Source organism: Streptococcus sp. HMSC073A12 (assembly GCF_001812815.1).
GTDB classification, from domain to species: Bacteria; Bacillota; Bacilli; order Lactobacillales; family Streptococcaceae; genus Streptococcus; species Streptococcus vaginalis.
This window is the reverse complement of sequence record NZ_KV810527.1, coordinates 173,015-230,685: the sequence shown is the minus strand read 5'-3', so window position 1 is coordinate 230,685 and position 57,671 is coordinate 173,015. Positions and strand designations below refer to the sequence as shown.

At 38.9% G+C, this 57,671-nt stretch carries 50 protein-coding genes, 5 pseudogenes, 1 riboswitch and 1 other annotated feature (2 of these 57 running past the window's edge); of the genes and pseudogenes, 7 read left to right on the top strand and 48 right to left on the bottom strand.

The genetic code is table 11. From position 1 onward, the window contains the following. From mgtA to HMPREF2876_RS01845, 4 genes and pseudogenes are all read right to left on the bottom strand, one after another. Nucleotides 1-834: the start of a magnesium-translocating P-type ATPase gene (gene mgtA, locus HMPREF2876_RS01860; RefSeq protein WP_024052042.1), read on the bottom strand. 1,821 nt of this gene lie to the left of the window's left edge; 834 of the gene's 2,655 nt are visible here — the first part of the coding sequence; the start codon lies at nucleotides 832-834; its stop codon lies beyond the left edge, outside the window. A gap of 260 nt (nucleotides 835-1,094) precedes the next feature. Continuing rightward, a riboswitch (M-box (ykoK) riboswitch) is annotated at nucleotides 1,095-1,247 on the bottom strand. A 69-nt stretch (nucleotides 1,248-1,316) separates the two neighbouring features. After that, a complete protein-coding gene (locus HMPREF2876_RS01855) occupies nucleotides 1,317-2,483 on the bottom strand; it encodes a MalY/PatB family protein (RefSeq protein WP_024052044.1) in 1,167 nt (388 codons plus the stop codon). A gap of 1 nt (nucleotide 2,484) precedes the next feature. Beyond that, nucleotides 2,485-3,578 (bottom strand): annotated as a pseudogene (locus tag HMPREF2876_RS01850) (cystathionine gamma-synthase). Between the two features lie 232 nt (nucleotides 3,579-3,810). Continuing rightward, entirely contained in the window at nucleotides 3,811-5,439 is a 1,629-nt protein-coding gene (locus HMPREF2876_RS01845; protein WP_070241568.1) for a putative polysaccharide biosynthesis protein, read from the bottom strand. Between the two features lie 85 nt (nucleotides 5,440-5,524). Here HMPREF2876_RS01845 and HMPREF2876_RS01840 point away from each other — a divergent pair, with 85 nt between their 5' ends. Next, nucleotides 5,525-6,970, top strand: coding sequence for a UDP-N-acetylmuramoyl-L-alanyl-D-glutamate--L-lysine ligase (locus tag HMPREF2876_RS01840; RefSeq protein WP_024052048.1), 1,446 nt, complete (start codon nucleotides 5,525-5,527; stop codon nucleotides 6,968-6,970). 113 nt (nucleotides 6,971-7,083) lie between these two features. Here the strand turns inward: HMPREF2876_RS01840 and HMPREF2876_RS01835 are convergent, their stop codons facing one another. The 8 genes from HMPREF2876_RS01835 to treP all read right to left on the bottom strand — a co-directional run bounded on the left by HMPREF2876_RS01835 (nucleotide 7,084) and on the right by treP (nucleotide 17,441). Then, nucleotides 7,084-7,842 carry a CPBP family intramembrane glutamic endopeptidase gene (locus HMPREF2876_RS01835; protein WP_024052049.1) on the bottom strand — a complete coding sequence of 253 codons (759 nt, stop codon included), beginning with the start codon at nucleotides 7,840-7,842 and terminating at the stop codon, nucleotides 7,084-7,086. Nucleotides 7,843-7,948: 106 nt separating this feature from the next. Next, nucleotides 7,949-8,620, bottom strand: a complete 672-nt coding sequence (locus tag HMPREF2876_RS01830; RefSeq protein WP_024052050.1) for a DUF1803 domain-containing protein — start codon at nucleotides 8,618-8,620, stop codon at nucleotides 7,949-7,951. Continuing rightward, complete coding sequence (locus HMPREF2876_RS01825; RefSeq protein WP_024052051.1) at nucleotides 8,613-9,125, bottom strand: YiiX/YebB-like N1pC/P60 family cysteine hydrolase; 513 nt, start codon at nucleotides 9,123-9,125, stop codon at nucleotides 8,613-8,615. The genes HMPREF2876_RS01830 and HMPREF2876_RS01825 overlap by 8 nt, the downstream gene beginning before the upstream one ends. 49 nt (nucleotides 9,126-9,174) lie before the next feature. Then, entirely contained in the window at nucleotides 9,175-10,110 is a 936-nt protein-coding gene (locus HMPREF2876_RS01820) for a manganese-dependent inorganic pyrophosphatase (RefSeq protein WP_024052052.1), read from the bottom strand. A 144-nt stretch (nucleotides 10,111-10,254) separates the two neighbouring features. After that, nucleotides 10,255-11,052, bottom strand: a complete 798-nt coding sequence (gene pflA, locus HMPREF2876_RS01815; protein ID WP_024052053.1) for a pyruvate formate-lyase-activating protein — start codon at nucleotides 11,050-11,052, stop codon at nucleotides 10,255-10,257. Nucleotides 11,053-11,220: 168 nt separating this feature from the next. Further along, nucleotides 11,221-13,431, bottom strand: coding sequence for an endonuclease/exonuclease/phosphatase family protein (locus HMPREF2876_RS01810; protein ID WP_024052054.1), 2,211 nt, complete (start codon nucleotides 13,429-13,431; stop codon nucleotides 11,221-11,223). 159 nt (nucleotides 13,432-13,590) lie between these two features. Continuing rightward, nucleotides 13,591-15,222 (bottom strand): alpha,alpha-phosphotrehalase, encoded by a 1,632-nt coding sequence (gene treC, locus HMPREF2876_RS01805; RefSeq protein WP_024052055.1) that lies wholly within the window; start codon nucleotides 15,220-15,222, stop codon nucleotides 13,591-13,593. A 206-nt stretch (nucleotides 15,223-15,428) separates the two neighbouring features. Continuing rightward, a complete protein-coding gene (gene treP, locus HMPREF2876_RS01800) occupies nucleotides 15,429-17,441 on the bottom strand; it encodes a PTS system trehalose-specific EIIBC component (protein WP_024052056.1) in 2,013 nt (670 codons plus the stop codon). A 179-nt stretch (nucleotides 17,442-17,620) separates the two neighbouring features. Here treP and treR point away from each other — a divergent pair, with 179 nt between their 5' ends. Beyond that, the gene (gene treR, locus HMPREF2876_RS01795) at nucleotides 17,621-18,331 is read left to right on the top strand and encodes a trehalose operon repressor (protein ID WP_022525174.1); all 711 of its coding nucleotides are present in this window, start codon (nucleotides 17,621-17,623) and stop codon (nucleotides 18,329-18,331) included. A gap of 158 nt (nucleotides 18,332-18,489) precedes the next feature. Here treR and HMPREF2876_RS01790 read toward each other — a convergent pair whose 3' ends face one another. The 4 genes and pseudogenes from HMPREF2876_RS01790 to HMPREF2876_RS01775 form a co-directional block, all read right to left on the bottom strand. Further along, the gene (locus tag HMPREF2876_RS01790) at nucleotides 18,490-19,830 is read right to left on the bottom strand and encodes a hemolysin family protein (protein ID WP_024052057.1); all 1,341 of its coding nucleotides are present in this window, start codon (nucleotides 19,828-19,830) and stop codon (nucleotides 18,490-18,492) included. Between the two features lie 116 nt (nucleotides 19,831-19,946). After that, nucleotides 19,947-21,594: pseudogene (locus HMPREF2876_RS01785) on the bottom strand (phosphoenolpyruvate carboxykinase (ATP)). Nucleotides 21,595-21,817: 223 nt separating this feature from the next. Then, on the bottom strand, nucleotides 21,818-22,942 hold the full coding sequence (locus HMPREF2876_RS01780) for an AI-2E family transporter (protein ID WP_024052060.1): 1,125 nt from the start codon (nucleotides 22,940-22,942) through the stop codon (nucleotides 21,818-21,820). Between the two features lie 124 nt (nucleotides 22,943-23,066). Further along, nucleotides 23,067-23,504 (bottom strand): GNAT family N-acetyltransferase, encoded by a 438-nt coding sequence (locus HMPREF2876_RS01775; protein WP_024052061.1) that lies wholly within the window; start codon nucleotides 23,502-23,504, stop codon nucleotides 23,067-23,069. 63 nt (nucleotides 23,505-23,567) lie between these two features. Here HMPREF2876_RS01775 and HMPREF2876_RS01770 point away from each other — a divergent pair, with 63 nt between their 5' ends. Continuing rightward, a complete protein-coding gene (locus HMPREF2876_RS01770) occupies nucleotides 23,568-23,981 on the top strand; it encodes a MarR family winged helix-turn-helix transcriptional regulator (RefSeq protein WP_024052062.1) in 414 nt (137 codons plus the stop codon). A gap of 178 nt (nucleotides 23,982-24,159) precedes the next feature. Here HMPREF2876_RS01770 and ileS read toward each other — a convergent pair whose 3' ends face one another. The 14 genes and pseudogenes from ileS to typA form a co-directional block, all read right to left on the bottom strand. Next, nucleotides 24,160-26,952 carry an isoleucine--tRNA ligase gene (gene ileS / locus HMPREF2876_RS01765; protein ID WP_024052064.1) on the bottom strand — a complete coding sequence of 931 codons (2,793 nt, stop codon included), beginning with the start codon at nucleotides 26,950-26,952 and terminating at the stop codon, nucleotides 24,160-24,162. A 262-nt stretch (nucleotides 26,953-27,214) separates the two neighbouring features. Next, nucleotides 27,215-28,000, bottom strand: coding sequence for a DivIVA domain-containing protein (locus tag HMPREF2876_RS01760; RefSeq protein ID WP_024052065.1), 786 nt, complete (start codon nucleotides 27,998-28,000; stop codon nucleotides 27,215-27,217). 9 nt (nucleotides 28,001-28,009) lie between these two features. Beyond that, nucleotides 28,010-28,801 (bottom strand): YlmH family RNA-binding protein, encoded by a 792-nt coding sequence (locus HMPREF2876_RS01755; RefSeq protein ID WP_070241565.1) that lies wholly within the window; start codon nucleotides 28,799-28,801, stop codon nucleotides 28,010-28,012. Between the two features lie 4 nt (nucleotides 28,802-28,805). Continuing rightward, nucleotides 28,806-29,069 carry a YggT family protein gene (locus tag HMPREF2876_RS01750; RefSeq protein WP_003033872.1) on the bottom strand — a complete coding sequence of 88 codons (264 nt, stop codon included), beginning with the start codon at nucleotides 29,067-29,069 and terminating at the stop codon, nucleotides 28,806-28,808. A 4-nt stretch (nucleotides 29,070-29,073) separates the two neighbouring features. Beyond that, nucleotides 29,074-29,439: pseudogene (locus HMPREF2876_RS01745) on the bottom strand (cell division protein SepF); the annotation flags it as partial. 86 nt (nucleotides 29,440-29,525) lie between these two features. Then, nucleotides 29,526-29,616, bottom strand: a pseudogene (locus HMPREF2876_RS11110) (cell division protein SepF); the annotation flags it as partial. Between the two features lie 9 nt (nucleotides 29,617-29,625). Beyond that, nucleotides 29,626-30,297 (bottom strand): YggS family pyridoxal phosphate-dependent enzyme, encoded by a 672-nt coding sequence (locus HMPREF2876_RS01740; protein ID WP_003033946.1) that lies wholly within the window; start codon nucleotides 30,295-30,297, stop codon nucleotides 29,626-29,628. 1 nt (nucleotide 30,298) lies between these two features. After that, entirely contained in the window at nucleotides 30,299-31,573 is a 1,275-nt protein-coding gene (gene ftsZ, locus HMPREF2876_RS01735; RefSeq protein WP_024052067.1) for a cell division protein FtsZ, read from the bottom strand. 18 nt (nucleotides 31,574-31,591) lie between these two features. Continuing rightward, the gene (gene ftsA / locus HMPREF2876_RS01730) at nucleotides 31,592-32,977 is read right to left on the bottom strand and encodes a cell division protein FtsA (RefSeq protein WP_024052068.1); all 1,386 of its coding nucleotides are present in this window, start codon (nucleotides 32,975-32,977) and stop codon (nucleotides 31,592-31,594) included. A gap of 122 nt (nucleotides 32,978-33,099) precedes the next feature. Next, nucleotides 33,100-34,161 (bottom strand): cell division protein FtsQ/DivIB, encoded by a 1,062-nt coding sequence (locus HMPREF2876_RS01725; RefSeq protein ID WP_024052069.1) that lies wholly within the window; start codon nucleotides 34,159-34,161, stop codon nucleotides 33,100-33,102. Further along, nucleotides 34,158-35,228 (bottom strand): UDP-N-acetylglucosamine--N-acetylmuramyl-(pentapeptide) pyrophosphoryl-undecaprenol N-acetylglucosamine transferase, encoded by a 1,071-nt coding sequence (locus HMPREF2876_RS01720; protein ID WP_070241564.1) that lies wholly within the window; start codon nucleotides 35,226-35,228, stop codon nucleotides 34,158-34,160. The genes HMPREF2876_RS01725 and HMPREF2876_RS01720 overlap by 4 nt, the downstream gene beginning before the upstream one ends. A 1-nt stretch (nucleotide 35,229) precedes the next feature. After that, nucleotides 35,230-36,582, bottom strand: a complete 1,353-nt coding sequence (gene murD, locus HMPREF2876_RS01715) for a UDP-N-acetylmuramoyl-L-alanine--D-glutamate ligase (protein ID WP_070241563.1) — start codon at nucleotides 36,580-36,582, stop codon at nucleotides 35,230-35,232. 73 nt (nucleotides 36,583-36,655) lie between these two features. Further along, nucleotides 36,656-36,940 carry a DUF3165 family protein gene (locus HMPREF2876_RS01710; protein WP_024052072.1) on the bottom strand — a complete coding sequence of 95 codons (285 nt, stop codon included), beginning with the start codon at nucleotides 36,938-36,940 and terminating at the stop codon, nucleotides 36,656-36,658. 64 nt (nucleotides 36,941-37,004) lie between these two features. After that, nucleotides 37,005-38,846 (bottom strand): translational GTPase TypA, encoded by a 1,842-nt coding sequence (typA, locus tag HMPREF2876_RS01705; protein WP_003025716.1) that lies wholly within the window; start codon nucleotides 38,844-38,846, stop codon nucleotides 37,005-37,007. Nucleotides 38,847-39,023: 177 nt separating this feature from the next. On the opposite strand from typA, the gene HMPREF2876_RS01700 reads away from it, so the two are divergent. Beyond that, nucleotides 39,024-39,749: a 16S rRNA pseudouridine(516) synthase gene (locus HMPREF2876_RS01700; protein ID WP_024052073.1), complete on the top strand. Its 726-nt coding sequence runs from the start codon at nucleotides 39,024-39,026 to the stop codon at nucleotides 39,747-39,749. Between the two features lie 20 nt (nucleotides 39,750-39,769). Here HMPREF2876_RS01700 and HMPREF2876_RS01695 read toward each other — a convergent pair whose 3' ends face one another. The 3 genes from HMPREF2876_RS01695 to HMPREF2876_RS01685 form a co-directional block, all read right to left on the bottom strand. Beyond that, a complete protein-coding gene (locus HMPREF2876_RS01695; protein ID WP_024052074.1) occupies nucleotides 39,770-40,150 on the bottom strand; it encodes a rhodanese-like domain-containing protein in 381 nt (126 codons plus the stop codon). Beyond that, complete coding sequence (locus HMPREF2876_RS01690; protein WP_003025724.1) at nucleotides 40,144-40,368, bottom strand: YqgQ family protein; 225 nt, start codon at nucleotides 40,366-40,368, stop codon at nucleotides 40,144-40,146. The genes HMPREF2876_RS01695 and HMPREF2876_RS01690 overlap by 7 nt, the downstream gene beginning before the upstream one ends. A gap of 273 nt (nucleotides 40,369-40,641) precedes the next feature. Then, nucleotides 40,642-41,169: a Dps family protein gene (locus tag HMPREF2876_RS01685; RefSeq protein ID WP_003032411.1), complete on the bottom strand. Its 528-nt coding sequence runs from the start codon at nucleotides 41,167-41,169 to the stop codon at nucleotides 40,642-40,644. A 153-nt stretch (nucleotides 41,170-41,322) separates the two neighbouring features. Between HMPREF2876_RS01685 and HMPREF2876_RS01680 the strand changes: the two genes are divergently transcribed. Beyond that, the gene (locus HMPREF2876_RS01680) at nucleotides 41,323-41,982 is read left to right on the top strand and encodes a prepilin peptidase (protein WP_024052075.1); all 660 of its coding nucleotides are present in this window, start codon (nucleotides 41,323-41,325) and stop codon (nucleotides 41,980-41,982) included. Between the two features lie 160 nt (nucleotides 41,983-42,142). On the opposite strand, the gene trpB is transcribed toward HMPREF2876_RS01680, so the two are convergent. The 10 genes from trpB to HMPREF2876_RS01630 form a co-directional block, all read right to left on the bottom strand. After that, the gene (gene trpB, locus HMPREF2876_RS01675) at nucleotides 42,143-43,351 is read right to left on the bottom strand and encodes a tryptophan synthase subunit beta (protein WP_070584031.1); all 1,209 of its coding nucleotides are present in this window, start codon (nucleotides 43,349-43,351) and stop codon (nucleotides 42,143-42,145) included. Between the two features lie 52 nt (nucleotides 43,352-43,403). Continuing rightward, nucleotides 43,404-43,638, bottom strand: a binding site (T-box leader). A gap of 73 nt (nucleotides 43,639-43,711) precedes the next feature. Further along, nucleotides 43,712-44,242, bottom strand: a complete 531-nt coding sequence (locus tag HMPREF2876_RS01670; RefSeq protein WP_024052078.1) for a VanZ family protein — start codon at nucleotides 44,240-44,242, stop codon at nucleotides 43,712-43,714. Continuing rightward, nucleotides 44,235-45,317 carry a dual-specificity RNA methyltransferase RlmN gene (gene rlmN / locus HMPREF2876_RS01665; protein ID WP_070241560.1) on the bottom strand — a complete coding sequence of 361 codons (1,083 nt, stop codon included), beginning with the start codon at nucleotides 45,315-45,317 and terminating at the stop codon, nucleotides 44,235-44,237. The genes HMPREF2876_RS01670 and rlmN overlap by 8 nt, the downstream gene beginning before the upstream one ends. Nucleotides 45,318-45,357: 40 nt before the next feature. Then, on the bottom strand, nucleotides 45,358-45,921 hold the full coding sequence (locus HMPREF2876_RS01660; protein WP_070584076.1) for a YutD family protein: 564 nt from the start codon (nucleotides 45,919-45,921) through the stop codon (nucleotides 45,358-45,360). Nucleotides 45,922-46,059: 138 nt separating this feature from the next. Continuing rightward, nucleotides 46,060-47,115: a SepM family pheromone-processing serine protease gene (locus tag HMPREF2876_RS01655; protein WP_024052081.1), complete on the bottom strand. Its 1,056-nt coding sequence runs from the start codon at nucleotides 47,113-47,115 to the stop codon at nucleotides 46,060-46,062. Next, on the bottom strand, nucleotides 47,096-47,593 hold the full coding sequence (coaD, locus tag HMPREF2876_RS01650; RefSeq protein ID WP_021001374.1) for a pantetheine-phosphate adenylyltransferase: 498 nt from the start codon (nucleotides 47,591-47,593) through the stop codon (nucleotides 47,096-47,098). The genes HMPREF2876_RS01655 and coaD overlap by 20 nt, the downstream gene beginning before the upstream one ends. Continuing rightward, on the bottom strand, nucleotides 47,583-48,131 hold the full coding sequence (rsmD, locus tag HMPREF2876_RS01645; RefSeq protein ID WP_171021853.1) for a 16S rRNA (guanine(966)-N(2))-methyltransferase RsmD: 549 nt from the start codon (nucleotides 48,129-48,131) through the stop codon (nucleotides 47,583-47,585). The genes coaD and rsmD overlap by 11 nt, the downstream gene beginning before the upstream one ends. A gap of 187 nt (nucleotides 48,132-48,318) precedes the next feature. Further along, a complete protein-coding gene (hpf, locus tag HMPREF2876_RS01640; RefSeq protein ID WP_003025754.1) occupies nucleotides 48,319-48,861 on the bottom strand; it encodes a ribosome hibernation-promoting factor, HPF/YfiA family in 543 nt (180 codons plus the stop codon). 77 nt (nucleotides 48,862-48,938) lie between these two features. Beyond that, nucleotides 48,939-49,604 (bottom strand): ComF family protein, encoded by a 666-nt coding sequence (locus HMPREF2876_RS01635; RefSeq protein ID WP_024052083.1) that lies wholly within the window; start codon nucleotides 49,602-49,604, stop codon nucleotides 48,939-48,941. After that, a complete protein-coding gene (locus HMPREF2876_RS01630; protein WP_070241559.1) occupies nucleotides 49,601-50,902 on the bottom strand; it encodes an ATP-dependent helicase ComFA in 1,302 nt (433 codons plus the stop codon). Before HMPREF2876_RS01630 ends, HMPREF2876_RS01635 begins: the two co-directional genes overlap by 4 nt. 56 nt (nucleotides 50,903-50,958) lie before the next feature. Between HMPREF2876_RS01630 and HMPREF2876_RS01625 the strand changes: the two genes are divergently transcribed. Together HMPREF2876_RS01625 and cysK are read left to right on the top strand one after the other, a co-directional pair. Then, nucleotides 50,959-51,594, top strand: a complete 636-nt coding sequence (locus HMPREF2876_RS01625; protein ID WP_024052085.1) for a YigZ family protein — start codon at nucleotides 50,959-50,961, stop codon at nucleotides 51,592-51,594. Between the two features lie 99 nt (nucleotides 51,595-51,693). After that, the gene (gene cysK / locus HMPREF2876_RS01620) at nucleotides 51,694-52,623 is read left to right on the top strand and encodes a cysteine synthase A (RefSeq protein WP_024052086.1); all 930 of its coding nucleotides are present in this window, start codon (nucleotides 51,694-51,696) and stop codon (nucleotides 52,621-52,623) included. Nucleotides 52,624-52,917: 294 nt separating this feature from the next. On the opposite strand, the pseudogene HMPREF2876_RS01615 reads toward cysK, so the two are convergent. The 5 genes and pseudogenes from HMPREF2876_RS01615 to HMPREF2876_RS01595 form a co-directional block, all read right to left on the bottom strand. After that, nucleotides 52,918-53,390: pseudogene (locus tag HMPREF2876_RS01615) on the bottom strand (DNA cytosine methyltransferase); the annotation flags it as partial. A gap of 156 nt (nucleotides 53,391-53,546) precedes the next feature. Then, nucleotides 53,547-53,963: a hypothetical protein gene (locus HMPREF2876_RS01610; protein ID WP_024052089.1), complete on the bottom strand. Its 417-nt coding sequence runs from the start codon at nucleotides 53,961-53,963 to the stop codon at nucleotides 53,547-53,549. A 101-nt stretch (nucleotides 53,964-54,064) separates the two neighbouring features. Next, the gene (locus HMPREF2876_RS01605; protein WP_070584030.1) at nucleotides 54,065-56,716 is read right to left on the bottom strand and encodes a valine--tRNA ligase; all 2,652 of its coding nucleotides are present in this window, start codon (nucleotides 56,714-56,716) and stop codon (nucleotides 54,065-54,067) included. 12 nt (nucleotides 56,717-56,728) lie between these two features. Further along, nucleotides 56,729-57,292 (bottom strand): shikimate kinase, encoded by a 564-nt coding sequence (locus tag HMPREF2876_RS01600; protein ID WP_070241557.1) that lies wholly within the window; start codon nucleotides 57,290-57,292, stop codon nucleotides 56,729-56,731. Continuing rightward, nucleotides 57,292-57,671, bottom strand: partial view of a GNAT family N-acetyltransferase gene (locus tag HMPREF2876_RS01595; protein ID WP_224783676.1) — the 3' portion only. Its footprint extends 139 nt past the window's final position; the window shows 380 of its 519 coding nt (coding positions 140-519); the start codon falls outside the window, past its right edge — the gene reads right to left on this strand; its stop codon occupies nucleotides 57,292-57,294. The genes HMPREF2876_RS01600 and HMPREF2876_RS01595 overlap by 1 nt, the downstream gene beginning before the upstream one ends.

Sequence of the window (57,671 nt, the reverse complement as noted above, 5' to 3'; positions counted from 1 at the left end):
ACCATTGATGAAAAAGACAACGGGCACAAGTACCAGCATGAGACGAATGAGCAGCCACGAAATACTGTTCATTTCCCGCTCAAATGAAGTTGGTTCGTCATACGTATTGAGCGTTTGCTCAATAGCACCCATCTTGGTATCGTCTCCAACGACCAGAACAAGAGCAATGGCACGACCAGAGATTACATTGGTTCCCATAAAGGCAAGTGCTTCAGACTCAAGCAAGCTATCTGTTTCTTTTGTCTCACATTTATCCAGCGCCATTTTTTCAACAGCATCACTTTCACCTGTCAAACCTGACTGTTGCACAAAGAAGTCGCGCGAATCTAAGATTAGCACATCTGCTGGTAGCATATCTCCTGCACTCAAGCGGATAATGTCTCCTACTACTAATTCTGTAATCGGAATTTCTTGCTCTTTTCCCTCACGGACGACTGTCACTGTATTGACAATCATACGTGAAAGATTGCTGGCTGCTTTGTCGCTCCGCAATTCTTGCACAAAGCGAATACTACCAGACAACAAGACAAGGACAACAATGATGATAAATGTCGTCGGGTCTTCTTGCCCTGGCTTTGCCAGCCAAACATTGGTCACCAAGGATACCAATGCAATGAGTAAGAGAATGACGGTAAAGGGATTGATAATGGATTCATAGATCTTTTTAAAAATTGAATCTTCTTGCCCTTTAGTCAATTCATTTTCGCCGTATATATCACGGTTTTCCTCAACTTGCTCTTCTGTCAGCCCTGCTCTGGAAGTGTTGAAAAAAGTCATCGTATCCAGTACAGACATGCGAAGAGCATCTGTTAATCTTTCTTTTGCTGTTTTCACTGATTTCTCCTCTATCTAAGACGCATCCAAGCAACAAAATAACTGCACACAGCTTTTTGCTCAGATATCGTTCATTTGCTAGAGTCGATTCCAAAGGGAGCATGAGGAATGCTCAGATATGGCAATCGACTGGTTTTCTGTTGACTCGGGTGATCATCATTTGCCATATTCCTCACTCCTTTCCCCTGCAGTTTCCTTTTAAAAAATCAGCTAAAAAGCAATAAAATCCTACCATGAAAAACATGGCAGGACTGTATGTCTTGTGTTACCGTTCAAGCTTTAACTCCGTAGGGCGGTGAAATGACATTAGTCGAAACCTTAGCGATCTCAACTGCTAACCAACGCGTAGTGTCTCCACTACTTTGCGGTAGTCATCCGTATCCCTATGGTAGCCTCACCTACCGATTTTTCATACTAACTATACTCCACTTAAGAATGATTGTCAACCCCAAATGGCTGTTTCTGAAAATTTCTTTTCATTCTTATTGTGGCAAACAACGTACAATTCTCTTGCAAATCTCTTCTACTAAAGACTTAGGCGCTGCAATATTCAGCCTTGCATGAAGTTCGCCCTCACTTCCATAATCGCTTCCTCGATTGAGAATGACTTTGGCTTGGTCATGCAACAAAGTAAAAAGTTCATCATCTGTCAAACCATAGGCACTGAAATCAAGCCATATCAGATAGGTCCCTTGTGGTTTCATTACTTTTAAACGCGGATCCTCTTTGGCAAAATACTCGACTGCAAATTGAATATTTTCTTCTAAAACAGCTTTTAGTGCCACTAACCAAGGTTTGCCATAACGATAGGCCGTTTCTGTCGCAATATAACCTAAACTTGACACTTCATGGTGGTTATTAACAAGTTGCTGGTGTTTAAACTGCGCACGTAATGAAGGATTTTCAATAACAGCATAGGAATTTTTAGTCCCTGCAATATTAAAGGTCTTGGTAGCACTAGACAGTATAATGGCAAATTCTTTAAAATCAGGTGAAATGGTATTAAAGGAAACATGCTCATGACCAAACAAGGTCAAATCTTGATGAATCTCATCTGATACCAAAATAACCTGGTGTTTTTGACAAAGATGACCGATTTTTTCCAAAACCTCCCTTTCCCAGACACGTCCTCCGGGATTGTGCGGATTGCAAAGAAGATACAATTTCACATTATTTTCGACAATCTCTTTTTCCAATTGTTCGAAATCAATTTGAAACAGACCATTTTCTTCTTTGAGAGAATTAGATACTAATTTTCGATTGTTTAAGCGAACGCTACGAGCAAAAGGTGGATAGACAGGAGAATTGATTAGAACAGCTTCTCCTTCTTTGGTAAAGGCTTGAATCGCAAGGGAAATAGCTGGCACAACACCTTCTACAAAAACAATATCTTCCTTATCAAACGAATACTGATGTTCGCTCTTTTCCCAATCCAGCACCGCTTGGAGCAGCTCATCACTCGCATAAGTATAGCCATAAACCAACTGCTCTGCATAGTCATGAATCGCATTTTTCACTTCCGGCATAACCTCAAAATCCATATCTGCAATCCATGCTGGCAGCAATTGAGGATCTGTCTCTGTCTCTTTCCACTTATAAGTGTGGTGAGATAAGCGATTCGGTGCTGTTTGAAAATTGTATTTGCTCATATTATACCTCCAAAGCAAATTTTAAATCTGTTATCAAATCTTGACTATCCTCAATCCCAATGGACAATCGCAACAAGTCATCCGTTAAGCCATAGGATTTCCGCACGTCAGCTGGAATATCTGCGTGTGTCTGAGTCGCAGGATAGGTAATCAAGCTTTCGACACCACCCAAGCTTTCTGCAAAAGTAAAGACTTTTAGCGTATTTAGCAGCTGTGGAATAACTGCTTCATCCTTTACTTTAAAGGAAACCATGCCACCCTTTCCTGGATAGAGAACCTCTTTTACTGCTGGCGAATCTTTCAAGAAAGCTGCTACAGCTTGCGCATTTTTGTCGAACGCTCCATACGCAAAAACAAGGTTTTCAAACCTCGAAGCAAGAGATAACTATCAAATGGAGATAAAACAGCTCCTGTTGTATTGAGATTGTAGAATAGATTCTCATAAATCTCTTTATCACTCGTCATAAGAGCACCAGCCAGAACGTCATTATGTCCTCCTAAGTACTTAGTTTCCGAATGTAGCACAAGATCCGCTCCATTTTCCAAAGGGCGTTGATAGATTGGAGTATAAAACGTATTATCTACAATAACCTTTGTACCTTTTGCATGAGCTTTTTCTGCAATAGCCGCAATATCAAACTTAAGCATTAAAGGATTGGTCGGGGTTTCCAGATACACCACATCTATATCCTCTGTTAAAGCAGCAAGCAATTCTTCTTCCGTATTTGCATATGTAAAGTGAAAGCGCCCTTCTTGCTAGACTTGATGAAACCAGCGAAAAGAGCCGCCATAAAGGTCACGAACCGCCAGAACCTTGCTCCCAACTGGAAAAACACTAAAGGCCAAAACAATGGCGCTCATTCCTGAGCTAGTGGCTAATGCATAATCCGCATGCTCAATGGCTGCTAACGCCTTTTCCAAGCTGCTTCGCGTTGGGTTTTTCGTGCGCGTATAGTCATAACCTGTAGATTTTCCAAATTCTGGATGCTGATAGGTCGTTGAAAAATGCAAAGGAGTTGTCAAGTCACCTGTTGCTTCATCCGTTTTAATACCAGCATGAGCTAAAATCGTGTCTAATTGTAACTTTTTATCCATAATAAATAACCTCCATAAGATAAGCGCGGAATCAAGCAATTCTTATATTTCTAAGTGATTCTATTGTATCATCTTACGAAAGCACTGTGTTTTGTTCTTTTCAAGAGCCAGATATAGTTTTAAACTATACTGACTATTCAAAAGATTATAGAACTTGATTGCAAGAATAGCTATTTTCATTATAGCTTAATTTTTATAAATTTTCTACAATATTAAAAAGCCTTTCGGCCTTTTAATGAATATGAAATTTTTGACGTAAGGTTTGAGCTTTCTCACCAATAAAACGGTCTAACAAACGGACTCGCAAAGCCATTGCTCCATAAATAGCCATGCCCAAGCCACCGATGATAACCAAATAAAGCATACTAGAAATGCGTCCACTTGGATGAAAGACAAAGCCAAGTACGACTTCTACAATGGCAATCAAAAGAGCCATGACTGTCGTTAAAATCCCAATCAACAAACTCCGTTTGAAGAGAATGATTTGATTGAGTCCAGTTACTTGACGAATGTGTTGGTACATCAGAATGATTGGGACGATGAGTCCAATTGTTGTTGCCAGAAGCGGTCCATAGGCTCTAAACAGATAAATAAATGGAATTTGCAAAATGAGCTTAACAAGAACTCCGTAACCAAAATAGAAAATTGCTTTACGATTTTGAAAAAGCGCCTGAATCATTGGCGACAAGACAGTATAGACACCAAGAATAATCGTCTGTAACATAGCAAAAATGAAGAGCCCCAAAGCTAAACTATCTGGTTGTCCGTAGAAAATCGTATACAAAGGATGGGCTACTAAGACGGAACCAATCGTTGCTGGTAAAAGAAACAGCAGTAACATACTCAAATTATCTTGAATCAAGCGCGCAGCCGCCTTTAAATCACCTTTGACATAGTTTTCTGTCAGCAAAGGAATCCCCACACCGCCGATCGAAGTTGCTACCGCAATCAAAATCATGGTAATCTTATTTGGATTAGCAGAGAAATAACTGAACATGACTACCAGCTGAGAATTGCTATAATTGGTGAACCATTTCATCGTATTGATAAATGTCATCTGGTCAATAATTTGGAAAAGCTGAATAGCAGAACCCGTGATGATAAAAGGAATGGCTTCACGAATCGTATCCACCAGCAAAGCATGACTGTTGATTTCAGCACTATTAGCTGGTTTGTGTAAGATAGATGTCAAGAGATTGGTTTTCCAAAGAAAATAAACCAAAACCGCCATACTGGCAAACATGCCGACAAAGGCTGCAAAAGTGGATTGGGTCACTGCAGCAACATAATCTTTAGAGCCCAATTTCATAATGAAGAATGTTGCAAGCAACATCCAAATCACACGAATGACCTGCTCGGCAATCTGGCTCATGGCATACGGTTTCAAATTGTTAAAACCTTGGAAAAATCCACGAATAACACTCATGGCCGGAAATACTAGCACAGCCCACGACAGACTCTGCATAACTGGAATCAGCTCTTTCCCAACTCCTGATACACGCGCAAAGAACGGTGATAAGAGATACATAATCACTGCAAAAATGACTCCCAACAAGAGCATGAATTTCAAAAATTCACGAATGAGAGTAAAACTATGATCTTTTTGATCAATCGTATTGTACTTGGCGACTTGCTTGGCGACTGCAACAGGTACACCTGCCGTGGAAATCAGAAGAAACCAAGCATAAATATTGTATCCCATGGTAAACAAACCATTGGCTTCTGCACCATGTTTCCCCATCCAGATATACCAAGGAATAATATAAATTGCCCCTAAAAAGCGGCTGATAAAGTTACTAGCTGTCAGCCACGCTGTCCCTAGAAGCATTTGTTTTTGTTGATTTGTTGTTTGTTGCTCCATACATAACCTCTGAAAATAATCTCATCTTATTATAAACTTTTCCTTTCCGCTTGTAAAACCTCGCCATTAAGTTTACAATAGAAATATGATAACAATTGAAAACGCATTAAACATTTTAAAAAACGATCACAATTTCCGTGAGATTATCGACAAGGGACAATATTTTTATCATTATCGTGGTCTTGTTTTTGAAAAAATCAGCTACGACAGCCGTGAAGTGGATGCTTCCACTCTTTTCTTTGTCAAAGGTGACAATTTTAAAAAAGAATTTTTGGAAAAAGCTGTTGAATCAGGCTTACAGTTCTATGTCAGTGAGACGGATTTTGAAGTAACTATTCCGGTAATTCTAGTCAACGACGTAAAGCAAGCCATGAGCCTTCTTGCCATGGAATTTTATGGAAATCCACAAAATAAACTCAAACTGCTCGCATTTACAGGAACTAAAGGAAAGACAACGTCTGCTTATTTTGCCTATCATATCCTCCAACAAAGTCATAAGCCAGCTCTCTTGTCTACCATGAACACGACGCTTGATGGAGAACATTTCTTCAAATCTACTTTGACAACACCGGAAAGCTTGGATTTGTTCAAAATGATGGCGACAGCTGTTGAAAATGGTCGAACTCATCTCATTATGGAAGTTTCCAGTCAGGCTTACCTGAAAAAGCGGGTTTACGGTTTAACCTTTGATGTTGGCGTTTTCCTCAATATTAGTCCTGATCACATCGGACCAATTGAACACCCGACATTTGAAGACTATTTTTATCATAAACGGCTTCTCATGGAAAATAGCCAAGCTGTGGTGGTCAATAGCGAAATGGATCATTTTGAAGTTTTGGCTGAGCAAGTTGCTTCCATGGAACATGATTTCTACGGACAGTATTCAGACAATCAAATTCATCACTCGCAAGCCTTCTCTTTTGAAACAAGCGGAAAGTTAGCAGAGAAATTTGACATTCAGCTGATTGGTCGTTTCAACCAAGAAAATGCGCTTGCTGCTAGCCTTGCCTGTCTCCGCTTGGGTGCTTCCATTGCGGACATCAAGAAGGGAATTGCAAACACACGCGTACCTGGACGTATGGAAGTGCTGACTCAAAAAAATGGTGCCAAAGTGTTTGTGGACTACGCACACAATGGTGTCAGCCTCGCCAATCTCCTATCTGTCGTCCAAGAACATCAAAAAGGTAGGATTGTTTTGGTGCTCGGTGCAACTGGAAATAAAGGAGAAAGCCGTCGCAAAGATTTTGGTCTACTAATCAATCAACATCCAGAATTGACCGTTATCCTGACAGCAGATGATCCAAATTACGAAGATCCAATTGCTATTGCCAAAGAAATTGCTTCTTACATATCCTTTGATGTTGATATGATTGCTGACCGCGAAGAAGCTATTAAAACAGCCCTTAGCTTAACTAGCAAAGAAGGCGATGCCGTCATTCTAGCTGGCAAGGGCGCAGATTGCTACCAAATTATAAATGGTAAAAAAACTGACTATCTAGGTGATTATGCCATCGCTGAAAAATATTTATAGAAAATAATAAAGGTCGAGACAAGCGTTTTCGACCTTTAATTATTTAAGAAAATTTATACTAGCAAGGAGAGATGAACACAATTCCTCAGAAATCAAAATCTTGCTTTATGACTTTACTTTCTCCAACTAATCAAGACATACATTAGACTTGACCCAAACATATCTGCAAGTGCATGCACGAGGAAGAAAGGCAAGAGATTTTTAACCTTATATTTGTAAAGAAAATAATAGAGAAGTCCAAAACCAACACCGATTGTCAGTGCCCAGAGCATTCCTTGATAGGTATGGAAAGAAACGCGAACAATCGTCGAATAAAGAAGAACCAACCACTTATATTTATCTTTCACTGAGGTCAATAAACCTAAGAAGAAAAATTCTTCATAGAAGCCATTGAGCAAAGCATAGAGAACAGCCATAGGTGTCAAATCAATAAATTTGCGGAAAATTTCTGTCAGATCAATATATTTCCACAATTGCAGATCAAAATAATTGTATTCTCCGCTAAGAGTCGTCACTGTATCTGCGAGAATCCCCATAACCGCAAAGATAAAGGGAACCCAAAAGAGCACAGACCACGATAAACGAATTGGCAACTGCTTAAAGTCAAAACGGCGAAGTATTAAATAGGCTATCGTCAAAGCTAACATGAGAAGCTGCAATTCTAAATTACTGAAATAAGCTGCTCCGTCACTTGCTGTTTTACTAGCTGTACCTGTTACTGCTGCCGTAGTGGACGGTGATAAGCTCGCAAAATAAAGTTCCGTTGAGCGATAGATAAATTGTCCAAATAGCAGAGCTGTAACAATGACAATATCAAACCATTTCAAATACTTCAACGGCTGAGACGGACGAATTTTTGCTAAAAGATTCACGATACCTTCCTTTCATGCAACGAAACGATTTAGTGACTACCAAATCTTGCTAAACTTAAACCTTATACTTATAAATCTATCAAATAAACCTTAAAATTTTATTATTCTAAGGTTTATCTAATGCTTCCTTTACACGAAAGGTCAATGTTGCCTGATCAAAATCCAACTTTAATTCATGTTTTCTTGCTTCGTTAGGCACGATGTAGCCTAAAATCACTAGAGCATCTACAAAAATATCACGCCGTTTCTGCATCAGCTCAGTTTTTCGACCATATTTTAAGAGAAAGGTCGTCATATATTTTAGAGCATACTCAGGATTTACATCTCCTACCAAATCATAGAGTTTTTGTTGCTGATTGATCAATGGATATTGTTGTTTCAACCTATAAAAATAATTGGAAAGCGTCAACTGCTCTCTGAGAAAATCCGTTTTTTCTACTAAAATAGCTTGGTTTGTTTGATTGGTTAAATGCGTCTCAAAACGCATATTCAGCAATTCTTGATAAAGAGGACTATCATCTCGCACAAAGACTTCCTGATCCAAAGACAAAGCCGTCACATTTTCCAACAGAGGAACGCTTTGACGATAGCGTTTATTTTCCCGAAGCACATAGCCTGCCTTGATATAATCCTCTATAGAGCGATCAATATTGGGAAAATTTACAAACTCACGCTTTATCTCTCGCAAAGTAACATCGTCATGTTGATCTAAATAATTTATCAATTCATGAAAAAAAGGCTGACGTGTCAAACGACTGGGATTGATTACTTTAATCATCTAATCTTCCTTTATAAACTAATTTTTCGGATTGAGCCAATTGGCTAGGATTGGTTCCTGGCTGATGAAGAGGAACTGCTAAACCTAACTCTTTGTAATACTGCTGCCAAAAAGGAGCTATTTCCTCTTTTTCATCACCGAACTGCATAGGAATGGTTTCAAAAATGGGGAGGATTTCTGCAATATATTCAGAACAATAAAAGCCTGTCGTATCTGGATAAAAGCTATTATTATAAGGTTTATAAAGGTGTTGCTCTGCTCTTTTCCAGACAGCTTTTACATCTATGTCAGAACAAGCATAAACAGCATAACATTCATCAACCTGTAAAAATTGATCTATCGATTCTTTAATGACACCGCGCTTACTTGTCGCATGGTAAATCCAACCAGCAAAGAAGATTGCCACATGGTTATACCGCCCAGTTGATCGCTGAATAGCTTCTGCTATATCAGATGGGCTGGACACAAAAAGCAAATCCCCATTTTTTAAATCTTGAATTTTCATAGAACTATTGTATCAAAAAAGGAGCCGAAACTCCCTTTTTATTCTATTCTTAAGCATTAAAACTTTCTGTTAATTGCGGAACGACTTGTTTCTTACGAGAAACAGCGCCAGCAAGGAAAGCGTGGTTATTGTCAAGAACAAAGTTGAAAGCTGCTTCTACCTTGTCCATATTGCGACCGATTGCCAGGATTTCCGAGTTTGAATTGACAATGTCAGTAATCATTAAAACAAAGTCAGAATAACCATTGGCTGCATTTGTTTTTTCAATAGCTGCTTCCAGTTCTGCTTGGCGTTCTAAAACTTCTGCAATATCAACTGTGTTGACCTGTGCCACACGAACTTGATTTCCGTTTAATTCAAATGTTTTAGCATCAATATCAATCAATTCCTCGGCTGTTTTGCTTGCTAAGTTCGTTCCAGCTTTAAGCATAGCCAAACCGTATTTTTCCAAATCAACTCCTGCAAGCTCTGCCAACTCAGGTGCAATCACTTTATCACTCGGATGAGTGGTTGGTGATTTCAGAAGAAGCGTGTCTGAAATCAAACCTGAGAGCATCAAGCCTGCAAGTTCTTTTGGTACAGCTACACCAGATTCTTTAAACATACGATAAACGATAGAAGAAGCTGAACCAACAGGCTCCAAACGCATATAAAGTGGGCTGGATGTTTCAAAATTAGCTACACGGTGATGATCCACAACGCCATACACTTCTACTTCTGCAATGTCAGAAATAGATTGTTGAAATTCATTGTGGTCTGTTAAAATGACTTGCTCAACTCCTTCTGCTTTGGCAGATGTCACCACACGCGGTGCTTTTACACCAAAAGTATCCAAGACAAACGCTGTTTCTTCATTTGGAGTCCCAAGAGCCACTGCTTCTGTATCCAAGCCATAAGCTTCACGCGCAAGATAAGCAAAGGCCACAGCTGAGCCAATCGCATCTGAATCTGGATTTTGATGACCGAAAACTAAAATTTTAGACATGATCGTACCTCGTAAACTTTTTATATACTTTATTTTAGCACAATTTTAAGATTTTCACAAAGAGAGGAATAGAAAAGCACTTAATCGTCAGTTTTTCTATCTAACTTCTTAGGTGCTGGTCAACATTTCACTTTCTACTTTTGATCAACTATTATGTATGCGATTCATATACTCTGTATAGGATTCGGTTTTCATGAGTTCTTTGGCATTTTTTACTCGGTCAGCAGTTGGTGGTTTAATACCTTCTAATGGATAAGGAATTCCTAATTCACGCCATTTAAATTCTCCCATTGTATGATAAGGTAGCACTTCAAATTTATCAACTGTTTTTAACGTTTTGACAAACTCACCTAATTCTTTTAAGTCGTCATCACGGTCTGTTAACGTTGGAACCAAAACATGGCGAATCCACATTGGAACACCTTTATCAGACAGATATTTTGCACATTCCAAAATATTCTTATTGGTATGCCCTGTCACAAATTTATGCTGGGCATCATTGATTTCTTTAATATCCAGCAACACTAAATCTGTCACTTCAAGCAGGCGATCAAAAACTTTGAGATACTCTGGTGTATTACGGAACGGCATCGCACAAGTATCTAACGTACAATGAATTCCCAATTCTTTAGCTTTGGTAAAAAGTGCAATCACAAAATTAATCTGCAAAAGAGCTTCACCACCACTTACTGTAATCCCACCTTTTTTACCCCAAAAGCCACGATAACGAAGCGCTTCTTGCAAAACGTCTTCAACCGTTCGCTCTCTTGAATTATTGGTTTCCATTGCCCATGTATCTGGATTGTGGCAATATTGGCAACGCATTTTACAACCCTGTAAAAAGACAATGAAACGGATACCAGGCCCATCAACAGCTCCAAAACTTTCAGTTGAATGGACCATACCTGTTACTTTTCCATAATCAATGACTTCTTTTTCCATCGTCTTATCCTCTTGAAAACGTTTTATAATACTATTATAACACTTCTTTTCTAGATAGAGGGACAATTTGTCTATTTTTTAGAAAATAATCTGTTTTTCGGTTTCATTTTCAATGTTTTTCAAAAAACGAGAGAAGTCTAAAACTCTCTCGTTTATCATCTATTCCTTTTAATCCGCCACTTTCTTTCGCCAAAGGAGGGTTGCGTTTAAGATGACAATCCCTACAACAACGACTTCAGCGCCTGTTGTTCCTGTAGATGGTAAAATCCTCTTTTTAGTTAGTTTATCATCTTTATTTGGTGGCATTGTGGTGTCACCAGAAGGTTTTGGTTCAGTTGATTGTGTCGGTGTCGTATTACCTTTCTTCTGACTAAAATCAAGCTGTGCAATAACGGGATCGTGATCTGACGCCCGACCGTGTTCTTCCATAAAGGAAGCATTGATATGAACTGGTGAGAATACTGTTTTATCTGCAATATTTTTTGAAATAAAGATATTATCTAAACTTTGATTGCTGCCACGGTAGAAGTAAGAATACCGATCAGCTGCATCATGATTGAGCATCATATTTACCAATTCATTACCAGCCACTGCTTTGGCAGTTTCTGAAAATTCAAAGTCATTAAAGTCACCAGTTAAGACAAACTTCAAATTTGGATTTTGCTTCAACCCTTCTTTTACAAAGGCATTCAGCAACTTAGCTTGTTCAATCCGTTGTGCCAATGTATTTTGTACTGCAGGCTGTTTTGAACCATAAACCGCATCGTCCCCGAGCTTGGATTTCAAATGATTGGCAATCACGACAATCCGTTCGCCTTTAAATTCAAACTCAGCTGCTAAAGATTTTCTAACTTTTTCAAATACTGGATTAGCTGGGGCTATTCTGGCAGGATTTTTCACCAAATGACCGTCTTTGAAAGTAGCCGCTTCTGTGCTACTTCCTGCTTCACGTTCTACTAGCTTCACTCGTTGAGGATTGTACAAGAAAGCTACACGAATATTGGAACCAGGTTTTCCTCCGTCTGCACCGTCAACAGGAGCTACTTCGACATACTTATACTCTTTGCCACCTAATTGTTTAATCTTAGCAGCTAACTTTTCCCCGCTTTCAACACCACTTACTGTGCCGTCATTGACACTTCCATTATTATCTTGAACTTCTATGAGTGTGATAATATCTGGACTATGGATTTCATTGATAAAGGATTTGGCAATTTTCTCCACTTTTGCGTCAGGTGTTTCGCCCGTTGCATTGTTCGCCGAGAAGTTTTCGATATTGTAAGAAGCAATCGTCAATTTATCTTCACTTGGGTAAAGTTTAGAAACCTCTCTTTGCAAACCACCGTCTTGCAAAGCTGGTAATTGGGTTGGCTCCAACTTAAAGACTTTACTGCGATAACTCACGACTCCAACAACATCTTCATTAAAGTAATCTTTGGCTTTGGCAACAAACTTATTTCCTACATAAACTGGAATGGTTGCCGTATTTTGCACATTCAGACGTAAATTGACGCCACCGATATTATTTAACGGTAATTCTTGATAGCCAGCAGGCAACAGGTAGATATCCCCGCGATATTGTGGTCCAAGCACATGAGGTTTTTTAACTGTTGTCAACATGCCTTCAAGACTTTCCCAATAGTCCAAGGCGTCATGCTCTGGATCGTAGACAGTCGGAGTATTGTCTACGATATCTTTTGGCATACGCTCTGAAATATTGACTGATTCTGGTAGTGCGGCTGTACCGTTTTTCGTTACCTTAGAAGCAAACAATTGTGTTACAGTTAAGCTGTCAGTTGGTTTACGGAAAGTTTGCCCCGGACGGACGCTGAGCGACTCCATGTAACCTTCTTTAACTTCACCTTCAATCGTCAATCGGTCTCCAACAGCTACTTTTTCCTTTGAAACTACATAGATAGCGTCTGAAGTCTTTGTGTTCCCGTCAGCTTTGATGTCTTGTGCATAAAAGCCATATCGATCCGTTTTAGTGACGACTACACTTGACACGCGCACCTTTTTCCCATTATAAGGCGATTCATGTGCTTCGCCTTGAATTTGACCAATATTAGCTACCTCGGTAAATTCCGAAACAGCGGCTCTTGCTTCACTGCTTGAAGCTTCTGTCTTAGGTGTTTCTTCGCTTGTGCTACTTGGCTCATTCGTACTACTCGTACTGCTTGCTGAACTTTCAGAAGTTGTTTCTGATGATTGCGACTGAGTTGTCGAAGCAACAGAACTAGACTCTGAAGTCGTTGTTACAGAAGTTTCTGAACTTGAAGAGCTCGCCTCATTTGCCTGAACAATAGGACTTAGAACGCTACTAGCTAACAAAATAGCTGTCGCAAACAATACAGGCAATTGTTTTGAAGTTTTTTTCATATATTCTCCTTTACATCATAATTTAGAAATCAAATTTCCTTGAGATGTATTTCTACCGTAATTATTATAAATAAAACAGAAGGCCGATGCAATCGCTTTCTTTCAAATTTAAAAAAATCGCCTGAATGGTTCAGTCGATTTTAGGATTTATTGCTACATTTAGTGTTTATTTACAATAATTGCCAAACTTTCATAAGGTCTTAATGTTACAACTTCTGCTGTTTGAGTTTCTTCATAATTGGAAAGGAGCACTTCGCCATTTTGATACTCTGGTAAAATATCTATCGTAATCGGATCTGGATAAAAGTTATTGAGTACCAAAAGTTTTTCGTCACCTAATTGACGCTCAAAAGCATAAACTTGCTGACTATCTTCATAAGCTGGTTGATAGCTGCCTTCGGCAATAATAGGAAGCTCCTTACGAAGGGCAATCAGTTTTTGATAGAAAGTGAAAATCGGTCCTTGTATCTCATTTTCAACATTGATTTCAGGATAAGATTTCCCTGCTTTGAGCCAAGGGGTGCCTGTCGTAAAGCCAGCATTTGCTGAATCACCCCACTGCATGGGAGTGCGAGAATTATCGCGAGATTTGGCCTGAATAATTGCAAAAGCTTCTTCTGGTGTTTTGCCTTGCTCCAGCAGCATCTGATAGGCATTGATAGACTCCACATCCACATAATCTGCCATAGAGTCATAGTCTGGATCCACCATGCCGATTTCTTCTCCCATATAAATATACGGCGTGCCGCGAGATAGATGAATGCTGGCCGCAAGCATGGTTGCTCCTTCATTGCGGAAATGCTGAACATCAACAAAACGATTTAAGGCACGTGGCTGGTCGTGGTTGTTCCAAAATAGAGCACTCCAGCCATCATGGTCACTCATTTCCTTGCCCCACGTATGGAAAAGATGCTTGAGTTCCTCGAAATCAAATTTTTTCAAGCTCCATTTTTGACCATTTTCATAATCCACCTTCAAATGATGGAAATTGAAAGCCATAGACAATTCGTGACGTGCCGGATCTGTATAGAGAATGCAGTTTTCAATAGTAGTCGCACTCATTTCTCCGACAGTTATAAATGAGTCAGCCTGTCCGAAAGTCGCTTCATTCAGCATGTGCAGGTAGTCATGTACAATGGTCTTGTCCGTATAGGCAGGCTTACCATCATTTTCCGGACAGTTTTCCAACACCTCATCTTTTCCAATCAGATTGATGACATCAAAGCGAAAACCTTTGACACCCTTGTCCCGCCAAAAATTGACAACTTTGAAAAGTTCTTCGCGGACATAAGGATTGCGCCAGTTGAGATCAGCCTGCGTCACATCAAAGAGGTGCAGGTAGTACTTGCCAGTGTCGCCAAAAGGTGACCAGGCGCTGCCGCCAAACTTAGACAGCCAGTCTGTCGGCTCATCACGCAGAAAGAAAAAATCTTGGTAGTACGGATCGCCAGCTAAAGCTTTTTGAAACCATTCATGCTCGGTCGAGCAATGATTTAAGACCATATCCAGCATGAAGTCAATGCCGTATTCTTTCCCAACTTGGACCATCTCTTCAAAGTCAGACATCGTCCCAAAAAGAGGGTTGACAGCCGTATAATCTGAAATATCATAACCATTATCACGCTGCGGGCTGGGATAGAAAGGATTGAGCCAGACCATATCCACTCCTAATTCTTTGAGGTAAGGAATTTTCTCAATAATGCCTTGAAAATCTCCTAGCCCATTGCCAGTCGTGTCTTTAAATGATTTTGGATAAATTTGATAGACGACTTTTGTCTTATCTAATGCCATTTGTCTTCCTTTTCTATTTTCTAAAAGAAAGAGGCGGGGCTTGCGCTCCTCCCCTTTATCGTTACTTTTATTCTTTGTACGAGCCTTTTTGCCTCTCGTTAAGAGATTGCTGCTTGGATTTCCAGTAGTGAGGCAAATGGATTACTGAGATAAATTTGTCCATTCGTTAGATAAAATCCTGCTCACCATAGATCGTATCAAACATTTTACCCGATTCGAGTAGCTGTCATCAGCTTATCTCCACGTTCGACAGTCCGCGGTAATGTTCTCTGTTCATCAGCCTGAAATTGCTCTTGATTTGTGATAATCACAGGTGTTTCAGTCACTAAGCCAGCTTCCTGAATAGCTGCTATATCAAAACTAACCAGTTTCTGACCTACGCTCACTCTGTCTCCTTGAGCCACATGAGCTTCAAAACCTTTGCCGTCGAGATTAACTGTGTCCATACCGATATGCATGAGTAATTCGACACCTTCATCTGACACGATTCCAACAGCATGATTGGTTGGGAAAAGCACTGATACCGTCCCGTTCACAGGGGCCACCAGTTCTCCCTCACGTGGAAGAATGACAACTCCTTGTCCCATCACGCCTTGAGCAAAGACAGGGTCGGTTGCTTGGCTTAATTCTTTGACTTCCCCAGCCAGTGGGCTAGCAATTTCTGCAAAATCTACTTTTGGAGCGGCTTCTTTTGCTTCGTCAATGGCTTCAATTTGCGGTGATTTGACACTTTCATCTTCTGTCTTTGTAAACATGCCTGTCTTGCGGAAGAAGAAAGTCAAAATCATCGGTACTGCAATAGCTACTAACATAATAAGGAAGAATGGAAGCATGTATTTAGCTTGGATAGATAAGATACCTGGAATTCCACCGATTCCGATAGCATTGGCTGTTACGTTAAAGGTTACGGATAAGAGACCTGCGATAGAAGAACCAATCATCCCTGCCACAAATGGGTAGACGTACTTCACGTTGACCCCGAAAAGGGCTGGTTCTGTAACACCTAGATAAGCAGAAATCGTTGCTGGCAGAGAAATCTGTGCTTCACGTTCATTATGACGGTTCATCAGATAGTAAGCAAATACAGCTGAACCTTGAGCGATATTGGACAAGGCAATCATTGGCCATAGCGCCGTACCGCCTGTATCTGCAACCAGCTGTGTATCAATGGCATTGGTCATGTGGTGCAGACCAGTGATAACAAACGGTGCATAGAGGGCACCAAATATCGCACCAAAGAGCCATTTAACAGGACCAGTCAGACCAGCAAGCACCGCTGTTGAAAGCCATTGTCCAAGTGTCCAACCAATTGGACCAAGGACTGTATGCGCTAGAATCAAAGCTGGAATCAAGGATAAGAATGGCACAAAAATCATGGACACAACTTCTGGAATGCGTTTGCGCCAGAAGATTTCAAGATAAGATAGCGATAATCCTGCAAGCAGAGCTGGAATAACTTGTGCTTGGTATCCAATTTTTTTAACTGTGAAGAAACCAAAATCCCATACCCAGTTTTTAGCAATTTCTGAAGCCGGTGTGCTGGCTACTGAGTACGCATTGAGCAATTGTGGTGACACCAAACAGATCCCAAGAACAATTCCCAAAATCTGGCTGGTTCCCATTTTACGAGAAACAGACCAAACAATACCAACAGGTAAGAAGTGGAAAATCGCTTCACCCGGCAGCCACAAGAATGAGTTTACTCCGCTCCAGAACTGTGATACATCCACAATCGTATTGTAAATCGGAGTACCGTCTTTAGCAAACTGAGCAACACCGTCAACCATTTTTTGACCGAGTGCCTGAATCTGCACACCTTCCAGAATATTGCGGAAACCGAGAATTAGCCCCCCAACGATAATGGCTGGAATAATTGGAGTGAAAATTTCCGCCAGCATTGTCATGACACGCTGTACTGGATTCTGATTGCTTTTGGCAGCAGCTTTGGCTGCTTCTTTTGATACTCCTTCAATCCCTGAAACAGCTGTAAAATCATTGTAGAAAATCGGCACATCATTTCCGATAATGACCTGAAACTGCCCTGCATTTGTAAAAGTTCCCTTTACAGCTGGAATGGCTTCAATTGCTTTTACGTCCGCCTTCTTTTCATCTGCCAATACAAAGCGCATCCGAGTTGCACAATGGCTGACAGCTGAGATATTTCCCTTGCCGCCGATAGCCTCTAATAGCGTCTTGGCGTCTTTCTCAAATTTTCCCATTTTCTGTTTGGCTAGGCTTAACCTAACACTCTCCTTCTTTTTTTCATCATTGTACAATTGATTGATACATTTATTGTAAACGATACCAAAGATGTCTGCAAGTTGTTCGTGGTAAAAAAGGCTCTTTTTTGGTAAAATTTATTTAGTTGTATGCTAAAAAGAAAACAAGTGAGGATATCATGAAAAAATATGAACAAATTTTTAAACTCTTAGAACAAGATATTCTAAACGAGAAATATCAGATGAATGATTATCTTCCTAGCGAACACGAACTTGTCCAGACCTACAAGGTCAGCCGTGACACGATTCGTAAATCGCTTGATTTGCTTCAAAAAGCTGGTCTCATTCAAAAAATGAGAGGTCAAGGCTCTAAAGTCATCCAACAAGAACAGATTGACTTTCCTGTTTCCAACCTAACTAGTTACCAAGAACTTGTTCGGCAACATGGAATGAATTCTAAAACCAATGTCATACAGTTAGAAAAAATTACAGTTGATAAAAAATTATCCAGTCTTACTGGTTTTCCTGAATACCGTCTGGTGTGGCGGATTATTCGCCAAAGGGTCGTTGACGGGATTGCCTCCGTCTTGGATATTGATTACCTTGATAAGAGTTTTGTCCCTTCTATTAGCCGTGAAATTGCAGAGCATTCAATTTATGCTTATTTAGAAGATGAACTGGGACTACACATTTCTTACGCCCAAAAAGAAATCACAATTGATCCAGCCACCAATCGCGATAAAATATTGATGAACATTGGAAATGACCACCATGTCGTCTCTGTCAAATCCAAAGTTTATCTTGCAGACGGACAACAATTTCAGTTTACAGATAGTCGTCATAAACTCGAAAAATTCCGTTTCGTTGACTTTTCCAAACGGCAAAAATGATCATGACCCTTCACAAAATTCACTCTTCAATATTAAAAATAGCCAAAAAGGAAGAATGTCGTTGTCATCGATCTGCTTCCTTTATTTTTAATGCCATTCACATATTTATAAAAAGTAAAGCAAACTTATCAATTTTTGAAAAACGAAAGAAGCAGAGATTATTTCTCAACTTCTTCCTCTTCTTCTACTATTTCAGAAACTTCTACTTTGAGCTTTGTCACACGTCCATTTTTTACCTTATCATTGGTTAAAATGAGCTTTTTGCCCTGACTTTCCACTTCATAACTCAAACGCTCTTTCACGTCGGGTATCGAGCCTACGCCCGTCAAATAATAACCCGCAATGGTATCAACGTCATCACTTTCCAGTTCAACTTCAAAATACTCGTTAAAGTCATTCAAACTCATGGTGCCAAGGACGAAATAAGTATGGTCAGAAACCTGATACACCTCTACTTCAGCCTTATCTGTTTCATCATCTATCTCACCGACAATTTCTTCCAGTAGGTCTTCCAACGTTACCAGACCAGACATACCACCATATTCATCTAACAATATCGCCATTTGATTTTGCGTGTTCCGCAACTCTGTCAGCAAATCATCCACGAAAATCGTTTCTGGCACAAAGAGCGGTTCCTGCAAAATTTTTCGTAGTACAATATTATCAAAACCATTAGTAAACGCCTCATTTAACAGACGTTTGGTGTGAATAAGTCCAATAACATTATCCTTGTCATCATCATAGACTGGGATTCGTGAGAAATTCTGCCTCAAAATACTTTCGATAATTTCCTTGGTATCATCATTGATGTCCACCATAAACGCATCGGTACGCGGCACCATTACCTCACGCGCCACCATCTCATCTAGTGAAAAAATCCCCTGCAGCATTTCAATTTCATCTGCATCCAATGTTTCTTCACTATTGGTCAGCATATACTCAATCTCATCACGTGTCATTTTCTCATCTGCATCATCAAAAGTCATGGGAGTGATTCGACTGAGCAGATTGGTAGAAGCTGATAAAAGCCAAACAAAGGGACTGACAATTTTTCCCAAAAAGATGATAACTGGCGCTGTACGAACTGCTAGGGAATCTTTGAGGTTCAGAGCGATTCTCTTTGGATACAATTCACCAAAAACAATCGAAATATAAGTCAAAATAGCAACAGATAAGAAGCTTGCAATCGCTCTTGCTGTCTCAGAATTTCCCATCCAAGAAGCAATTTCCCGACCGAGTGTATTAGCCAAACTAGCTCCTGACAAAATTGTAATCAAAGTAATCCCAACTTGAATAGTGGACAGAAAATGATTAGGATTTTCCAAGACTTTTAACAAACGAATGTATTTTGCATCGCCTTCTTCAGCTTTTTGCTCTACACGAGCGCGATTTAAAGATACCATCGCCATCTCTGCTGCTGAAAAAAAGGCGTTCAATAGCGTTAAAATCAGTAATAATAAAGCTTGCAGTAACAAGGTCTGACTGCTAGGGTCTTCCATGAATATTCTCTCCTCATATATAAGTAATCTTAATTATAGCATACTTTTTGACTTCTTGCACAGGGAGTGTTAAAAAGAAAGTTTGAAGGAAGATTGCAAAGAAGAAAATCGATTGTTTAGGCTTCTAAATTTTGCAGAACTGTTTCCAAGCGTGAAATTGCATCAATAGGAAGTGCCGTTTTCGGGTATTTTTGGTTGAAAGCAAGCAAGAAATTTAACCGTACCTGCATTCTTTCTCTGATTAATTGTTTATAGCGAGAATCAAAACTTGGAACAGGATAGCCCTCACATTCCATATATTCAAAACCTTCCAACGGTCCAAATGGTTTAAAATCTGCTTCTTCATCAACAATTTTTTCAATAATACTCAGACTGACCTCTTTTGAAATTCCCCTGCCCATATAAAATCCAGTATTGATGATATAGCAGTCGACACCAGATTCAAAGAGACTACGGAATATCCGATAATCTTCCACCAAGGGATACACTCTAAATGGATTGGCATAAGGTTCAATCACCAAATCATCATGCTTGCCAATCACATTTTCAGCATTGGAACGCTTGGCCATCAAGGTACAACCCATCGTAGAAGCTATCAGCGAATCGTTAATTTTAACCAAGGGTGTAAGAGAATCATCTTTCATAATCCAGAAAATGGCTTGGATAGGTTCATCAATTCGATCGACCCGATTTAGCGTTGCAAAACGAGACTTAACTGTCCGACCATTTCCATTTCGAATGTCCTCTGTCACCAATTTTTTTAGACCATTGTCATCCAGTGTCACACCACAATTCTGAACTGTTACAAAAAAGTCCTGCTCCCTATGTCCAATGGAATAGTCATTCGTTTTATCAAAATAGGACGGTTCCAAAGCAATGGAAGACCCATCTTTGACAGAAATAATAAAGGCATCATCATGCAAAACCTTAATATCATATTTTCCATTGTGTTTGGCATGTGTCAGTGTGGATTTCCCTGAACCAGATAAACCAAAGAAGGAGGCTACATAGTCTTGCTTTTCAACCTCTTTTTGTTTAAAGATTTTCAAGCCGCCATGACACGCCACATAACCATTTCTAGCAGCGGTTGCCCAAGCTAAGGTTAAAGTCGCTTTTTTCAACTCACCAAAGTAATTTAAACCCAAAATAATGACACAATTGTGCTGAGTATCAAAATATACCAATCCTTCAGGATAATCTGGATGCTTCCATTTGGGATCGAAAAAAACAAATATGTCATTTTCATCGTACTTTTTAGAAACTCTCAAACGATTTTTAAACTCTTCATCCAAAATTTGTAAGTTTAAAAGCCAAGAATAGAGATTGTTGATTTCATCTTCAGGAACCATGAGATGAGCACAAGCCATGAAGGCTTCAGCGAGCCCCACAACTGCATCTGCCTTATAAAATTTTCGATGATGAGCCTGATAGATTGCACTGCGTACTATTGAAAGCAGCTTTTCATCTTCCTCACTGTCCCTACCAAATCCGTCGAGCTTTGGCCGTTCGACCAACGACTGCTCCATAATTCGTTAATAAAACGCGAGCATAAGAAGGCAAGCCCAATTCCTTTGTATGAATGACAGGCATATCTAAGACAACTGTCCCAGCAGCTGCGGAAGCCAATTGATAAGCTTATTCCACTGTTTTTATTGCAACAACCTGATTTTCATAAAAAGCTGTTTCAATTATTGCCTTCAAAGGAGAGAAATAAGAAGAATTTTTTCTTATTTCCTGCGGAGAATATTTACGACGTGTTACCATAAGTGTACCTCCTCTATCTTATTAGTTCTATTTTAGCATAAAAATACACTTATGGTTTTAATAAAACGTATTAGAAAGAAAAAGGAGTGGAATTCCAAACTAAATTTTTGTTACATTTAGCTTGCTTCCACTTCCCTATATTCATCATTCTAAAACATTAAGACACAGTCCTTCTGAATGTCTATTCATCTTTCAGATTTTGAATTTATTCATCATCCCATTCTTATTTATTAATAATTCCGTACTCCTCATTTTTCTTTTGCTCCTGTGCAGCTCGATGATTATCATATAAATTCGCTAGGAATTTTGCAATTTCTTTCAAAATAGAATAAATCGGAATCGCTACAATCATCCCAACAATCCCATAAATATTACTTGACAAAAGCAAGAGAACCATAATGGTAATTGGATGCACCTTCATCACGCCACCTACAATCCGTGGATAGAGAATATTTCCGTCAATTTGCTGCACAATTAACATATATATAACTGCAATCACCATTTTTTTCGGATCAGCAATCAGATAAGTGATAATCATCGGAATCAACCCAATGCTTGGACCCACATAAGGAATAAGATTAGTAATCATAGAAAAAATAGCAAATATCAAAGCATATTTCAGACCAATAACACTATAGCCAATGAAAGCCAACGTTCCAATAATAAACGCATCAATCGAAATCCCACTAATATACCGAGCAATCGTTGCATTAAGATTGGTCAATAATTTCGTGATGTTGAGCTTATCCCGCTTCAAAACAGTTCTTTCCAACATGGGCAGTAATTTATCCCCGTCAATTAAGAAATAGACCAAAAAGATCGGCGTCATGATGAGAATCAAAAATGTATTCACTACTGCTGAAACGACACTCCCCAGACTATTGGTGACACTATTTAAAATATTTTGCAAAATATCCACATAAGACAAATTTAACTGCTTAATAATAGACTGGATATTCAGATTTTTAAAGAGAGAGTGCTGCGATAGCTGGTTAATCCAATTTTGCAATTCCCCATAAACATTTTGACTAGAAGAAATCAAACTTGTCAACTGCGTAATCAAAATAGGTAGCAGATAAATAATGCCCAGAGCAATAATTCCAAACAAGAGAACCAAGGTAATCAAAATTCCAAAAATTCTCTTAATTTTCAGCTCTTTCTCTAGGAATTTCACTAAAGGATTCGTCACATAGTACAAAAATCCCGCAATTAGAAAAGGAATTAAAACCGTATTTAAAACGCTCACAAAAGGGGAAATCAAGCCGTCCATTTGCCGCCAGATAAAAAAGATAATGGTTAGTAGTAAGACTTCTGTTGTCCAAAAAAATAACTTACTTTTATGAAACATACTGTTCCTCCTATCAGCTATTCTATCATATTTTCCACTAAAATAGAGTGCTTTTCTTAAAATGGCTTAAATTATTTTAGGAACAGACTCTTTCGTTTCTCATTATCAAAACTTATTTTCCCATTTATTCTCGTTTGTAAACCATTTTCACATGTACTCGTGATTCTAAGATGAAGGGTTCACTAACAGCTTCAAATCCAAATTTCTCATACAAGCCCACCACCTGCTCTTGCGCCTCTATGTAGATCTCTTTTTCAGGCCATTTTTCAGCACAAGTCTCCATAATAGCTTGGACCAACTTACGACCAAGCCCTTGACCGCAAGTAGAAGCCGCTGTTACGACACGTCCAAAATGAATGGTAGTGCCCGTTTCAAATACTCTCGCATAAGCATCTACCTCGCCGGCTTCATTTTCATGAAAAATATGGATCGCTTCTAAGTCGTGCTCATCCAAATCATTATAAACACTATTTTGCTCTACGACAAATGTTTCCAAACGTAATTTCAAGCATTTATAAAATTCTAAGGTGGTTAATTCCTCAAATATCTTTTTATACCACATACTTGTTTTCCCTTCTTCTTTATTATATGATAATTGTAAATGCAACTATAAAAGGAGCCTTTTATGGATTATCGTCATCTCTTTCGTCAAATGGGCATAATTTCTCGCCAAGCCACGATGAATATGAATCATGAAGCCAGCCAATACAACCTAGATAATAATCTCTTTCTTATCCTTATCCGCATTGTTGAGCATGAAGGACTGAATCAATCTCAACTTTCTCATATGGTAAAAATTGATAAAACAACACTTAGTCGCTCCCTTAGAAAACTAGAGGACAAAGGATTTATCACAAAGAAAGTCAACTCTAAAAATAAGAAATTTAAAGAGCTTTTCCCTACGACGAAGGCTTTGCAAATCTACGACCGATTGATTGGATTTGAAACAATCTATATTCAGTCTGTTATGAAAAATCTGACATCTTCCGAGCTCTTTCAACTAGAAGCCATTCTCAATAAAATAGAAAATTCTCAATAAAATCAGCATAACATACATTAGTTGCATTTGCAACTTTGGAATTAAAAAATGACGAGGCTGAAAGTCCTTAACCTCGTCAGATTTTTATGAGTTTCTTGCAAGCCGCAGTGGTTGAGTGGGTGGGACGACAGAATCAAATTTCTCTGAAATTACCGATTTTTGTCCCACTCCCTTTTGATTATTTTGTTTCAAATCCTTCTGTAACTGCTTGCGCAAAATGTTCTTCAACGATTTCTGCACAGTGGTCACAAACAATTGCATGATAGCTACGTTCTTTGACTGTTTCATCTACCCGACGGCAACGTTCACAAACTTGTCCTTCTGCATGCTCAACTGTAAAAGCTACATCCTCGAAAGCAATAGCACTTTCAGGAGCTTCCCCGTCTGCGATTGTTAATTTAGAGACAATGAGAAGTTGCGCAACGTCGCTATTAACCGCTTCAAGTAGCATTCTCACGACTTCATTTGGATAAACAGTCAAGTGAGCTTCCAAGGATTTTCCAATCACTTTTTTGTTACGTGCTTCTTCCAAAGCTTTTTGCGCTTGACTACGGAAGTTCATAAAGGCTGTCCAAGTATCTAACAGTTCTTCCTCATTAGGGAAAGTCAACGCATCTGGCAATTCCGCTAATTGAACAAATTCTTCTGGCTCATGTTCTAAGTAAGACCAGATTTCTTCTGCTGTATGTGGAAGAATTGGGGTCAACAATTTTGTAATTTTTACTAAAATATCATAAAAGACGGTCTGCATTTGACGGCGTTCCAATGATTTAGCTGCTTCAATATAGACAACATCTTTTGCAAAATCAAGATAAAAAGCTGATAAATCAACTGTCACGAAGTTTACAATCGCTTTGTAAATATCTAAAAATTCAAAGTCGGCATAAGCCTCACGAATCGTCTTGACAAGTTGATTAAATCGAACGGTCATATACTTATCAACAGAGCGAAGGTCATCATAAGCAACAGCGTCTTCTTTTGGATTAAAATCAGAGGTATTCGCAATCAAGAAGCGCAAGGTGTTACGGATTTTTCGGTAGGTTTCAGACACTTGACCAAGAATATCCATAGAGATACGCACATCGTTGCTAGAATCCACACTCGTCACCCAAAGCCGCAAGATTTCCGCACCAAATTGTTTTTCAACATCACTTGGAGCAATCGTGTTGCCGAGAGACTTCGACATTTTCTCGCCTTTACCGTCCAAAGCAAACCCTTGTGAAAGAATTTGTTTATAAGGAGCTACACCATGGTTGGCAACCGATGTGATAAGCGATGAGTTGAACCAACCACGATACTGGTCTGACCCTTCAAGATAAAGGTCAGCAGGATAAGTCAATTCAGGACGATTGACCACCACACCATTCCAAGAAGAACCAGAATCAAACCACACGTCCATGATGTCCGTTTCTTTAGTGAATGTACCATTTGGTGATCCTGGATGAGTAAATCCTTCTGGAAGCAAATCTTTCGCTTCTCGTTGCCACCAAATGATAGAGCCATGTTCCGCAAAGAGCTCAGCCACATGCTCAATTGTTTGCTCTGTCATAATCGGTGTGCCGTCCTCCGCATAGAAGATTGGAAGTGGCACTCCCCAAGCCCGCTGACGCGAAATGACCCAATCTCCACGGTCACGGATCATATTGTAAAGACGAACTTTACCCCATTCAGAGTGGAACTTCACTTTTTCAATCTCATCAAGAATTTCCTGACGGAATTTTGAAACTGAAGCAAACCATTGCGGTACCGCACGCCAAATAATTGGCTTTTTCGTCCGCCAGTCAAATGGGTAGGAGTGAGAAATTTCTTCTTGCGCAAGGAGAAGTTGACCTAACTTTTCAATTACTGTAGGAACTACCTTGTCATAAAATTGCCCTGCAAAATCTGGGCCAGCATTTTCCATCATGATACCACGTTCATTGACTGTAACGGCTACTTCTAAGCCATTTGCAACTCCAACATTGTAGTCGTCCTCACCAAAACCAGGAGCTGTATGGACAATCCCTGTACCTGAATCTAGTGTAACGTGGTCACCAAGAATCACCAATTCATCTACTTCCTCATCCCACGGGTGCTCTGTCACGATATGGTTCAGTTCAGCACCGCGATGAGTTGCTAAGACCTCCACATCTTCCCAGCCAAATTTTTCAGACAAGCTATTGAGCAAGTCAGCAGCAACAACAAATTTACGGCTTTCCCCAGCTGGTTTTACCACAACATAATCAAAGTCAGCACCTACTGTCAAACCGCGAGAAGCCGTAATAGTAAATGGTGTTGTCGTCCAAACTACAATATAAGTATCTGTATCTAGCACATTTTTGCCGTCTTTTACCTTATTTGCATAGTAAAGAGAGGTTGAAACCAAATCATGATACTCAATTTCTGCCTCTGCAAGAGCTGATTCAGATGACCATGACCAATAAACCGGCTTCGCACCGCGGTAGATATAGCCTTTTTTCGCCATTTCTCCAAATACGCGAATTTGAGCAGCTTCATAATCCGGAGTCAACGTCACATACGGATGCTCCCAATCACCAGAAACACCTAAGCGTTTGAAATCTTCCCGTTGCTTGTCTACTTGACTCAGTGCATAATCGCGACAAAGTTTTAAATACTCTGCCAAATCTATTTCTTTGCGTTTCACACCTTGCTTCGCTAGGACTTGCTCAATTGGAAGGCCATGAGTATCCCAACCTGGAATGTAAGGTGCATAGTAGCCAGACATCGATTTTGAACGCACAATAATATCTTTTGAAATCTTATTCATGGCATGACCAACGTGAATATTTCCATTAGCATACGGAGGCCCATCGTGAAGTGTGAAGTGCGGTTTTCCTTCATTCAATTCTTGACGGCGTTGATACAATTTTGCATCTTCCCATTCTTTTTGCCAAAGAGGTTCTTTATTCGGCAAACCAGCACGCATTGGAAAAGCTGTTTTTCCAAGATTAAGAGTTTCTTTTAATTTCATAAGTTCTCCTTTTTCATATTAGTAACAAATTAAAATAAAAAAACCACAAATTCATCCAAAGGACGAAAATTCGTGGTACCACCTTCATTTAGACAAGAATAAGATTCCTATCCCTCTTACTCGTAACGTGAGTTAAGCGTTAAATCTTACTGTTTTCAGATTTAAGTTTGCAAAATGATAATCCTAACAAAAGGAATTACAGGTCTCTCACCGTCACCTGCTCGCTGCGAATATTTTGTTAGCATCTTGTTTTTACATTCTCTTATAAAATATCTACAGATTCTATTGAAGTAGCTTCTGAGTTATCTGTTGAAGTCTCAGCATTTGTCAGATTTAATCCTAAGACAGACTCATCTAATGTTTCAAACGCTTGTGTTTCGGCTAATTCACGATTTGCTTCTTCAATGCGTCTTTGTAATTCTTCCATTTCCTCTGGAGAGAACTGACGCGTCACATCCACTTCATCTTCTTCTGGAGTCGTTACGACTTCACCCAAAGCAGACTGAACAACTTCTTTAAAGGCTTCATCACTAGTCTGCAAGTAAGTAGCTGTTGGGCGAAGAATATCTTCCCATTCTGAAGAATTCACAATGCTTAATTGACTTTCAATGGTTGATTTTAAACGTTGGTGGAAAACACGCGTTTTATTTTTCAACTCTTCTGTTTCAACAGCCACTTTCTTAGCATTATCAGTCGCTTGACGAAGAATTTCATTAGCCTTGTATTTTGCCTCATCCAACAAATGTTGGGCTTCTTGCTCAGCCTTATGAACAATGTTTTCAGAACGGTCATTTGCCGCTTGTTTTACACGTTCTGCTGTATCTTGTGCAATCAATACAGACTGGCTAAGGGAATCCTTCATCTCGTCAAAATAGGTCAAACGTTCTTCCAGATTTTTAATTTTTGACTCTTGTTCATGATTGACACGCACTAAATCTTCGTAATCTTGGACAATGATATCAAGAAATTCATCTACTTCGTCAACATCATATCCTCTAAATTTATGAGCAAAAGCTTTATCTTTAATTTCTAATGATGTAATAGCCATATTTTCTCCTTACTTACTAGACAATAATTCAACAGTTAATTTGTACTTTCCATTTTTTGAAAAGCCATTTTCTCTTAAAACTTTTACTCTCCCATATCCTCGTACACTAATCAAGTCATTTAATAACAAATGATGACTGGGATTATCCAGCGTAGAATAGTTTACCTTAACTTGCTTTGTTGCTATCAGCCGAGTGGCAATGCTTCGTGACAAATGAAATGAGGCAGCTACCACTTTATCCAAACGCATACTAGAGACAAGCACATCTCTTAGTTTTGAATCAGTTTGAGCGATAATTTGTTGTGAAAAATCTACTTGCTTTAATTTTACAGGTATCTTTGCTATCCTTGAGATATGATCGATGAAAAATTGAGTAAATTTCTTATCTACCATAATTTGTGCTCTACCTGAAGCTACAAGAATATCACCAAAAACTTTACGTTCAATCCCTAATTGATTCAATAACGTTCCCATTATTTGCGAATGGGTGAAATGGTGAAATTTATTCGCATAGCTGATTTCTAACAGATCCATTTCAAAATCATTTAATTGCAACTCATAGTAGAGAGGAGCAATAATGACTTTAGCAAATTCACTCGTATAATAATCCGAACTTGAAAATATTTGCAATTGTAAGCGATTCCCAAGATTTCGCAAAACTTCAACTTGATGTGGATTTACAAATGAAGTCACTTCAAAAGAATAAGAATCTTCAACTCGCTGCATCTGTTCTAAACTTTTATCAACAAATTCACGATCTTCTTCAGCAAAATGTTGGTATAAATATTTGGTATTCTTCATGAATTTAAGCTAAAAGCAAAAGGGCATTCAAAATGATGCCAGAAACAAAATTCAGAAGAAAGATAACGACAAGAACCGTCCAATCAATCCCAGCAAATTGTAGGTTGAAACGTTGAAATGGTTTTAAAACAGGCTCTACTATCCGCAGAATCAACTGACCAAACGACGTTTGATAGGCACCTGGAAACCATGATAAAAGAGCATACACCACTAAAATAAATGAATATAATCTCACTAAATTATAAAGTATATTTACAATCCAAACCATGTTTTTATCTACGTTTCATATCAAAATCAAATTCGCCACTTTGTAAATCCTCAGGTAATTTCAAATCCTCAACATTTACAACAACATTGATTGGTGTTAAAAGGTACATTGTACTTGCAACTTTTTTTATATTTCCTGCAAGCACATAACGAGCACCATCCAAATAATCCAAACAACGACGAGCTTGCACTTCTGTCATATATTGAAAATCAATCAAAATGCTTTCATTAACAATTAACAAATCAACAATTTCAGTTGTTTCTTCATATTTTCTTGGATAACGAACATTGATTGTCACTTTGTCATCTGAAATTGTCCGATGTTGTGCCAATTCTTGCTGACGTGCATGCAGACGAGTAATGTTCTCATTTGCTCCCGACTTTGTAGAAGATTGTGAAGAGCTACTCGCTGTATGTACTAGTCTTTCTTTGGTAGGTGTAGATTGATTACTCACACGTGGTGGCAACTCTGGCGTTTGAACGCTTGCGTCTTCACCATCTTCTGTAAAGTAATCAATGAATTTATCAAATCTATCTTTAAGAGACATAATACTTTCCTATTTAAAAAATGCAATACCAATTCTGACAAAAGTCGAACCATTTGCAATAGCTATTGCATAATCACGGCTCATTCCCATACTTAAATCAGTAAAAGGCATATTAGGTAACTGTTTACGTTGTAATCTTTGCTGTAATTTATAGGCTTGTTGGAAAATGGCATTTAATTCCGCTTCATCTGCTTCAATCGGTGCCATTGTCATCAAACCTACAATCTGAATGTTTTCAAGTTTTTCTAGCTCAGGTAAAATCGTATCTATTTCCTCTATAGCAAAACCATGTTTACTAGCTTCTTTGGAAATATTTACTTGTAAAAAGCATTTAATGATATGTTCAGCTCTTTTGTTGATTTCTTGAGCTAATTTTACTGAATCTAAGGCATGGAAATAGTCAACATAATTGATGACATCTTTCACTTTCCGCCTTTGAAGTGTACCAATTAAGTGCCAAGTTACACGTTCATCTTTCAGAGCCTGATATTTCTCTAGAAATTTATCAACTCGATTTTCACCGATATGATGAATTCCTGCTTTAACCAGCTCTTTAGCAGTAGAGCTGTCAACATATTTGGTGACAGCTATTACTTCTACTGAATTTTTTGAGCGATTGGCTTTTTGAGTAGCTTGCGCTACATTTTCCAAAACTTGATATGTATTCTTTTCTAAATCCATTTTAACGGTTTTTAAAGAAAGGTGGTGTTTCTAATTCATCGTCATCAGAACTAGTGTCTTCATAACGCTCTATAGCTGGTGCAGCACTCGCATCTGTTGAGCGAACAATATTTTCACGACGCAAATCCCAATCACCAAATGCTGAAGCCTGTGGCGCTTCTGTCCGTTGACGACTTGGCTTTGGAACTTCAAGATGTTCAGTCAAATCAAAGTTACGGTCATAACCTTGGCTTCCTCTAGAATTACGATTTTCACGAGTTCCAGCTGCATAAGAATTTTGTTGAGCAACTGGACGAACACCACTTACTCGATCAATTTTTTCTTGACGAACACCCGTTGCAACAACTGTCACACGAATTTCATCTTTCATGCTATCGTCAATAGAAGTACCCAACCAAATATTAACACCATGACCTGCTGCTTGATTGACGATTTCTGATGCTTCTTCTGCTTCAATCAAGGTCATATCAAGACCACCTGTAACGTTGATAATGACATCTTCAGCTCCATCAATCGTTGTTTCAAGAAGCGGTGAATAGATAGCCTTACGTGCAGCTTCAATAACACGTTCTTCGCCACTACCAATACCGATTCCCATAAGAGCATCACCTTTATTTGCCATAACGGTTTTTACATCGGCAAAGTCAAGGTTAATAAGTCCTGGGCTTGTAATCAAGTCCGTAATTCCTTGTACACCTTGACGAAGGACATTGTCTGCTTCGCTCAATGCTTCAAGAAGAGGAGTTTTCTTATCAACAATTTCAAGTAAATTATTGTTTGAAATGATAAGAAGTGTGTCTACATGCTCACGAAGTTCATTGATTCCTTCAATAGCAAAGTTACCACGCTTACTTCCTTCAAAGCCAAACGGACGAGTAACAACTGCAACAGTTAAGGCACCAAGACCTTTTGCAATACGAGCAATAACTGGTGCAGCACCTGTACCAGAGCCACCGCCCATACCAGCAGTAATGAACACCATATCAGCTCCCGTAAGAGCTTCCGTCAACACTTCTTCGCTTTCTTCAGCCGCTTTACGACCGATTTCAGGCTGTCCTCCAGCACCTAGACCGCGAGTCAACTTTGGTCCAAGCTGAATAACTGTTTCTGCTTTTGAGCCACTCAGAGCTTGCACATCTGTATTGGCAGCGATAAATTCAACGCCTGATACTCTTTCATCAATCATGCGGTTAATGGCATTACCACCACCACCACCGATACCAATAACTTTAATTACTGCTCCCTGTGCCGCAGCTGCATCAAATGAAAATGTCATAATGTATTACCTTCTCCTTTAATCAAACATATTGCCAAGTAGATTTCGAACACGATCTGTCAATTTTTCTTTTGGCTGTTGAGATTGTGTTGGAAGTGGTTCTGGACGTTCAACTTCTTCTACTGCTTCATCAACCAAAGACGCAGTTGGCTGTTGTGGTTGAGTAAAGCGTTGCAACGGATTGAACGACTGACTTTGCTGTGTTGAACGAGAGAATTCAACTGGCTGATGCCGTAAAAGTTCATCACCATGAACAGCAGCTTGTGCTAGAACATCCACTTCAGATAAGTTTCCTGCATACTCTGATAAACTAATAACATGGGCAAACGCTGGATTACGAATACCGATTTGATTTGGAACATATAATTTAACGGGAACACCGAAAACTTCTTGTGCCAATTCAACCACGCCCGGCAAAATCGCACCGCCTCCAATAATAACAATACCACCTGGAAGCTCTAATAAATGTCTTCTCTCTAAATCTTGCTTGATTTGTTCAAAGATATGTTTAACACGCGCTGAAATAATTTCTGCTAAATAACGCTCTGTCACTTCAACTGGTTCCACTTCACCAATTACTTCCACTTGGAAAGACTCATTGCTAGCGGCAGGTACGTATGCTTCTCCATAGTTAAACTTCAAGCTCTCTGCCAACTTCTTAGATGTTTTTAAAACCTTAGAGATGTCTTTTGTAACATATTCGCCACCTTCTTGATAGATATTGGTAAATTGTAATTCTTGATTGCGAACAGAAGCTGCAGTTGTTTGGCCGCCCCCCATATCAATGACAGTTGCACCAAACTCACGCTCTCCTTCATTCAGAACGGATTTTGTCATAGCGAGCGGAGAAATGATAATGTTTTCAACTTGAACTCCTGCACGCTCAACCGTTTTTCTCAAATTATGAAGAATAGTACGTGGACCTGTATATAGAAGACCACGCATTTCTAAACGAATTCCCATCATTCCGCGAGGATCACGAATTCCTTGAAAACCATCTACGATGAATTCCTCTGGAATAAAGGTAATAACTTCCCGGTCTGGAGTCATACTTTTTGTCAAAGCAGATCGTACAACATTTTCAACATCTGCATCTGTAATTTCTTTCGTTTCACTTGTCACAGGAATCATACCTTGTGTTGCTTCAATCTGCAACAGGTTAGCAGGCAAACCAACGTTCACCAACTTAATGGAAATTCCTGCTTTTTCTTCTGCTTGTGAAATTGCTGATTTTATAGCACTTGCTGCCGCTTCGATATCTACAATAATACCATCTTTTACGCCAGCACTTTTTGCATTACTAACTCCGATTACGTTTAATTCATTGTTTACATGTTCTGCTACCAAGACCTTAATGGAGCTGGTTCCTATATCTAATCCTGTAAAAAAGCCATCTCTAGCCATTAGACCATTCCTCTCTATCTACCAAGTTTCTCACTTATCAATTTAACTATCAAAAAGCTATAGTTATTCAAAGCATATTATAACATAAAAAAATAAAAATTGGGTAGATTTTCTGCATTATTTTAGCTATTTCTATAACTAAATATTCCTGCTTCCATATCCACAACACTTGTTTCCGTCAATTGTGGTTTAATTTTTTCATAATAAGGTAGTTTTTTAGCTACTTCTGACAAAGGAACTAAGATTTTATTTCCATCTGTCATAGTGATTGTCAGCAAATCCTCAGTCGCTTTACTTGGTGTATGCTGAACCGTTTGAATTTCTGATTTGATTGTATTAGAAATACCTGATAATTGTTGCACAAATTTCTTAAGCATTGCTTTATCTGAAAAATCAAGTGTTATATAACTTTTTGGCAACTGGGATTTTTTAACCGGAGTAGCAATTTCTTCTCCACTAGATAATACTAGGAAATACTGCTCCCCAGAATAATCATAAGCAACAACCGTGTATTCTGTTACTTTTACTTTAAATGTAATTGGAAATTGGTAACTTATCTCTGCTTTTTTCACCCATAGACTTGACAATTTAATATTTCTAGCATGTGCCTTTTGACTTAAATATGTCGTCAAGGTGTAATCCTCTTTTTGAATACTAGAAGCATCCAGCACCTCTGTTTTTGAAAGCTGTTTATTACCCGTTACCTCTATATTCTTTAATTTTGAATAGGGACTTATAAAATAAACAGCTAAAATTAACAAAATAGAACTTAGAATCAATACTGGTAAAGCACGGTAAACATGGCGAGGAGCGATTTGTTCTCTTGTCTCTTTTGCTTCCCGCTTAGCTTGTTTGCGTTCTGCTTTCTTCTTTTTTCGCAAGGCTGCTTTATCAAGAGGTTCATCTTGTTCTTCCTCAGAAGTTTCTGTCTCGGTAGGCTTTTCTGCCTCCTCTGACTCGTTCTCTTGAGTATCCGCTGTCACTTCTTCTGCACTTTCATCATTCTTTTCGACTTTCTTTTTTTCAGAATTTGGCAAATGCTGCTTTTTTTGCTCTGCTAGTTCTTTCACTTTTTCAGCTTCTTCTTGAGCCTTTTTTTTAAGGTATTCCTTGTTTCTTTTTTGCCACTCAGAAAGTTTTTCTATTTCTTGCTCTTTCTGATCCTCTTGCTTCTTTTTTGTCATTTTCTTCCTTTGTTCATGTCATTTTTTAAAAGGTTATAAAATTCATCTAACGATTTTATTTCGTGGGACTGTTTCATGTTTTCTTCATAAAATTCTTTCTGTTCAAGCAACTCTGTTATCATTTTTTGAAGATTTTCCAAATTCAATTGAGACTCGTCTAATTTTTTAGCATAACCTTTTTTTACAAAATAATCTGCATTTTCAATCTGATCACCGCGACTTGCTTCGCGTCCCAAAGGAACAATTACATGGAGTTTTGCCATAGCCAACAATTCAAAAATAGTATTAGATCCGCCACGTGTAACAACGACATCCGCCAAATCCATCAACGGTTGATAGAGATCAGTCACATAGGCAATTCGGTACAGATGATTTGATAATTCATCTAAATGAGCATCGCCTGATAAATTGATAATATTGTAATGCTGAGTTAGCTCTGCTTTATTTGCCGTTACAAAATCATTAAAAACCTTTGCTCCCGCTGATCCACCAACAAACAGAAGTGTCGGAAAGTTTTCATCAAAACGCTGCCGAATCGCTTGAATCTGCTCATTTGGAGCAGTTGTTTTTTCTCCTACTTTTGTCACAGCTCCCACATGCTCAATTTTTGTCAACGCATGGGCTTGTTCAAAAGTAGAATACATTTTTATCGCACATTTGTAAGCAATTTTATTTGCTAGACCAATAGAGAGGTCTGATTCATGTACATAAACTGGAATCCCAGCTAAGCGAGCTGCAATGACAGGAGGAACTGATACAAAACCACCTTTAGAAAAGAGAGCTTGCGGACGAACCTTTAGCATAATTCCTAAAGATTGCAAAATGCCCCAAGCCACTTTGAATACATCTAACATATTTTGCCAAGAAAAGTAACGTCGTAATTTCCCCGTCGCTATAGAATGAAAAGCGATGTCCAACCCCGACTTCTGGATTTCTTGGTATTCAATCCCATGCTTATCACCAATATAGTGGACTTGCCATCCTGCTTCTAGGAATTTTGGAATGAGCAAAAGGTTTAGAGTCACATGACCAACCGTCCCTCCACCTGTAAATATAATCTTTTTCATCTTAACCCTTTAATTCTTCAAATGTTGCAATAAATTCATCGCCACGAACTTCAAAATTTGGATACATATCCCAGCTAGCATTTGCAGGACTGAGAAGAACAATGTCACCTGCTTGTGCTTCAGCAAAAGCTTTTTGCGTCGCATCTTTCACATCAGCAGCATCCATATAGCTAACACCTGCTTTATCCGCTGCTCTCTTGACACGTGCTGCAGATTCTCCAAGAATAACCATTTTCTTCAATCCTTGAATATCTGGCACCAATTCGTCAAATTCATTGCCACGGTCCAGCCCACCAGCAATCAAGATGACCTTACTATTGTCAAAACCAGATAAAGCCTTTTGCGTTGCAAGAATATTTGTGGATTTGCTATCGTTATAAAATTTAACATGGTTGATTTCACCGACATATTGGAGACGATGTTTAACACCGCCAAAACCTGCCAAAGTTTCTTTGATGACTTGATTTTCAATGCCACGCAGTTTCGCAACTGCAATAGTTGCGAGGGCATTTTCAACATTATGACTGCCCGGAACGCCAAGCTCATCTGCTGCCATAACAGGCTCTCCACGGAAGGTCAACATGTTTCCCTCTAAGTAAGCGCCGTCTACCTTTTCTGTCGTTGAAAATGGTACAACGGTTGCTTGCGTCTTTGCAGCCAGCTCTTTCGCTAATGTTTGGTTGAAATTCAATACGAGGAAGTCAGATTTGCTCATATTTTTTTGAATGTTCCATTTAGCCGCCACATAATTTTCAAAAGAGCCATGATAATCAATATGAGTTGGCATCAAGTTGGTAATCACTACAATCTCTGGGTGAAAGGTTTCAATACCCATGAGTTGGAAAGAAGACAACTCCATGACTAGAGTATCATTTTTGGTTGCAGTTGTTGCAACTTGACTGGCTGGAAAACCAATATTTCCAGAAAGTAGACCACTTTGACCACCTGCAGTCAAGACTTCCGCAATCATTGTTGTCGTTGTTGTTTTTCCATTAGAGCCCGTAATCCCAATAATTGGAGCATCTGAAATCAAATAAGCCAACTCAACTTCAGTGATGACTGGGATTTCCTTTTCCAATGCTTTCTTGACCATAGGGTTGTCGTAACGAATACCAGGATTTTTGACCATTAGTTCAAATTCTTCATCCAAGAGTTCCAAAGGATGACCACCTGTTACTACTTTGATGCCTTCTTCAAGAAGAGACTGTGCAGCAGGATTTTCCTCAAATGGCTTTCCGTCATTCACTGTGACAATCGCTCCCAACTTATCTAGTAAACGAGCAGCGGATTCACCAGACTTGGCCAAGCCTAAAACTAAAACTTTCTTATTTGCAAAATTTGTAATGTGCTTCATAACATGCCTCTTTTTAATTCTTCTGTATCTATTTTACCTTTTTTTCAGAAAATAAAAAAGCCTTTACGGCTTTTTATTCTTGTCTGTTACGAAGTTTTGAGCGAAACGATACTTTTCTATCTTTTTGTGACAATTTTGAAATATCACGTAGAGAAAAATAAGCTACGCCAATCATTGCAATTCCTACGAAAAATTCAGACGGTAATTGAAAAATCTGAAATACTGCCAATCCTAATAAAATGATAAAAGCGACTAGAGCAATCACTAAAACTACTACATTTAAAGTCCCTTTAATGCTTTGCGGAGTAGCAAAAATGTAAAATAATAGAATGAGAATTCCAAAGATTAAATAAAACATTTCTGCTCCTTTCTAGCCTATTTACTTCTTTAATATATTAGCAACGAAGCAAATCGTCCTTTCATTATTCAGCTGATTTTTTCTTTTTAGCAGCTTTGGCACGTTGATTTTTATCAAGAATTTGTTTCCGCAAACGGATCGATTCTGGTGTCACTTCCATGTATTCGTCATCATTCAAAAATTCGAGTGATTCTTCCAATGTCAAAATACGAGGTGTTTTTATAACCGCCGTTTGATCTTTCGTTGCAGAACGTACATTAGTCATTTGTTTGGCTTTTGTAATATTGACCGTCAAGTCGTTTTCACGTGAATTTTCACCAATAATCATTCCTTCGTAAACTTCTGTACCTGGATTAACAAAAATGGTTCCACGTTCCTCAATAGACATGATTGAATAAGTCGTTGCTTTTCCTGTATCAATCGAAACAAGAGCTCCGCGACGGCGTCCGCCAATCTCACCTGGAATCAATGGTAGATATTGGTCAAAGGTATGGTTCATAATCCCGTAACCACGCGTCATAGAAAGGAATTCAGTTGAGTATCCAATCAAGCCACGCGCAGGCACAAGGAAAATCAAACGTGTTTGTCCGTTTCCGGTAGCCACCATGTCTAACATTTCACCCTTGCGCTCAGAAAGACTTTGGATAACCGAACCTTGGTATTCTTCTGGGGTGTCAATTTGCACACGTTCAAATGGCTCACATTGCACACCGTCAATTTCTTTGACGATAACTTCTGGGCGCGATACTTGTAACTCATAGCCTTCACGGCGCATGGTTTCAATTAAGATTGATAAGTGCAATTCTCCACGACCTGACACAATCCATTTATCTGGTGAATCAGTCGGATCCACACGAAGTGAGACGTCCGTTTGCAATTCCGCTTGCAGGCGTTCCTCAACCTTACGAGATGTTACCCATTTCCCTTCACGACCAGCAAATGGTGAATTGTTCACCAAGAAAGTCATTTGCAGCGTTGGTTCGTCAATGTGAAGAATCGGCAATGGTTCTACTGCATCTGTCGGAGTAATCGTTTCTCCAACAAAGATATCTTCCATACCAGACACGGCAATCAAATCACCTGCTTTGGCTTCGTCGATTTCACGACGTTCTAGTCCAAAGAAACCAAATAGCTTGGTGACACGGAAGTTTTTCGTTGTGCCGTCTAGTTTAGAAAGTGTCACTTGGTCTCCAACTTTTACAGTCCCGCGGAAAACACGGCCAATCCCAATACGACCTACAAAGTCATTGTAGTCCAAAAGAGAAACTTGGAATTGAAGTGGCTCGTCTGAATTATCCACTGGTGCTGGAATATGATCAATAATAGTATCAAAAAGCGGTGCCATAGTGTGCTCTTGGTCAGCAGGATCGTCTGACATAGAAGACGTTCCGTTGATAGCAGAAGCATACACGACAGGGAAATCCAATTGGTCATCATCTGCACCCAGCTCAATGAAAAGTTCCAAGACTTCATCCACCACTTCTGCAGGGCGTGCAGATGGTTTGTCAATTTTATTGACCACAACAATCGGCACTAAATCTTGCTCAAGAGCTTTTTTTAATACAAAACGAGTTTGTGGCATGGTTCCTTCATAAGCATCAACAACCAAAACAACCCCGTCCACCATTTTCATAATCCGCTCAACTTCTCCACCGAAGTCCGCGTGTCCTGGAGTGTCCATGATATTGATACGAACACCGTTGTAAGCAACAGCTGTATTCTTAGCAAGAATGGTAATTCCGCGTTCTTTTTCAAGATCGTTAGAGTCCATTGCGCGTTCTTGCAACTCTTTGCGTTCGTCCAATGTATGTGATTGCTTCAATAATTCGTCCACCAGCGTTGTTTTCCCGTGGTCAACGTGAGCGATAATAGCGATATTGCGAATATCTTCTCTTAATTTTGTCATTTTATCCTCTAAATCTTAAGTTTTATTTCTAACTGAACAATTATACCACAGATTACAGTAAAAAACACGGTTAAACCGGGTGTAAATGTTTTCATTAGAAAATCAATGCCCGACAAATTTATTTACATTCTTTATTGCAAAATTATGATATGATAAGAAAAAAACAAAGGAAACTGTATGCGTTTAGATGTTCTACTAGCTCAAGCTCACATTAGTCGTAAAAAAATGAAGCAAGCTCTCCTAAAAAAGAAAATCTTGGTAGATGACTGTCCTGCTCGAAAACTCAGTCAAAATGTTGATACAGGTCTGCAGACGATTACGCTAGAAGAACAACCTGTTCTGGGCAAGCCTCATCAGTATTTTATGATGAATAAACCCCTTGGTGTCGTGACAGCTAACTCCGATGCCAAATCCCAAACGGTTCTAGATCTCATCAAACCAGAAGATTTCAATGATAAGTTATATTCTGTCGGGCGACTAGATCGAGATACTTCTGGACTGCTGTTAATCACTGACAACGGTCCGCTCGGTTTTCAATTGCTTCATCCTCAATATCACGTCACAAAAACATATGAGGTTGAAGTTAATGGTCCCCTAGACGACCAAGCAGTGCAATCCTTTCAAAAGGGCATCGTTTTTCTTGACGGAACAAGTTGTAAACCAGCTACTCTTACAATTCATTCTTCTAGCTCAAACAAAAGCAGTGCAACTGTCACTATTTCTGAAGGAAAATTTCACCAAATCAAAAAGATGTTTTTAACTGTTGGTGTCAAAGTTACTTCTCTTAAACGAACGCATTTCGGAGATTTTGAATTAAACCCAAACTTAGCCACAGGAGAATACCGAGTATTGAACCAAGCAGAACTCGAAATAGTGAGGCACTATCTAGAAAAAAGCTATTAAAAGTGAGCAACCCGCTTGGATTACTCACTTTTGATTTTTCCTTTCCATCCATCTAGTCCTGTAGAGAGGATGTAAATATTTTGATAACCTTGTTTTTTTAATAGAATAGCTGCATTCATCACACGTTGTCCACGACTATTTTCATATAGTAAAACAGTCTTGTCCTTACGAATCGCTCCTAAGCTTGTTTTTAATTGCTGTGACGGAATATTTCGTGCCCCTAAAATATGTTTACGACGAAAATCGGCTGGATCTCGTAAATCAATTAACTGACCTTGACGAATCATATCACCAAATTCTGCATTGTCTACTACCTTAGCCGCACGACGAACACGAATATAGTTAAAGCCCATCCAGCCTAACGTTCCAACAATAATTGCCAATAAAATCCAGTTTAACATGTTTTCTCCTCATTCTTCTTCAAATATTGTAACTCCAACTGATGTTCCTTTCGCAAGACCCGCTCAGCTTCTAGATAGTCCATTCTTTCTATCAAGCCCGCATCATAAATCCTCTCTAACTCAATTTTCATCATTTCAATATCATACAAGCGCTTACCCATATAGATAATAATGCCAAAACTTTTGAGGTATTGCTGCACATCATAAAGTGTTTTCATGAGGCTTATTTTACCAGAATTTTAGGAGTATTTCAAGGTTGAAAAGAACTCATTTTGTAAGTAAAACATTCTTCAAGTGCTCAAAAACAACAAAAAAGCCGCTGATTGGGCGACTCTTATAGGGAGATTATTATGAAAAAGAAAAGTTTAGGATTTTTATCAAATAAAGTTAGGAGGTCTTCATCTGATGATGTTAGTATAACGCCACCTCCTTAAACTTATCTTAAATTCTAAAAGATTTTAAAAATTTATTTTCTACTCTCAAAAATTTACTTACAAACCCGGAGTTTGACCGATTTCTGCTGTTAACATCCAGATATTCTTTTCAAGTTCTGCTTTTGCACCGACAAAAATATCGTTGGTCACATCATCCCCTTCTTCATCTGTTACATCCAGAGCTTCTTGGTAGAGGCCTACCAAGTAACGGAAGATTTCGATGACACGTTCCAAACTTTCTGCAACATTCTTACTGAATTTTCCTTCTTTTTCTTCAATATTGCTGTGTTGGATAAATTCACTCAAAGTTGAATACGGCGTTCCACCTAAAGTAATCAAACGTTCACTTACTTCATCCAAAGTCGTATCCAAGGTTTCCATGTACTCATCCATCTTAGGATGCCAAACCATAAAACCAGCTCCACGCATGTACCAATGTACTTGGTGAAGAGCAATGTGAGCGGTGTATAAATCCGCTACCACTTGGTTTAAAACTGCTTTTGTTTTGGGAAGAGACTTACTGAAAGACTCAACACTTGAGAAAGTTGCAACATCTTTTGCTGCTTCATTTTTTAGATTAACCATTATCCTACCTCGCTTTTATTTAGAATGATTATAATCTTTTTGATTATGATTTAATTATAATGTTTCTAAATAAGAAAGTCAAATGATTGAACTCAGAAATTTCTTTTATTAGAAAAGTTGCAATTTTTTAGAATTATTTGCGAATAAAAAAGTATGATTCATTTTTATTTTTTCTTGGTTGGAAGCATTGTGGCTTCTTTTTTAGGGCTGGTTGTTGATCGCTTTCCTGAACAGTCCATTATCGTTCCTTCCAGTCATTGTAATGCTTGTGGGCAGAAATTAGCACCTCGTGATTTAGTCCCTGTCCTTTCACAGCTTATCAATCGACTGCGCTGTCGGTTTTGTCAGTCAAAAATTCCCATTCGCTACTTGATATTAGAGTTGGTAGGTAGTTTACTCTTTCTCGCAACTTCCTTAAGCTACTTAACTATCAGCCAACTTGTCTTGCTCATAATGGGAATTACACTAGCTCTTTATGATCAAAGAGAACAGGAATATCCTATCCTCATTTGGTTGTTCTTTCATCTTCTTCTCCTATTTTTGGTAGGTTTTAATCTTCTAATGATTAGTTTTTTAGCCCTTGGAATAGTAGCTTTTTTCTTTGACTTACGAATTGGCGCAGGAGACTTTCTTTTTCTAGCTTCTTGTTCAACTGTTTTCAAGTTGACAGAGATTCTTTGGCTGATTCAAATTGCCAGCTTAGTGGGCTTATGTCTCTTTTGCTTAAAAAAGAGAAAAGACAGGATAGCTTTCGTTCCCTGTCTTTTGATTGGAGTGATTGTTCTACTTATGTATGAGTTGTTACTTCAATAAAATTAGAATGACATCCTATCATGAGGCTAGGATGGATGTATCCGGATTCTCGAAATAAGAGAGCGATGATTACAATTTTCAAATTTTAGTTTTTAGACATAATTTTCCCAGATTTCATAATTTTTGGGGAATAATGTACCAGCAATCATGGTCGTCTATTTCACTCTTGATTTTTCATGTTTCTTTTTTCTAAATAATCAGCAATAGCGGCTACATCTTTATCACCACGCCCAGATACATTGACAATGATAATCTTGTCCTTACTCAATCGAGGCGCGCGTTTAACTGCTTCTGCAATATCGTGGGAACTTTCAATGGCAGGAAGGATCCCTTCTTTTCGCGTCAACAATAACAGTGCATCTACTGCTTCATCATCTGTCGCAGCCACATATTCAACTCGACCTAAATCTTTAAAAAAGGCATGTTCAGGACCAACTCCCGGATAGTCCAATCCAGCGGAAATAGAATAAACAGGAGCCACCTGACCGTCTTCTGAAAATACAGCATACGTTTTCATGCCATCAATAACTCCAATGGACCCTTTAGTCATTGTAGCCGCATGCTTGTCTGTATCCAAGCCATGACCAGCTGCTTCAACACCAACTAAATTGACTTCTTTATCTGCCACGTATTCAGAAAATGCTCCAATTGCATTAGAACCTCCGCCGACACAGGCAATAATATAATCTGGTAGACGACCTTCCTTATCTAGAATTTGACGGCGGGATTCCTGACTAATAACCTTTTGAAACTCATGCACAATCGTTGGATAAGGATGAGGACCAACAGCCGAACCCAGGACATAAAAAGCATCTAAATCTGTCATCCAAGCAGCAAAAGCAGCATCCACCGCATCCTTTAATGTTTTAGTCCCTGTTTCGACCGCATGGACAGTTGCTCCCATCATTTCCATTCGGAAAACATTCAATCGCTGGCGTTCCACATCTTCTGCTCCCATATACACATCGCATTTCATGCCAAACTTAGCAGCCGCTGCAGCTGTTGCTACTCCATGTTGACCAGCTCCAGTCTCTACGATAACTCTACTCTTACCCATTCGTTTTGCTAGGAGAATTTGCCCTAAAACATTGTTTAATTTATGAGAACCTAGATGATTCAAGTCTTCTCGTTTGAGATAGATTTTTGCACATCCTAAATAGTCCGTCAAACTTTCTGCAAAATAAAGCGGTGTCTCTCGACCTGCATAATCTGCTAAATAACGATGATATTCTGCTAGGAATTCTGGATCTTTCTTATACTTTTCAAATGTCCCCTCTAGCTCGTCTAATAAAACTTGAATCAGTTCCAGTACAAAGCTACCACCAAATTGACCAAAATATCCTTTATTTCTACCATGATGCCTCCTCACAATCTTTAGTATTCTTGAATTTAAACAACAAAATGCCCCCACACAAAAACTGTGTGAGGGCGTATGAGCGCGGTACCACCTCAATTATGGGAAAAGTAGACCTTATCCGCATATCTCTATCTTGTCTATCAACAAGTTGCACTATAAGGTGTGCTCACCGAATTTTTATCGTTTAAAATTCATATCATTTACATCAGCCCATTTCATAAATATCTACTACTTGTTTACACCTAGCACAAGCTCTCTGGAAGTATCAATTTACTACTTTTCTGATGTTTGAGCATTATTATAGAGTTTTTCTACCATTCTGTCAATAAAATAGTGAAAAAGCATCCTAAATCCGAACAATAACCCTTATTTTTACTTAGAAGTCAGAAACTTATCTTTCCAATGGCTGACACAAGTCTTATACAACAGAAAAGCCAGATATCCGCCTAATGTATTTGTCCATAAATCATCTATTTCAAAAACACGATTGGCATCAATTAAAATATCTAACAAAATCTGTGTACATTCAATGAAAAGGCTTATCGCAAAGCTGACAGAGAGTACACGTTTGGTATTTCGCAAGTTCGGAAACAACCAGAGAAGCTGAAAAATCAGTGGGCTCAGCAGAAATATATTCATTAGATTTTGTACAAAAACTTTGACCAATTGAAAGAAGGACGTAATTTGCCCAAGATTGATAAAAGAATTAAAAGGAATGAGAAGCACTACAATACGACCAAACTGCTGAATTCCCGGTGTTTCCATTCCCTTTTCTGGCACTTGAGGGAGAAAACACATCAGACATAATAATAAAATGTAGAAAATGCTTCCCCAAGTAAGAAAAGTACGTCCCTTAACGGTTAATTCACCATCTGTTTTCAATAGATTGTTCAATTTAAGCATGCTTGGTAAGAGCTTTCTCCTTGTCTTGCTTCATGGTGTTTGAGCGCAATTGACCACAGGCTGCATCAATATCTGTCCCATGCTCCTGACGAACAACACAGTTAATACCATTCTTTTTCAGAGTATCGTAGAAAGCCATTACATGTTCTTTGGGACTGCGACTGTATTGATCATGTTCGCTAACCGGATTGTAAGGAATCAAATTGACATACGATAGCTTTTTGATGTTTTTGAGCAATTCAGCCAATTCCAATGCCTGCTCTACTCCGTCATTGACTTCATTTAACATAATATATTCAAAGGTCACTCGGCGGTTGGTCGTTTCAATATAATATTCAATTGCCGCAAATAACTTCTCAATTGGAAAAGCACGATTGATTTTCATAATGCTAGAACGCAATTCATTATTGGGTGCATGAAGAGAAACAGCTAAATTAACCTGCACCCCTTCGTTTGCAAAATCACGAATTTTATGTGCTAGACCGGAAGTGGAAACCGTAATGTGACGAGCTCCGATAGCCAGCCCCTTGTCATCATTGACAGTTCGCACAAACTTGAGAACATTGTCATAGTTATCAAAAGGCTCGCCAATCCCCATAACAACAATATGGCTGACGCGCTCACCTTGTCCACGCTCATCAAAATATTTTTGCACCAGCATAATCTGAGACATAATTTCCCCATTATTCAAGTCACGCTGCTTTTTAATCAGCCCGCTGGCACAAAAAGTACAGCCAATATTGCAGCCAACCTGAGTAGTTACACAGACCGACAGACCATAGTGCTGACGCATGAGAACTGTTTCAATCAACATACCGTCTGGCAATTCAAAGAGATATTTGACTGTTCCATCAGCCGATTCCTGCACAATTCGTTGCTTCAGTGGATTGACAACAAATTCATCTTCTAATTTTGCTAATAACCCCTTTGAAATGTTTGTCATTTCTGCAAAAGACTGAACCCGTTTGCGATAAAGCCACTCCCAAATCTGGCTGGCTCGAAATTTCTTTTCTCCTTGACTTTCTACCCAATCTATCAAATCCTGACGGGTCAAGCTATAAATCGATGGTTTCATTTTTTCTCCTTCATTTCGTTACAAAACCCCATTCCATACACTATTTTTGACGAATGACAAAGTGGCGCTGGCTGCTTGTTTGTTGTTGCTTCGTTGAACTTTGCTTTCTTGATCTTTGCTTTTGATTTTGTCGCTTACTGAGCTGGCGATTTTCTCGCCTGGGTCGTTCTTCTTTATAGGAGCGAGCTTGTTTAGAACGACGTGGCTTGTTCTCACTTTCTTTCTTGTGATGTGATTTTTTATCAAACGATGCGCAACGCGGCTGTAAATTTTCCAAGACAAAATAAGCACAGCCATAATTGCAGTATTCTAGTAAATATTCTTCTAAACGGCTGATTTTTTCTTCACTTTCATTTGCCTTGTCATCTTTATAAAATCCACGCAAACGCAACTGCTCATTTCCCCAGTCGCCAACAATATAATCAAATTTTGTTAAAATTTCTGAAAAGCGCTGATTAAAAGCCGTTATATCAAAACCTTCCTTGAAAGTCTCTACCAAGTCAAATTCAATTGTCTCAGTCAAGATTTTGGTTCCTATTTGCCGAAACTCCGGTCCAGGAAATTTATTGTAATTGTATAATTCAGGTGCAATTTCTTTTCGCATAGTCATCCTTTATCACCTTATTTCTTGTATAAACTTATTTTACCATAAAAAGAAGTGTTTTTGATAGTTGAAATAGAGAAAGAAGAAAAGAGCAAAGTCAATTTTCTATCATTAACTTGCTCTTTTATTGAATTATTTTTACGACTTTTTTGTGCTCTTGAGGTAATCAATTGCGTCTTGCAAGGTCTTGACAGGTACAATTTTCATTTTAGTTTTAATTTTTTTAGCAGCTGCCAAAGCTGTCTCATAGTTTGTTTTCGCTTTAGGATTGGATTTTTTCACTTCCTTGGTGACTGGATTATTTGGCGCAAAGAAAATTTCTGCGCCATTTTTAGCTGCTGAAACAACTTTTTTGTCAATCCCACCAATGTCGCCAACTTTTCCTTCTCGGTCAATCGAACCTGTCCCAGCAATATTTCTGCCGTCTCTCAATGTTGGATCTGCAATTTGCGTATAAATTGCCAAACTAAACATCAAGCCCGCACTTGGTCCACCAATACCGGCAGTTGAAAATTCAATTGGTGTGTTGCTTGTGACTTCTGTTCGGTCAATCAAACTAATGCCAATCCCGTTTTTCCCATTTTCAAGTTTAATAATTTTACCTGTAGCAGACTTCTTCTGACCGTCTTCTACATAGTTCACCTTGACCTTGCTGCCAATCTTTTGCGCTCCGACATAGTCTATCAATTCTTTTGAACTATTGAAAGTCTTATCATTCACACCTGTCACGGTATCTGCAATATTTAAAATACCTTTAAAAGTAGAATTCTTTGTGACTTGCAAGACGTAAACCCCTAGATATTTCAGAGTAATGTCTTTGCCAGCTTTTTTCAACCCTTGGTATTTAGCTAGGTTTTGCGACGTTTCCATATAAAACTGATTGATCCGCATGTATTCTTTATCAGAAGTTCCACCAGTCAAATCCTTCGCCGAATAAATATCCGTAAAAGGTGTCAGCCAAGCATAAACCAAATGAGCGAGGGTCGCATGCTGAATTCCAACCGTTACAAAATTATAAGAACCTTTTTCCTTATCTTCTTTGTTGTCCACGCGCAATACCTGACGGACATCCGCTGCACCACCTGGCACCTCAATATAATAAGGCAAGGGAACTACAAAAGATAAGAAAAGCAAAATCACCCCTACTACTGCAATTATCGGCCATTTTTTAAATTTATTTCTTGGTTTTTCCATATTGTTTCTTTAACTCCTTTATGACACTTTCGGGCACATACTTTGAAATATCCTGCTCAAAGGAAATCAATTCACGAATTCTTGATGAGCTGAGATGCTGATAAGCTGGTTTGCTTATCAAAAAAATGGTTTCTATCTCAGGTGCTAATTCATGATTGAAAAAGTTGAGATTCCCCTCATAATCCAAATCCTGACTATTACGTAATCCCCGTACAAAAGTTGTCACTCCTAGCTTTCTAGCTACTTCCACTGCCAATTCATCATGAGAAGTAACAATTTTTACATTCTCCAAATGAACTAGAGCAGCTGCTATCATTTTTTCTTTCGCTTCAATACTAAAAAAACTCGTTTTCTCAAGATTATAAAAAATACCAACATAAAGGCAATCAAAGAGCTTACTAGCTCGCTTAATCAAGTCAATATGCCCCTTTGTAATCGGGTCAAAAGAGCCCGCAAATAATCCAATTTTATCTGACATAAACCGTCACCTTTGAAATTCCATATATTTTTTGCTTCCAGATACCTAGCCCTGCGATTTCTTCTGGTAAATCCACCGACTTGTCTGTCTCACAAACAACCAGTACATCATCGCTCAGAAGCTCTCGTTCAATCATTTTTATAATATCTGAAACAATCTGTTCTTTTGCATAGGGTGGATCTAACAAAACCAAGTCAAACTGTCCTGTGACCAATTCAAGTGCTCGATTGGACTCCATTTTCAGAAGTTCAAATCGTTCTTTTTCCTTAGTCATACTGATATTTTGGCTGATAATCGCTTGCGCCCTGCGGTCTTTTTCAACCAAAACAGCCGAAACCATGCCTCGCGAAATAGCTTCAATCGCTAAACTGCCGCTTCCAGCATACAAGTCCAGAACCTGTCCTCCATCAAAATAAGGACCAATTATATTAAAGATAGCTCCCTTAACCTTGTCTGTCGTCGGTCTGGTTATTTTGCCTTCCAATGTTTTAAGAGGACGCCCCCCATATTTCCCTGCAACAACTCTCATAAAGAATATTATAACAAAATCTCGAAAGAATGTATCAGTTTTTCTTCTGTGATAACTGTAAGTCAATTGGTTTTTCTGTCTAACTTTTGAAATGCCGTTCAAACATGATGATTTTTAATACAGTTTTTTGCAATTATCTTGGGCTGATTGCAGACCACATAAAAAATCCCCTGATATGAATCAGAGGATTGATTGATTATCTCACTTCAAGCAAGCCAACGTCACCGTCTTCACGACGATACAAAACATTGGTTGTGTTGTCTTCTACATCAGTATAGATGAAGAAGTCATGTCCCAATAAATCCATTTGAAGAAGAGCTTCTTCTAAATCCATTGGTTTTAAGTCAATTTGTTTGGAGCGAACGACTTTTGCAGGTGCAGCTTCCGCTTCTTCAACGACAGCATCTGTAAACAACTGGCTAGTTGATTTTTTATTACGGTTTTTACGCTCAATCTTTGTTTTATTTTTACGAATTTGACGTTCAATTTTATCTGTCACCAAGTCAATCGAACCATACATATCTTGAGAAACATCTTCTGCACGAAGAGTGATAGAACCAAGTGGAATAGTTACTTCAACTTTGGCTGTTTTTTCACGATAGACTTTCAAGTTTACACGCGCATCCAATTCTTGATCAGCTTGGAAATATTTTTCGATTTTTTCAAGTTTAGAAACTACGTAATCACGAAGAGCTTCTGTTACTTCTAGGTTTTCACCACGGATACTATATTTAATCATATAAGTACCTTCTTTCTAAGCATTTGTTTTTCTTTATTTTATTATAACGCTTTCATTTTTTTTTTGCAAATTTTTTATCATCTGGCTAATGAAAATGTCACAATTTCTTTCACTCCTGCTTCCACTAAAATTTCCTTGGCTAATTGTAGGGTTGAGCCTGTTGTATAAATGTCATCTATCAAAAGGATTTTAGGTGGAAGTTGAACGTTGTCTTTCAATTTAAAACACTGCCGGCTTTGCAATCGCTCCTCTCTTGTTTTACTGGATTGAGCAATTGTATCATACTTTTCTAAAACTTCCTTAAATGGCAACTTTGCGCCCTCAAGAAGAGCTGTTACTTGATTAAACCCTCTTGTCTGATACTTTTCGGCACTTACCGGAATGGGAACAAGCGCATAATCACGGTAAACTTTCAATTCCTTTTGCAAAACTGCAGCAAATACAGAATAAAGGGCATAATCTCCTTGAAATTTATATTGACTGAAGAAGTCTTTCATGGCTTCATTATACACAAAACAGCTTTTATGGTAAACTTCTTTTCCTTTTTCTATCCACACTTGGCAATCCATGCAGACTTCACTTGCCCCGTCACGATAACACTTCGGGCAATGCTGCCCTGAAATGCGTTGAAATTTTTCAAAGCAGGCATCACAAGCCCTTGCTTTTGGCTTCGTCAAGGTCAATAAATCACAGAATTTCAGCTTTTCATCAAGTGGATTTTCACATAAAACACATGAATTCATAAACCGGCCTCCTGATTCATCTCCTGAATTTCTTTAATCGCTTTTTCTATCGCCATAGTCGTACCGTCATGAAAAAAGATTAACTCGCCTGTCGGTCGCTCCATACTGCGACCAACGCGTCCAGCAATTTGTACCAGAGCGCTGCGACTAAACAGACGGTGGTTGGCTTCCACCACGAAAACATCTACACAAGGAAAAGTCACCCCACGCTCCAAAATTGTCGTCGTTACCAAAATCGTGATTTCTTTTTGACGAAATTTCTCTACAATTTCTAGTCGATTTTCAGTCGTCGAGGCTACAAAATCAACTTCTTCATTAGGAAAAGTGCTTTGAAGAATCTCTGCCAGCTCCTGCCCTTTTCTGATCTCGGAAGCAAAAATAAGAAGTGGAAATCCTGTTTTTCTCTGCTTTTGAATAAACTGCCTTAACTTGGGAACTAGCTTCTTTTGACCAAGATATTTTTGAAAATCCGCCAACCAAATTTTTTGCGGAACAATCAAAGGATTGCCATGAAAACGTCTGGGTAGACTCAAACGAGTTAATTCTCCTTTAGCCACTTTTTTATCCAGCTCATCTGTGGAAGTTGCTGTTAAGAAAATCTTCGTCCCCTCTACTTTGACTGCCTGATGAACTGCATGATAAAGCATCGGATTGTCCACATAAGGAAAGGCATCTACCTCATCAACAATAAGAAGATCAAATGCTCGGTAAAATTTGATAAGCTGATGTGTGGTGGCAATCACGAGAGGACTGCGAGAATATGCTTCTGATTCACCGTGCAGGAGTGAAATATCACAAGTAAAATCCACTTTCAGTCTGCGATAAAGTTCTAAGCAGACATCAATTCTGGGGCTAGCCAAGCAGACTGCTCCGCCCTGATTGATGACTTGTGCCACCACTTGATAGATCATTTCCGTCTTTCCGGCTCCCGTGACTGCGTGAACCAAGCTATCTTTGCGTTTGGTAACCGCCTCTACAAGTCCTTGAGAAACCTTGGCTTGAAATTCTGTCAACTTTCCTTGCCATTTCAAGACATTCGCTTTGGGAAATTCTTCCTGTGGAAAATAGTAGAGATCTTCATCACTCCTAACTCTTCCTAAGATCAAGCAAGACCTACAATAATAAGCACCGATTGGCAGTTGGTGTTTTTCTTTGTCAATGGCTTGTCCACAGCGATTACAGCTTAATCTCCCTTTTTCTTCTACCATTCCAGTTAAGGTTTGTGCTTGCAATTGCAATTCTGGTGACAGTTGATTTTTTGTAAAAATGCGACCTAAACAATCTTGTAATTCTGTCATATCTATTTATTCGGAAAAACTTTGGCAAAATAAAAGTTTTTTTGTAAAATGAAGATATGGAATTTAGAACAATCAAAGAGGACGGTCAAGTCCAAGAAGAAATCAAAAAATCGCGCTTTATCTGTCATATCAAGCGTGTGACAACAGAGGACGAGGCACGAAATTTTATTCAGGCTGTCAAAAAAGAACACTATAAAGCTACTCACAACTGCTCTGCCTTTATTTTAGGAGAGCGGAGCGAAATGAAGCGAAGCAGCGATGATGGCGAACCCAGCGGAACTGCTGGCGTGCCTATGCTAGGCGTCTTAGAAAATCACCAACTAACCAACGTCTGTGCTGTCGTGACGCGCTATTTTGGGGGCATCAAGTTAGGAGCAGGTGGACTCATTCGGGCTTATGCTGGCAGTGTTGCCTTAGCTATCAAAGAAATCGGAAGTGTCCACATAAAAGAACAACTTGGACTAAGGCTTACTCTTTCCTACAGTCAATATCAAGAGTTACCAAATTTTCTTAAAGCCAAACAGTTGCAAGAACAGGATACAGCTTTTACAGATCAAGTACAAACGACTATTTTCATTGACAAAGACGATAAGGAGAGCGTTATAGAAAGTTTGATTGAGCTGTTTAATGGAAAAATTGACATTGTTGAGCAGGGATTTCGGAAAGTTGAAGTTCCCATTTCTTTATCCTAAATATTAAAAAAAGCTATCAACTTGATAGTTTTTTTATATTTTACAAAGACTCTTTTTCGTTTTATACTGATTGTATCAACAGAATTGAGGTATCATTTTATGGCACAAATTTATCATAACATTACAGAACTCATTGGAAATACTCCTATTGTGAAATTGAACAAGCTGGTTCCAGAAGGCGCTGCTGATGTTTATGTCAAGCTAGAGGCTTTCAATCCAGGATCGTCTGTCAAAGATCGCATTGCTCTCAGCATGATTGAGACTGCTGAGCAAGAGGGCTTGCTTCAACCAGGTGCAACCATTGTCGAAGCAACCAGCGGAAATACCGGAATCGGTTTGTCTTGGGTCGGTGCTGCTAAAGGTTATAAGGTTGTTATTGTTATGCCAGAAACCATGAGTGTAGAGCGCCGCAAAATTATCCAAGCTTATGGCGCCGAATTGGTGCTCACTCCCGGAAGTGAGGGAATGAAAGGTGCGATTGCCAAAGCTGAAGAAATCGCCAAGGAACGTAACGGATGGCTGCCGCTACAATTCAACAATCCAGCTAATCCTGAAGTACACGAAAGAACAACAGGAGCTGAAATTATCGCTGCTTTCGGTGAAAAAGGATTGGATGCTTTTGTCGGAGGAGTTGGCACAGGTGGTACAATTTCTGGCGTTTCTCATGCTCTCAAAAAAGTCAATCCGAATATACAAGTTTACGCAGTTGAAGCCGATGAGTCCGCTATCCTGTCTGGTGAAAAGCCTGGGCCACACAAGATTCAAGGAATTTCAGCTGGTTTTATCCCAGAAACACTGGACACTCAAGCTTATGACGGTATTGTCCGCGTTACTTCTGATCAAGCGCTTGACCTTGGACGCCGTGTCGGTGGACAAGAAGGCTTTCTTGTAGGAATTTCTTCTGCCGCAGCTATCTATGCCGCACTTGAAGTCGCCAAAAAATTAGGCGCAGGCAAAAAAGTCCTAGCTCTTGCTCCAGATAACGGCGAGCGTTACCTATCAACAGCTCTCTACAATTTTGAGGTTTAAAAATCAAGGTTATATACACGTATAAACTTTAAATTTGGATTTGCTAACAGTTTACCAATGATAACTGTAATATATCAATGTCAGCTAATTAACAGCTAGAGAGAACGAAATTCGTTCTCTTTTTTCTGTATGTTCAAATCTATAAAAATGCTGTATCCATTCGATTTGTTGCTTTTACTAGCTAACAATCAACAATTATTAAAATTCTTTAGTATAAGATGTATTAGAAATATCCTCCCCTACAGCGTGAAAAGCTCGTTAAAAAACAGTCTCTTGAAACTTAGAATTGATAATCAGAACAACATAGTTTTGCATATCTTTGTTTTCAGTCAAGGCTTCGCAAATGGCCTTGAAGATATTACCGTTGTCATGACCAACCATATTTTTAACATTTTCAATGAAAATTACCCAATGTTTCTACCCTTCAATCATACGAAACAGTTCAAAAAACAAATCCCCACGATCATCATCAAATCCCTTGCGATAACTCACAATACTAAAGGCTTGGCATGGGAAACCTCCCATCACCACATCCACACGCTCAGCTGGAATCTCCTCCAGCTTCACCGCATGATGTCACGACTATCCAAAAAAGTATCTGGCTAGTTTAACTCATAAGTAAGCCGTGCGTACTTGTCAAACTCGTTGGCATACACCACTCTGAACTCGTTGGTCTGTTCAAATCTCAACTCAATTCCCCCAACACCTGAGAAGAAAGCTGCAATGTTATACTTCTCAGAGCGGTTCGAACTTACAGAATTTGTCATGTAGTTACCTGCTTTCTAAAAATTATTAGCTTTAATATGGTTAACCAAACTCATTAATTTTTTAATTATCTTATCTTAAAAATATCCTGATTTATAAAACGAAGCAATGATTCCTCAGGAACTTCAAGTAACTCACTTCTATGATTAAACTTATCTTCAAATATATACGTCACAATATTTCATATGTGAGTAAGCATTTCTTACTATCTTAAATTGATCCCAAACTCGTCTATCTTCTCCATCTAGTGAGTAAAAAAATGAATCAAATTTATTAATGCGTATTTTAAAAAGATTATTCAAATACTTCTTATGATTTTCTAAAAATGGGCGTTCTCGTATAAAGAGTTTTGAATCATTCAATCTGTCAAAAAATGGTTGAAAGGCAAATTTGTCTTTCAAATAAGCATTATAAACCTTCTCATTATTGAAAGTTAATAATACTGCATCCAGAAATATTCTAAATCTATTTAAATCAATAATACTTAAATTGTCAAATTGACCTTGTTTTAATTTATTAATCAGTTCATCTATTACAATCTCATCATGATATATATCTTGATAATAATCAATCATTTTGAAATTATTATTCAAATAGTCGTCGTTTAAGTCTTTTGAATCTAATATATTCAATGGTTGATTAAACCACGATTTATATTTTCCTTAATCTTCAGCCACTATTTCACCAACTTCTTCATCTCATCAATACGTGCTACGGTCGCATCATACTTAGCTTGGTAGTCGGCTTGTTTGTCGCGTTCTTTTTGGACGACTTCGGGTTTGGCGTTAGCGACGAATTTTTCGTTGCCAAGTTTGCGTGCAACTATATCCAATTCTTTTTGCCATTTAGCAAGTTCTTTGTCAAGGCGGGCTAGTTCTTCTTCAACATTGAGCAAGTCAGCGAGAGGCAGATAGATTTCTGCTCCTGTGATGATGCTGGACATGACTAGTTCTGGCACAGCAAGGTCCTCCGCAATTTCCAAATGCTCTGGATTTGTAAAACGCTTGATGTAGTTGACATTGGCGTTGAAGAATGCTTCTAATTCTTTATCACTTGTTTTCACGAGAAGTGTGATTGGTTTACTTGGAGCAACATTCACCTCGCTACGTGCGTTACGGACAGCACGGATAAGGTCTTTAAGACTTTCAACACCTTTATGCGCAGCTTCATTTTCAAATGCTGGATTAACTGTTGGGTATTCAGCTGTTACGATTGAACCTTCAGAAATTTGTTCAAAGATTTCTTCTGTCACGAATGGCATGATTGGATGAAGGAGACGAAGGATCTTGTCCAAGGTGTAAAGGAGAACAGAGCGTGTGATAACTTTCTCTTCTTCATTGTCACTATAAAGAACTTCCTTGGTCAACTCAACGTACCAGTCAGCAAATTCATCCCAGATGAAGTTGTAAAGGATATGACCAGCCACACCAAATTCAAATTTATCAAAGTTTTCAGTAACTTTAGCAATTGTTTCATTCAAGTTGTGAAGAATCCAGCGGTCAGTAACATTCCCGGCTGTACCAACCACAACTTTTGCAACATTTTCACTCGCTTGGTCAAGTGTCAACTCTTCATTGTTCATCAAAATATAACGAGAGATGTTCCAGATTTTGTTAATGAAGTTCCAAGCTGCATCCATTTTTTCGTAAGAGAAACGAACGTCTTGTCCTGGTGCAGAACCGTTTGATAGGAACCAACGAAGGCTATCTGTTCCGTACTTATCAATAACATCCATTGGATCAATCCCGTTACCGAGAGATTTAGACATCTTGCGTCCTTGCTCGTCACGGATGAGACCGTGAATCAAGGCATTTTTGAATGGCGACTTGCCAGTAAATTCCAAACCTTGGAAAATCATCCGAGATACCCAGAATGGGATAATATCATAACCAGTCACCAAGGTTGAAGTTGGGAAGTAACGTTTGAAGTCTTCTGAATCGACATCAGGCCAACCCATTGTTGAGAATGGCCATAGGGCTGAACTAAACCAAGTATCAAGCACATCTTCGTCTTGAGTCCATCCGTCACCTTCTGGAGCTTCTTCACCGACGTACATTTCACCTTCAGCATTGTACCATGCAGGAATTTGGTGACCCCACCATAATTGACGAGAGATAACCCAGTCATGAACGTTTTCCATCCATTGTAGGAAAGTATCGTTGAAACGTGGTGGGTAGAATTTTACTTCATCATCAGTGTCTTGGTTGGCAATAGCATTTTTAGCCAATTGGTCCATTTTAACGAACCATTGTGTTGACAAACGTGGCTCAACTGGCACACCAGTACGTTCTGAGTGACCAACGCTGTGAACCATTTTTTCGATTTCAACAAGCGCACCGATTTCTTCCAATTTTTTAACGACAGCTTTACGAGCTTCAAAACGATCCATACCAGCAAATTCACCAGCAAGTTCGTTCATCGTACCGTCATCATTCATAACATTAACTTGAGGAAGATTGTGACGTTGACCAACAAGGAAGTCGTTAGGGTCATGGGCTGGAGTGATTTTAACCACACCAGTACCAAATTCTGGGTCAGCGTGTTCATCACCAACGATTGGAATAGCTTTGTTAACGATTGGAAGGATGACATTTTGACCAATCAAATCTTTGTAACGATCATCATTTGGATTGACAGCGACAGCCGTATCCCCAAACATAGTCTCTGGACGAGTTGTCGCAACCTCTAAACTGCGCGAGCCATCTTCCAACAGATAATTCATATGGTAGAAGGCACCTTCCACATCCTTATGGATGACTTCGATGTCGGACAAAGCTGTGCGGGCCTTAGGGTCCCAGTTGATAATGAATTCGCCGCGGTAAATCCAATCTTTTTTATAGAGTTCTACGAAAACCTTGCGGACCGCTTTAGACAAGCCTTCATCAAGGGTGAAACGTTCACGTGAATAATCAACAGAGATACCCATTTTACCCCATTGTTGTTTGATTGTTGATGCATATTCATCTTTCCATTCCCAGACTTTATCAAGGAATTTTTCACGACCAAGGTCGTAACGTGAGATACCATCTTCAGCAAGACGTGCTTCAACTTTTGCCTGTGTTGCAATCCCCGCATGGTCCATACCAGGAAGCCATAAAGTATCAAAACCTTGCATCCGTTTTTGACGGATAATAATATCTTGCAAAGTAGTATCCCAAGCGTGACCAAGGTGAAGTTTACCAGTTACGTTTGGTGGTGGAATAACGATAGAATACGGATGAGCTTTCTTATCGCCAGAAGGCTTGAAAACATCCTCATCTAACCATTTTTGATAACGCCCAGCTTCAACCTCAGCTGGGTTATATTTTGGTGAAAGTTCTTTTGACATAATATGTCCTTTCTACATTTTTTCAATATCATTTAATTTTTGTAAAATAAGCTGTGCTGATTCACGAGCGGATAGCTCGGTATTATTGATTTTATAATAATACTTAAGAAATTCTGGTGACTTCTCTGGATTAAATTGGGCAAATGTCATCGTTGACAAAATATCATTTTCAGACCATTCCAAATCACGCTTTAATGGTTTGCACTGCAAGCGATGCTCAGTACGATTACGCCGAAGCCGTTCAGTTAAATCCGTTTCAAGTTCTACAAACAAGACCTCTCTATTAAATGAGTGAAAAACATCTTGAATCTGTCTCAAAAAATCAATATCATTTGAATCATTAAAATCAATCACAACAGTAAAAATAAGAGGTTTGTTGCTCTGAGCAAAAGCTTCAAAAAAATTCATTCTAATTTTCCGAATAAGTTCAGTTGAGATAGGCCCATATTCCATAAAACGCCTAACAAAATCAATGCTATCGTGATTATGAAACAAAGTCATATCAGTCATCTTTTCAATTTCTTGACCAATCGTCATCTTACCTGAAGCTTGTACACCAATAATGACAACATTCATCATCTCCCCTCCCACTCACTCCTCAGTAAGCCATATATCAGACTGTCACAGCGATTTCCTTGGGCATCCTTTCTGTCTCGGATACGAGCTTCGAGGGTGAAGCCAAGTTTTTCAGCAATACGTTGGCTTGCTTTGTTGTATCCATAACATTCAATTTCGATTTTGTGGAGATTGAGTAGGGTGAAGCCATCTTTCAACAGCGCACGCGCAGCTTCTGTCACAATCCCTTGCCCCCAATAATCTGGGTGAAGCAAATAGCCCATTTCAAGAACATCATCAGCATGGCGATTATTAAAATCAATCGAGCCAATGACTTCATCTGTTCCTTTCAAGCAGATACCATAACCAGACGGTATTTTTTGCTCAATCCAGCGCTTTG

Bases quoted from the DNA above. Each gene is read 5' to 3' on its own strand.
- HMPREF2876_RS01855 (WP_024052044.1), bottom strand. From the start codon at position 2,483: ATGAGCAAATACAATTTTCAAACAGCACCGAATCGCTTATCTCACCAC.
- HMPREF2876_RS01845 (WP_070241568.1), bottom strand. From the start codon at position 5,439: ATGGAGCAACAAACAACAAATCAACAAAAACAAATGCTTCTAGGGACA.
- HMPREF2876_RS01840 (WP_024052048.1), top strand. From the start codon at position 5,525: ATGATAACAATTGAAAACGCATTAAACATTTTAAAAAACGATCACAAT.
- HMPREF2876_RS01830 (WP_024052050.1), bottom strand. From the start codon at position 8,620: ATGATTAAAGTAATCAATCCCAGTCGTTTGACACGTCAGCCTTTTTTT.
- HMPREF2876_RS01825 (WP_024052051.1), bottom strand. From the start codon at position 9,125: ATGAAAATTCAAGATTTAAAAAATGGGGATTTGCTTTTTGTGTCCAGC.
- HMPREF2876_RS01820 (WP_024052052.1), bottom strand. From the start codon at position 10,110: ATGTCTAAAATTTTAGTTTTCGGTCATCAAAATCCAGATTCAGATGCG.
- pflA (WP_024052053.1), bottom strand. From the start codon at position 11,052: ATGGAAAAAGAAGTCATTGATTATGGAAAAGTAACAGGTATGGTCCAT.
- HMPREF2876_RS01810 (WP_024052054.1), bottom strand. From the start codon at position 13,431: ATGAAAAAAACTTCAAAACAATTGCCTGTATTGTTTGCGACAGCTATT.
- treC (WP_024052055.1), bottom strand. From the start codon at position 15,222: ATGGCATTAGATAAGACAAAAGTCGTCTATCAAATTTATCCAAAATCA.
- treP (WP_024052056.1), bottom strand. From the start codon at position 17,441: ATGGGAAAATTTGAGAAAGACGCCAAGACGCTATTAGAGGCTATCGGC.
- treR (WP_022525174.1), top strand. From the start codon at position 17,621: ATGAAAAAATATGAACAAATTTTTAAACTCTTAGAACAAGATATTCTA.
- HMPREF2876_RS01790 (WP_024052057.1), bottom strand. From the start codon at position 19,830: ATGGAAGACCCTAGCAGTCAGACCTTGTTACTGCAAGCTTTATTATTA.
- HMPREF2876_RS01780 (WP_024052060.1), bottom strand. From the start codon at position 22,942: ATGTTTCATAAAAGTAAGTTATTTTTTTGGACAACAGAAGTCTTACTA.
- HMPREF2876_RS01775 (WP_024052061.1), bottom strand. From the start codon at position 23,504: ATGTGGTATAAAAAGATATTTGAGGAATTAACCACCTTAGAATTTTAT.
- HMPREF2876_RS01770 (WP_024052062.1), top strand. From the start codon at position 23,568: ATGGATTATCGTCATCTCTTTCGTCAAATGGGCATAATTTCTCGCCAA.
- ileS (WP_024052064.1), bottom strand. From the start codon at position 26,952: ATGAAATTAAAAGAAACTCTTAATCTTGGAAAAACAGCTTTTCCAATG.
- HMPREF2876_RS01760 (WP_024052065.1), bottom strand. From the start codon at position 28,000: ATGGCTATTACATCATTAGAAATTAAAGATAAAGCTTTTGCTCATAAA.
- HMPREF2876_RS01755 (WP_070241565.1), bottom strand. From the start codon at position 28,801: ATGAAGAATACCAAATATTTATACCAACATTTTGCTGAAGAAGATCGT.
- HMPREF2876_RS01750 (WP_003033872.1), bottom strand. From the start codon at position 29,069: ATGGTTTGGATTGTAAATATACTTTATAATTTAGTGAGATTATATTCA.
- HMPREF2876_RS01740 (WP_003033946.1), bottom strand. From the start codon at position 30,297: ATGGATTTAGAAAAGAATACATATCAAGTTTTGGAAAATGTAGCGCAA.
- ftsZ (WP_024052067.1), bottom strand. From the start codon at position 31,573: ATGACATTTTCATTTGATGCAGCTGCGGCACAGGGAGCAGTAATTAAA.
- ftsA (WP_024052068.1), bottom strand. From the start codon at position 32,977: ATGGCTAGAGATGGCTTTTTTACAGGATTAGATATAGGAACCAGCTCC.
- HMPREF2876_RS01725 (WP_024052069.1), bottom strand. From the start codon at position 34,161: ATGACAAAAAAGAAGCAAGAGGATCAGAAAGAGCAAGAAATAGAAAAA.
- HMPREF2876_RS01720 (WP_070241564.1), bottom strand. From the start codon at position 35,228: ATGAAAAAGATTATATTTACAGGTGGAGGGACGGTTGGTCATGTGACT.
- murD (WP_070241563.1), bottom strand. From the start codon at position 36,582: ATGAAGCACATTACAAATTTTGCAAATAAGAAAGTTTTAGTTTTAGGC.
- HMPREF2876_RS01710 (WP_024052072.1), bottom strand. From the start codon at position 36,940: ATGTTTTATTTAATCTTTGGAATTCTCATTCTATTATTTTACATTTTT.
- typA (WP_003025716.1), bottom strand. From the start codon at position 38,846: ATGACAAAATTAAGAGAAGATATTCGCAATATCGCTATTATCGCTCAC.
- HMPREF2876_RS01700 (WP_024052073.1), top strand. From the start codon at position 39,024: ATGCGTTTAGATGTTCTACTAGCTCAAGCTCACATTAGTCGTAAAAAA.
- HMPREF2876_RS01695 (WP_024052074.1), bottom strand. From the start codon at position 40,150: ATGTTAAACTGGATTTTATTGGCAATTATTGTTGGAACGTTAGGCTGG.
- HMPREF2876_RS01690 (WP_003025724.1), bottom strand. From the start codon at position 40,368: ATGAAAACACTTTATGATGTGCAGCAATACCTCAAAAGTTTTGGCATT.
- HMPREF2876_RS01685 (WP_003032411.1), bottom strand. From the start codon at position 41,169: ATGGTTAATCTAAAAAATGAAGCAGCAAAAGATGTTGCAACTTTCTCA.
- HMPREF2876_RS01680 (WP_024052075.1), top strand. From the start codon at position 41,323: ATGATTCATTTTTATTTTTTCTTGGTTGGAAGCATTGTGGCTTCTTTT.
- HMPREF2876_RS01670 (WP_024052078.1), bottom strand. From the start codon at position 44,242: ATGCTTAAATTGAACAATCTATTGAAAACAGATGGTGAATTAACCGTT.
- rlmN (WP_070241560.1), bottom strand. From the start codon at position 45,317: ATGAAACCATCGATTTATAGCTTGACCCGTCAGGATTTGATAGATTGG.
- HMPREF2876_RS01660 (WP_070584076.1), bottom strand. From the start codon at position 45,921: ATGCGAAAAGAAATTGCACCTGAATTATACAATTACAATAAATTTCCT.
- HMPREF2876_RS01655 (WP_024052081.1), bottom strand. From the start codon at position 47,115: ATGGAAAAACCAAGAAATAAATTTAAAAAATGGCCGATAATTGCAGTA.
- coaD (WP_021001374.1), bottom strand. From the start codon at position 47,593: ATGTCAGATAAAATTGGATTATTTGCGGGCTCTTTTGACCCGATTACA.
- hpf (WP_003025754.1), bottom strand. From the start codon at position 48,861: ATGATTAAATATAGTATCCGTGGTGAAAACCTAGAAGTAACAGAAGCT.
- HMPREF2876_RS01635 (WP_024052083.1), bottom strand. From the start codon at position 49,604: ATGAATTCATGTGTTTTATGTGAAAATCCACTTGATGAAAAGCTGAAA.
- HMPREF2876_RS01630 (WP_070241559.1), bottom strand. From the start codon at position 50,902: ATGACAGAATTACAAGATTGTTTAGGTCGCATTTTTACAAAAAATCAA.
- HMPREF2876_RS01625 (WP_024052085.1), top strand. From the start codon at position 50,959: ATGGAATTTAGAACAATCAAAGAGGACGGTCAAGTCCAAGAAGAAATC.
- cysK (WP_024052086.1), top strand. From the start codon at position 51,694: ATGGCACAAATTTATCATAACATTACAGAACTCATTGGAAATACTCCT.
- HMPREF2876_RS01610 (WP_024052089.1), bottom strand. From the start codon at position 53,963: ATGATTGATTATTATCAAGATATATATCATGATGAGATTGTAATAGAT.
- HMPREF2876_RS01605 (WP_070584030.1), bottom strand. From the start codon at position 56,716: ATGTCAAAAGAACTTTCACCAAAATATAACCCAGCTGAGGTTGAAGCT.
- HMPREF2876_RS01600 (WP_070241557.1), bottom strand. From the start codon at position 57,292: ATGAATGTTGTCATTATTGGTGTACAAGCTTCAGGTAAGATGACGATT.